The sequence below is a fragment of the Labrys miyagiensis genome (assembly GCF_030160835.1).
Lineage (GTDB): Bacteria > Pseudomonadota > Alphaproteobacteria > Rhizobiales > Labraceae > Labrys > Labrys miyagiensis.
This window is the reverse complement of the sequence record NZ_BSPC01000017.1, coordinates 1-55,511: the sequence shown is the minus strand read 5'-3', so window position 1 is coordinate 55,511 and position 55,511 is coordinate 1. Positions and strand designations below refer to the sequence as shown.

Annotated in this window: 55 protein-coding genes and 1 pseudogene (1 of these 56 running past the window's edge); 21 read left to right on the top strand and 35 right to left on the bottom strand. The window is 64.6% G+C overall.

The annotated features are described in order from the left end of the window. The 5 genes from QQL24_RS10565 to QQL24_RS10545 form a co-directional block, all read right to left on the bottom strand. On the bottom strand, window positions 1-686 hold the 5' portion of the coding sequence (locus QQL24_RS10565) for an ABC transporter permease (protein WP_284311947.1). 259 nt of this gene lie to the left of the window's left edge; only the first 686 of its 945 coding nucleotides appear in the window; its start codon is at window positions 684-686; its stop codon lies beyond the left edge, outside the window. Next, the gene (locus QQL24_RS10560) at window positions 683-1,738 is read right to left on the bottom strand and encodes an ABC transporter permease (protein ID WP_284311946.1); all 1,056 of its coding nucleotides are present in this window, start codon (window positions 1,736-1,738) and stop codon (window positions 683-685) included. The genes QQL24_RS10565 and QQL24_RS10560 overlap by 4 nt, the downstream gene beginning before the upstream one ends. Next, window positions 1,738-3,249, bottom strand: a complete 1,512-nt coding sequence (locus QQL24_RS10555) for an ABC transporter ATP-binding protein (protein WP_284311945.1) — start codon at window positions 3,247-3,249, stop codon at window positions 1,738-1,740. Before QQL24_RS10555 ends, QQL24_RS10560 begins: the two co-directional genes overlap by 1 nt. 350 nt (window positions 3,250-3,599) lie before the next feature. Further along, window positions 3,600-4,643, bottom strand: coding sequence for a BMP family protein (locus QQL24_RS10550; protein WP_284311944.1), 1,044 nt, complete (start codon window positions 4,641-4,643; stop codon window positions 3,600-3,602). Between the two features lie 185 nt (window positions 4,644-4,828). Next, window positions 4,829-6,124, bottom strand: a complete 1,296-nt coding sequence (locus QQL24_RS10545; RefSeq protein ID WP_284311943.1) for an amidohydrolase family protein — start codon at window positions 6,122-6,124, stop codon at window positions 4,829-4,831. Between the two features lie 352 nt (window positions 6,125-6,476). Between QQL24_RS10545 and QQL24_RS10540 the strand changes: the two genes are divergently transcribed. Together QQL24_RS10540 and QQL24_RS10535 are read left to right on the top strand one after the other, a co-directional pair. Next, the gene (locus tag QQL24_RS10540; RefSeq protein WP_284311942.1) at window positions 6,477-7,865 is read left to right on the top strand and encodes an aspartate aminotransferase family protein; all 1,389 of its coding nucleotides are present in this window, start codon (window positions 6,477-6,479) and stop codon (window positions 7,863-7,865) included. A gap of 102 nt (window positions 7,866-7,967) precedes the next feature. Further along, window positions 7,968-9,335: an aspartate aminotransferase family protein gene (locus QQL24_RS10535; RefSeq protein WP_284311941.1), complete on the top strand. Its 1,368-nt coding sequence runs from the start codon at window positions 7,968-7,970 to the stop codon at window positions 9,333-9,335. Window positions 9,336-9,435: 100 nt separating this feature from the next. On the opposite strand, the gene recF is transcribed toward QQL24_RS10535, so the two are convergent. The 7 genes from recF to trpS form a co-directional block, all read right to left on the bottom strand. Then, window positions 9,436-10,560 carry a DNA replication/repair protein RecF gene (gene recF / locus QQL24_RS10530; RefSeq protein WP_284311940.1) on the bottom strand — a complete coding sequence of 375 codons (1,125 nt, stop codon included), beginning with the start codon at window positions 10,558-10,560 and terminating at the stop codon, window positions 9,436-9,438. 85 nt (window positions 10,561-10,645) lie between these two features. Then, window positions 10,646-11,764 (bottom strand): DNA polymerase III subunit beta, encoded by a 1,119-nt coding sequence (gene dnaN, locus QQL24_RS10525; protein WP_284311939.1) that lies wholly within the window; start codon window positions 11,762-11,764, stop codon window positions 10,646-10,648. A gap of 135 nt (window positions 11,765-11,899) precedes the next feature. Continuing rightward, a complete protein-coding gene (locus QQL24_RS10520) occupies window positions 11,900-12,190 on the bottom strand; it encodes a type II toxin-antitoxin system RelE/ParE family toxin (protein WP_284311938.1) in 291 nt (96 codons plus the stop codon). Beyond that, window positions 12,191-12,445 carry a type II toxin-antitoxin system ParD family antitoxin gene (locus tag QQL24_RS10515; RefSeq protein WP_284311937.1) on the bottom strand — a complete coding sequence of 85 codons (255 nt, stop codon included), beginning with the start codon at window positions 12,443-12,445 and terminating at the stop codon, window positions 12,191-12,193. Window positions 12,446-12,498: 53 nt separating this feature from the next. Then, window positions 12,499-12,696 carry a hypothetical protein gene (locus QQL24_RS10510; protein ID WP_284311936.1) on the bottom strand — a complete coding sequence of 66 codons (198 nt, stop codon included), beginning with the start codon at window positions 12,694-12,696 and terminating at the stop codon, window positions 12,499-12,501. A gap of 147 nt (window positions 12,697-12,843) precedes the next feature. Beyond that, a complete protein-coding gene (locus tag QQL24_RS10505; protein WP_284311935.1) occupies window positions 12,844-13,464 on the bottom strand; it encodes a glutathione S-transferase family protein in 621 nt (206 codons plus the stop codon). Between the two features lie 37 nt (window positions 13,465-13,501). After that, on the bottom strand, window positions 13,502-14,542 hold the full coding sequence (gene trpS, locus QQL24_RS10500) for a tryptophan--tRNA ligase (protein WP_284311934.1): 1,041 nt from the start codon (window positions 14,540-14,542) through the stop codon (window positions 13,502-13,504). A gap of 251 nt (window positions 14,543-14,793) precedes the next feature. On the opposite strand from trpS, the pseudogene QQL24_RS36425 reads away from it, so the two are divergent. The 3 genes and pseudogenes from QQL24_RS36425 to efp all read left to right on the top strand — a co-directional run. Further along, window positions 14,794-15,144 (top strand): annotated as a pseudogene (locus QQL24_RS36425) (saccharopine dehydrogenase NADP-binding domain-containing protein); the annotation flags it as partial. A gap of 914 nt (window positions 15,145-16,058) precedes the next feature. Further along, entirely contained in the window at window positions 16,059-16,496 is a 438-nt protein-coding gene (locus tag QQL24_RS36420; protein WP_348536443.1) for a DUF4166 domain-containing protein, read from the top strand. Between the two features lie 83 nt (window positions 16,497-16,579). Continuing rightward, entirely contained in the window at window positions 16,580-17,149 is a 570-nt protein-coding gene (gene efp, locus QQL24_RS10490; protein WP_284311969.1) for an elongation factor P, read from the top strand. A gap of 124 nt (window positions 17,150-17,273) precedes the next feature. Here efp and pyrF read toward each other — a convergent pair whose 3' ends face one another. The 6 genes from pyrF to QQL24_RS10460 all read right to left on the bottom strand — a co-directional run bounded on the left by pyrF (window position 17,274) and on the right by QQL24_RS10460 (window position 23,126). Continuing rightward, window positions 17,274-18,002: an orotidine-5'-phosphate decarboxylase gene (gene pyrF / locus QQL24_RS10485; RefSeq protein WP_284311933.1), complete on the bottom strand. Its 729-nt coding sequence runs from the start codon at window positions 18,000-18,002 to the stop codon at window positions 17,274-17,276. A gap of 17 nt (window positions 18,003-18,019) precedes the next feature. Continuing rightward, window positions 18,020-18,643 (bottom strand): class I SAM-dependent methyltransferase, encoded by a 624-nt coding sequence (locus tag QQL24_RS10480; protein ID WP_284311932.1) that lies wholly within the window; start codon window positions 18,641-18,643, stop codon window positions 18,020-18,022. Between the two features lie 87 nt (window positions 18,644-18,730). Next, on the bottom strand, window positions 18,731-19,867 hold the full coding sequence (gene queG, locus QQL24_RS10475; protein ID WP_284311931.1) for a tRNA epoxyqueuosine(34) reductase QueG: 1,137 nt from the start codon (window positions 19,865-19,867) through the stop codon (window positions 18,731-18,733). Between the two features lie 120 nt (window positions 19,868-19,987). Further along, window positions 19,988-20,680 (bottom strand): glutathione S-transferase family protein, encoded by a 693-nt coding sequence (locus QQL24_RS10470; RefSeq protein WP_284311930.1) that lies wholly within the window; start codon window positions 20,678-20,680, stop codon window positions 19,988-19,990. 312 nt (window positions 20,681-20,992) lie between these two features. Beyond that, window positions 20,993-22,075, bottom strand: a complete 1,083-nt coding sequence (gene pheS / locus QQL24_RS10465; RefSeq protein WP_284311929.1) for a phenylalanine--tRNA ligase subunit alpha — start codon at window positions 22,073-22,075, stop codon at window positions 20,993-20,995. Window positions 22,076-22,085: 10 nt separating this feature from the next. Further along, the gene (locus QQL24_RS10460) at window positions 22,086-23,126 is read right to left on the bottom strand and encodes an acyl-CoA desaturase (RefSeq protein ID WP_284311928.1); all 1,041 of its coding nucleotides are present in this window, start codon (window positions 23,124-23,126) and stop codon (window positions 22,086-22,088) included. A 165-nt stretch (window positions 23,127-23,291) separates the two neighbouring features. Here QQL24_RS10460 and QQL24_RS10455 point away from each other — a divergent pair, with 165 nt between their 5' ends. Then, the gene (locus QQL24_RS10455; protein WP_284311927.1) at window positions 23,292-23,678 is read left to right on the top strand and encodes an ArsR/SmtB family transcription factor; all 387 of its coding nucleotides are present in this window, start codon (window positions 23,292-23,294) and stop codon (window positions 23,676-23,678) included. Between the two features lie 85 nt (window positions 23,679-23,763). Further along, complete coding sequence (locus QQL24_RS10450; RefSeq protein WP_431310665.1) at window positions 23,764-24,594, top strand: LOG family protein; 831 nt, start codon at window positions 23,764-23,766, stop codon at window positions 24,592-24,594. Window positions 24,595-24,616: 22 nt separating this feature from the next. Here the strand turns inward: QQL24_RS10450 and QQL24_RS10445 are convergent, their stop codons facing one another. The 4 genes from QQL24_RS10445 to QQL24_RS10430 all read right to left on the bottom strand — a co-directional run bounded on the left by QQL24_RS10445 (window position 24,617) and on the right by QQL24_RS10430 (window position 27,931). Continuing rightward, window positions 24,617-26,041 carry a DUF6880 family protein gene (locus QQL24_RS10445; RefSeq protein ID WP_284311926.1) on the bottom strand — a complete coding sequence of 475 codons (1,425 nt, stop codon included), beginning with the start codon at window positions 26,039-26,041 and terminating at the stop codon, window positions 24,617-24,619. A 129-nt stretch (window positions 26,042-26,170) separates the two neighbouring features. Next, window positions 26,171-26,524 (bottom strand): 50S ribosomal protein L20, encoded by a 354-nt coding sequence (rplT, locus tag QQL24_RS10440; protein WP_068297422.1) that lies wholly within the window; start codon window positions 26,522-26,524, stop codon window positions 26,171-26,173. 37 nt (window positions 26,525-26,561) lie between these two features. Beyond that, window positions 26,562-26,762 (bottom strand): 50S ribosomal protein L35, encoded by a 201-nt coding sequence (rpmI, locus tag QQL24_RS10435; RefSeq protein ID WP_284311925.1) that lies wholly within the window; start codon window positions 26,760-26,762, stop codon window positions 26,562-26,564. A gap of 224 nt (window positions 26,763-26,986) precedes the next feature. Continuing rightward, on the bottom strand, window positions 26,987-27,931 hold the full coding sequence (locus tag QQL24_RS10430; protein ID WP_284311924.1) for a GlxA family transcriptional regulator: 945 nt from the start codon (window positions 27,929-27,931) through the stop codon (window positions 26,987-26,989). A gap of 116 nt (window positions 27,932-28,047) precedes the next feature. Between QQL24_RS10430 and QQL24_RS10425 the strand changes: the two genes are divergently transcribed. The 4 genes from QQL24_RS10425 to QQL24_RS10410 all read left to right on the top strand — a co-directional run bounded on the left by QQL24_RS10425 (window position 28,048) and on the right by QQL24_RS10410 (window position 30,965). Next, the gene (locus QQL24_RS10425; protein WP_284311923.1) at window positions 28,048-28,863 is read left to right on the top strand and encodes an SDR family NAD(P)-dependent oxidoreductase; all 816 of its coding nucleotides are present in this window, start codon (window positions 28,048-28,050) and stop codon (window positions 28,861-28,863) included. Window positions 28,864-28,900: 37 nt separating this feature from the next. Next, a complete protein-coding gene (locus QQL24_RS10420) occupies window positions 28,901-30,067 on the top strand; it encodes an epoxide hydrolase family protein (protein ID WP_284311922.1) in 1,167 nt (388 codons plus the stop codon). Window positions 30,068-30,219: 152 nt separating this feature from the next. Then, window positions 30,220-30,684 (top strand): hypothetical protein, encoded by a 465-nt coding sequence (locus tag QQL24_RS10415; RefSeq protein WP_284311921.1) that lies wholly within the window; start codon window positions 30,220-30,222, stop codon window positions 30,682-30,684. Further along, the gene (locus tag QQL24_RS10410) at window positions 30,681-30,965 is read left to right on the top strand and encodes a type II toxin-antitoxin system RelE/ParE family toxin (RefSeq protein ID WP_284311920.1); all 285 of its coding nucleotides are present in this window, start codon (window positions 30,681-30,683) and stop codon (window positions 30,963-30,965) included. Before QQL24_RS10415 ends, QQL24_RS10410 begins: the two co-directional genes overlap by 4 nt. A 49-nt stretch (window positions 30,966-31,014) precedes the next feature. On the opposite strand, the gene pnp is transcribed toward QQL24_RS10410, so the two are convergent. Next, complete coding sequence (pnp, locus tag QQL24_RS10405; RefSeq protein ID WP_284311919.1) at window positions 31,015-33,159, bottom strand: polyribonucleotide nucleotidyltransferase; 2,145 nt, start codon at window positions 33,157-33,159, stop codon at window positions 31,015-31,017. 252 nt (window positions 33,160-33,411) lie between these two features. Further along, the gene (gene rpsO / locus QQL24_RS10400; protein WP_284311918.1) at window positions 33,412-33,681 is read right to left on the bottom strand and encodes a 30S ribosomal protein S15; all 270 of its coding nucleotides are present in this window, start codon (window positions 33,679-33,681) and stop codon (window positions 33,412-33,414) included. A gap of 410 nt (window positions 33,682-34,091) precedes the next feature. Between rpsO and QQL24_RS10395 the strand changes: the two genes are divergently transcribed. The 6 genes from QQL24_RS10395 (at window position 34,092) to dapB (QQL24_RS10370) (ending at window position 39,559) form a co-directional block, all read left to right on the top strand. Beyond that, window positions 34,092-35,540 carry a sensor histidine kinase gene (locus tag QQL24_RS10395; RefSeq protein ID WP_284311917.1) on the top strand — a complete coding sequence of 483 codons (1,449 nt, stop codon included), beginning with the start codon at window positions 34,092-34,094 and terminating at the stop codon, window positions 35,538-35,540. A gap of 153 nt (window positions 35,541-35,693) precedes the next feature. Continuing rightward, window positions 35,694-36,347 (top strand): methyltransferase family protein, encoded by a 654-nt coding sequence (locus QQL24_RS10390; protein WP_284311916.1) that lies wholly within the window; start codon window positions 35,694-35,696, stop codon window positions 36,345-36,347. Between the two features lie 294 nt (window positions 36,348-36,641). Further along, the gene (gene tsaB, locus QQL24_RS10385) at window positions 36,642-37,319 is read left to right on the top strand and encodes a tRNA (adenosine(37)-N6)-threonylcarbamoyltransferase complex dimerization subunit type 1 TsaB (RefSeq protein WP_284311915.1); all 678 of its coding nucleotides are present in this window, start codon (window positions 36,642-36,644) and stop codon (window positions 37,317-37,319) included. Continuing rightward, the gene (locus QQL24_RS10380) at window positions 37,316-37,792 is read left to right on the top strand and encodes a GNAT family N-acetyltransferase (protein WP_284311914.1); all 477 of its coding nucleotides are present in this window, start codon (window positions 37,316-37,318) and stop codon (window positions 37,790-37,792) included. The genes tsaB and QQL24_RS10380 overlap by 4 nt, the downstream gene beginning before the upstream one ends. A 120-nt stretch (window positions 37,793-37,912) precedes the next feature. Then, complete coding sequence (gene dapB / locus QQL24_RS10375; protein WP_284311913.1) at window positions 37,913-38,728, top strand: 4-hydroxy-tetrahydrodipicolinate reductase; 816 nt, start codon at window positions 37,913-37,915, stop codon at window positions 38,726-38,728. Between the two features lie 15 nt (window positions 38,729-38,743). After that, window positions 38,744-39,559: a 4-hydroxy-tetrahydrodipicolinate reductase gene (gene dapB, locus QQL24_RS10370; protein ID WP_284311912.1), complete on the top strand. Its 816-nt coding sequence runs from the start codon at window positions 38,744-38,746 to the stop codon at window positions 39,557-39,559. Between the two features lie 172 nt (window positions 39,560-39,731). Here the strand turns inward: dapB (QQL24_RS10370) and ptsN are convergent, their stop codons facing one another. The 6 genes from ptsN to QQL24_RS10340 all read right to left on the bottom strand — a co-directional run bounded on the left by ptsN (window position 39,732) and on the right by QQL24_RS10340 (window position 44,316). Further along, window positions 39,732-40,196: a PTS IIA-like nitrogen regulatory protein PtsN gene (gene ptsN, locus QQL24_RS10365; protein WP_284311911.1), complete on the bottom strand. Its 465-nt coding sequence runs from the start codon at window positions 40,194-40,196 to the stop codon at window positions 39,732-39,734. A 104-nt stretch (window positions 40,197-40,300) separates the two neighbouring features. Next, the gene (hpf, locus tag QQL24_RS10360; protein ID WP_284311910.1) at window positions 40,301-40,882 is read right to left on the bottom strand and encodes a ribosome hibernation-promoting factor, HPF/YfiA family; all 582 of its coding nucleotides are present in this window, start codon (window positions 40,880-40,882) and stop codon (window positions 40,301-40,303) included. A gap of 145 nt (window positions 40,883-41,027) precedes the next feature. Beyond that, a complete protein-coding gene (locus QQL24_RS10355; RefSeq protein ID WP_284311909.1) occupies window positions 41,028-41,969 on the bottom strand; it encodes a 2-hydroxyacid dehydrogenase in 942 nt (313 codons plus the stop codon). A gap of 119 nt (window positions 41,970-42,088) precedes the next feature. Next, window positions 42,089-42,574 (bottom strand): GNAT family N-acetyltransferase, encoded by a 486-nt coding sequence (locus QQL24_RS10350; RefSeq protein WP_284311908.1) that lies wholly within the window; start codon window positions 42,572-42,574, stop codon window positions 42,089-42,091. Next, window positions 42,574-43,344, bottom strand: a complete 771-nt coding sequence (locus tag QQL24_RS10345) for a mechanosensitive ion channel family protein (RefSeq protein WP_284311907.1) — start codon at window positions 43,342-43,344, stop codon at window positions 42,574-42,576. The genes QQL24_RS10350 and QQL24_RS10345 overlap by 1 nt, the downstream gene beginning before the upstream one ends. A 93-nt stretch (window positions 43,345-43,437) precedes the next feature. Next, window positions 43,438-44,316, bottom strand: coding sequence for a LysR family transcriptional regulator (locus QQL24_RS10340; protein WP_284311906.1), 879 nt, complete (start codon window positions 44,314-44,316; stop codon window positions 43,438-43,440). A 93-nt stretch (window positions 44,317-44,409) separates the two neighbouring features. Between QQL24_RS10340 and tmpA the strand changes: the two genes are divergently transcribed. Then, window positions 44,410-45,567, top strand: a complete 1,158-nt coding sequence (tmpA, locus tag QQL24_RS10335) for a 2-trimethylaminoethylphosphonate dioxygenase (RefSeq protein ID WP_284311905.1) — start codon at window positions 44,410-44,412, stop codon at window positions 45,565-45,567. Then, entirely contained in the window at window positions 45,564-46,151 is a 588-nt protein-coding gene (gene tmpB, locus QQL24_RS10330; protein ID WP_284311904.1) for a (R)-1-hydroxy-2-trimethylaminoethylphosphonate oxygenase, read from the top strand. The genes tmpA and tmpB overlap by 4 nt, the downstream gene beginning before the upstream one ends. Before the next feature lie 130 nt (window positions 46,152-46,281). Here tmpB and QQL24_RS10325 read toward each other — a convergent pair whose 3' ends face one another. The 3 genes from QQL24_RS10325 to modB form a co-directional block, all read right to left on the bottom strand. After that, a complete protein-coding gene (locus tag QQL24_RS10325) occupies window positions 46,282-46,635 on the bottom strand; it encodes a VOC family protein (RefSeq protein WP_284311903.1) in 354 nt (117 codons plus the stop codon). 119 nt (window positions 46,636-46,754) lie between these two features. Further along, window positions 46,755-48,389: an ABC transporter ATP-binding protein gene (locus QQL24_RS10320; RefSeq protein ID WP_284311902.1), complete on the bottom strand. Its 1,635-nt coding sequence runs from the start codon at window positions 48,387-48,389 to the stop codon at window positions 46,755-46,757. 235 nt (window positions 48,390-48,624) lie between these two features. Beyond that, the gene (modB, locus tag QQL24_RS10315) at window positions 48,625-49,326 is read right to left on the bottom strand and encodes a molybdate ABC transporter permease subunit (protein ID WP_284311901.1); all 702 of its coding nucleotides are present in this window, start codon (window positions 49,324-49,326) and stop codon (window positions 48,625-48,627) included. Between the two features lie 158 nt (window positions 49,327-49,484). Between modB and QQL24_RS10310 the strand changes: the two genes are divergently transcribed. After that, complete coding sequence (locus QQL24_RS10310; RefSeq protein ID WP_284311900.1) at window positions 49,485-49,844, top strand: winged helix-turn-helix domain-containing protein; 360 nt, start codon at window positions 49,485-49,487, stop codon at window positions 49,842-49,844. A gap of 50 nt (window positions 49,845-49,894) precedes the next feature. Here QQL24_RS10310 and QQL24_RS10305 read toward each other — a convergent pair whose 3' ends face one another. Beyond that, window positions 49,895-52,744, bottom strand: coding sequence for a M16 family metallopeptidase (locus tag QQL24_RS10305; protein ID WP_431310667.1), 2,850 nt, complete (start codon window positions 52,742-52,744; stop codon window positions 49,895-49,897). A gap of 146 nt (window positions 52,745-52,890) precedes the next feature. Beyond that, window positions 52,891-54,255 (bottom strand): polyhydroxyalkanoate depolymerase, encoded by a 1,365-nt coding sequence (locus QQL24_RS10300; protein ID WP_284311899.1) that lies wholly within the window; start codon window positions 54,253-54,255, stop codon window positions 52,891-52,893. A gap of 214 nt (window positions 54,256-54,469) precedes the next feature. On the opposite strand from QQL24_RS10300, the gene QQL24_RS10295 reads away from it, so the two are divergent. Next, window positions 54,470-55,369, top strand: coding sequence for a sugar phosphate isomerase/epimerase family protein (locus QQL24_RS10295; RefSeq protein ID WP_284311898.1), 900 nt, complete (start codon window positions 54,470-54,472; stop codon window positions 55,367-55,369). Window positions 55,370-55,511: the final 142 nt, after the last annotated feature.

The window sequence follows — 55,511 nt, the reverse complement described above, 5'->3', positions numbered from 1 at the left end:
ATCACACCGAAGGTAAAGGCGTTGAACTGCGCCAAAGTGAGAAAGGCACCGCCCACGCCCATCAGGGCGCCGCCAAGGACCACAGCCTGGAAGCGCCTCGCCATCACGTTGATGCCGGCCGAATCGGCCGCGCGCGGGTTCTCCCCCACCATACGCAGCCCAAGGCCCCAGGGCGTGCGGTACAGGATGAAGGCGACCAGCCCCACGCCCAGCAATGCCAGATAGACCAGGGCGAACTGGTTGAAGAGCACCGGCCCGACAAAAGGGATTGCCGACAGGCCCGGAATCGGCACGGGCTGGAAGGCCGTCACCGTAGGGGGCGAGGATTGTTGGCCGAAGATCAGGCGATAGAAGAAATAGGCGAGCCCCGTGCAGAACAGGGTGACGCCGATGCCCGACACGTGCTGGCTGAGGCCCAGCACCACCGTGAAGACCGCATGGAGCGCCCCCATCGCCGCTCCCGTGGCGATCGCAGCCAGGATGCCGAGCCAGAGGTTGCCGGTGAAATAGGCCGCGGTGAAGCCCGTCATCGCCGACAGCAGCATGATGCCTTCGATGCCGAGATTGAGCACCCCGGCCCGCTCGGAGATCAGTTCACCGAGGGATGCGAAAATCAGCGGCGTGGCGATGCGCAGGGTCGCAGCGAAGAAGCCGATCTGAAAGACCTGTTCGAGAACAGCGCTCATGCCGCGGCTCCGGCACGGCGCAGACGGTAGGCCGTGAACAGCAGCGCCACCAGCATGGCGAGCAGGGCAGTCCCCTGGATGACATTGGCGAGGAAGACGGGCACGCCCGTCGCTCGCGACATCGCTTCAGCCCCGGTCATTGCCGCAGCGAAGAAGATGGCCGCCGGCACCACGCCGAGCGGGTTCAGGCGGGCGAGCATGGCAATGACGATGCCGCTGTAGCCGAAGCCCGGTGACAGATCGCTCATGACCTGGAAATGCACGCCACCAACCTCGCCCACGCCGGCGAGGCCCGCGAGGCCTCCCGACAGGAGCGCGGTGAGGACAAGAATGCGGTTCACCGCGATACCGCCATAGCTTGCCGCTTCGGCATTCTCGCCCGTGACGCGGATGGCGAAGCCCAGCGTCGTGCGGGTGATGAGGAACCACACCGCCGGCGCAGCCAGGAAGGCGAAGAGCACGCCGAGGTGCAGGCGCGTGCCCTCGAAGAACACCGGGAAATTGGCGCTGTCCTCGATGGGCGGCGAGATCGGATAGCCCGAGAGTGAATCCTTCCATGGTCCCTCGATCAGTGCCATCACAGCAAAATAGATCACCGAATTGAGAAGCAGCGAGCTGACGACATCGTCGACCTTGAGCCTTACGCGCAGGAGCGCGGGCACAAGGGCGGTGAGCCCTCCTGCCGCCGCCCCCGCGATCGCCATGGCCAGCCAGGCCAGGGGGCCCGGCATGGGAAAGGTGCCGACGAAGCAGCTGGCCACCGCGCCGGCCATCAACTGTCCCTCGGCGCCGATGTTCCAGAACTTCGCCCGGAAGGCGACGGCAACCGCGAGGCCCGTGAAGATCATCGGCGCGGCCTTCACCAGCGTCTCGGTCGTCGCGTAGAAATCGCCGAAGGCGGCGGCCAGCATGATGCCATAGGCATCCAGCACATTGGCGCCGGCCAGCGCGATGAGGCCGCTGCACAGGATCAGGGTGACCACGATAGCCGCGAGCGGCAGGGCGACGTTGAACCAGACGGGCGTGGCCTGGCGGGGCTCCAGCCTCAGCATCAGTGTTGCGCTCCGCTCATCAGCAGGCCGAGCCGCTGGATCGAAGCCTCCTTCGAGAGGAGGACTCCCGCCACACGCCCCTCGTAAAGCACGGCGATGCGGTCCGACAGGGTCAGCAATTCCTCCAGATCCTCGCTGATCACCATCAAGCCGCAGCGCCGCGTGCGAAGGTCCAGGAAGCGCTCATGTACGAAGCGGGCGGCGCCGATGTCGAGGCCACGCGTCGGCTGGGCAACGATCAGCACCCTGGGATCGAAGGCAAGCTCGCGCGCCAGCAATGCCTTCTGCAGATTGCCGCCGGACAGCGAGCCAGCCCGCGCCATCGGGCCGGGGCAGCGTATGTCGAAGACCCGGATCTGCTCCTCGGCGAAGGCCGTGATCGCGCCCGGCTTCAGGAGGCCCCGGGCCGAGAAGGCGGCGGTGCCGATACGCGGCAGCACCATGCTGTCGGCCAGCGGCAGGCTGGTGACCATGCCCTGCGTCATGCGATCTTCGGGGATGCGGCCAAGCCCCATCTCCTGCACACGGCGCGGGCCATAGGGCTCGACCGGCACGCCCCCGATCTCGAGCCTGCCCCCGGCCGGCTTCAGCATGCCGGCCACGACATCGGCGAGTGCCCTCTGGCCATTGCCCGCCACGCCGGCAATGCCGAGGATTTCTCCCTCGCGCACGGACAGGCTGACATCCCTGAGCAGCATGCCGCCATGCCCGGCGGTGGAGACCTTGTCGAGACTGAGAACGACGGCGCCCGGTTCCGAGGAGGGCCGTTCCGGCGGCACGATTTCATGGCCGCACATCAGCCGGGCCATTTCAGCCGACGACGTCCTGGCCGGCTCGGCGATGGCGGCGACCACCTTGCCATGCCGCAGCACGACGCAGCGATCGGTCAGTCCGCGCACCTCTGTGAGCTTATGGGAGATGAAGATGATGCCAAGGCCATCGGCCGTCATGGCGCGCAGGGCCTTGAACAGTCCCTCCGCCTCTTCCGGCGCCAGCACTGCCGTGGGTTCGTCGAGGATGAGAAGCCTGGCCCCGCGAAACAGCGCCTTGATCACTTCCAGCCGCTGTTGCTCGCCCACGGCGAGCGAGGAGACGCGGCGATCGGGATCGAGGCTGAGATTGAAGCGGCTGGCGATCTCCTTCAAGCGAACCAGCGCCCCGGCCCGGTCGAGACGTCCCCCCCTGCCCGGCAAGCCGACGAGAAGGTTGTCCATGACCGTGAGGCGGGAGGCGAGATGGAAATGCTGGTGCACCATGCCGATGCCGACGGCGAGCGCATCCGCCGAATTCCCGATGCGCGCGGGCCGGCCGTCGATCCGGATCTCGCCGGCATCGGCGGCATAGGCGCCGAACAGAATGTTCATCAGCGTGGTCTTGCCGGCGCCATTCTCGCCCAGCAAGCCGACGATCTCCCCGGGCCGGACCGCAAGGTCAACAGCCTCGTTGGCCTGCACGGCGCCGAACCGCTTTGAGACGCCGCGCATCTCCACGATGGGAATGGTGGAGTTCATGGATGAGCTGTCCCAGCGGAAGGGTCACTGAAGGCAGATGGAGCACGCAAGGCCTTCTCCGCAAGGTAGCTGCCGAATTCACGCATAGCGGTCTGGCAAGAAGAGGCACGGGTTATCCTTCCCCGACTGCGGGGAAGGTGGCTGAGCGAAGCGAAGTCGGAAGGGGTAGGGTGGCGCCTGCCTGGCCCGAAAACCGGCTCTGTCGCGTCGCTCTCCCCCTTCCGGCGCTACGCGCCACCTTCCCCGCAGTCGGGGAAGGATGAGCCGCGCCCTATACTGATAACACTCAGACGGGTGAATTCGACAGCCGCAAAGCGGGCGAGGCAGGCCCCTTACTGCCTCCTGCCGCCTCAATCCGAGACCGGCGTGTTCTCGTCCACGTCGACACGGAAATTGCCGTCGAGGATTTCCGCCTTTTTCTTCTCCACCAGATCCTTCACCTCAGCCGGAAGGAGCGTGTCGAACTTGTGGTAGGGCGCCAGGGTGGATCCGCCCTTGGCCATGCGCGAAAAGTCGCCATAGTCCTGCGCCGTGAACACACCGGCGCGCACCACCTTGATGGCCTGTTCGACGGTGGGATACATGTCCCAGACCGGGCCGGTGATGACGGTATCGGGGCCCTGATCCGCCTGGTCGGACATGTTGGAAATGGCGTAGATCTTCTTCTCCTTGGCCGCGTCGATCACGCCAAAACGTTCGGCATAGATGACATCGACGCCGGCATCGATCTGCGCGATGGCGGCTTCCTTGGCCTTGGGTGGATCGAAGAAGGAGCCGATGAAGGTCACCTTCTTCTTGATGGCCGGATTGGCTTCCTTAGCGCCGGCGAAGAAGGCGTTGACGAGACGGTTGACTTCGGGAATGCCCATCGCCGCCACGGCACCGACGGTATTGGACTTGGTCATCTTGCCGGCAATCAGGCCGGAGAGATACGCAGGCTCGTGGATCCAGTTGTCGAAGACGCCGAAATTGGGTTCTGCCGGGCCGGCGCCGGAACCGAACAGGAAGGCCGTCTTCGGAAACTGCTTGGCGGTCTTGCGCGATTCCCGCTCGGCAGCGAAGGCATCGCCGAGCACGAGCTGGTAGCCGCCCTGCGCATATTCGCGCATCACCCGGCTGAAATCGGCGGCCTCGACCTTTTCGGAGAACTTGTACTCGATACCGAGTTCCTTCTGCGCCTTGAGCAGGGCGACGTGAATCTGGTGATCCCAGGGTTCCTCGATCGGCGTTGCGAAGATGGCCGCGACCTTGAGCTTCTTCTCGGCCGCCAGGCCCGGCAGCGGCAGGCCGGCGGCGAGCAGTCCGAGAGTGCCGATCTGGACGAAGTGCCGGCGGGAGAGGCCCTCGCCCGCCTCGTTCCTGCTCTCGTTTCGGCCGTCGCGTTGATCTGACATGTCGTGCCCCCTCTGCCCTGATGCCTTTGGAAATCGAAACCGGATGACGATCATTATTTTGCAGGCGCGGAACCTTCGAAGGTTCCGTTTCGTCGAGTGTGGCGCTCCTTTCTGGCGCTGTCCAGATGGTCAAATGAGAAAACCGCATCGCAATTGGGCATGCCATGGACTTGCCCGCATTTTGCTCACTCGGCTGTCTTCGGTGCGTAACTGGATGGATCGAGGCTTGCCGGCCGACCGGGCAGGTCGAGCGTGGCCTGACGGGGCGGCGTCCGCGCGATCACCTTGCCTCGGCGGATGACGGCCAGCCTGGTTGCCCGCATACGCACGGCCTCGATGGTGTCACGGGCCTGCAGCAGCACGAGATCGGCGTTGCAACCCTTGGCCAACCCATAATCCTGGAGCCCCATCACCGCGGCGGGCACGGAGGTGACCGCCTCGAAGGCCCAGCGAATCGCCTCCCTGCTCGTCATCGGCACGGCATGGACGGCCATGTGGGCGACGTCGAGCATGTCGGCGCCGCCGAGGCCGTACCAGGGATCCATCACGCAATCCTGGCCGAGCGCGACGGGAATGCCGAGCGCGCGCATCTCGGGAATGCGCATCAGGCCACGCCGCTTGGGATAGGTATCGTGCCGGCCCTGCAAGGTGATGTTGATCAAAGGGTTGGCGATGGCGAAAAGGCCGGATTCCCTGATCAGCGGCAGCAGCTTGGAGACGTAGTAGGAATCCATCGAATGCATCGAGGTGAGATGCGAGCCTGCGGCCCGGCCGCCCAGCCCGAGGCGGTGCGTTTCAGCGGCCAGCACCTCGATGTGGCGCGAGAGGGGGTCGTCGCTCTCGTCGCAATGGAGGTCTATCATCAGGCCCCGCCTGGCCGCGATGGCGCAGAGCGCCTTCACAGAGGCAGCGCCCTCTTCCATCGTGCGCTCGAAATGCGGAATGCCGCCGACCACGTCGACACCGAGATCGAGCGCCCTCTCCAGGTTTCGCGCCGCGGTGGGCGAGCGAAAATAGCCGTCCTGCGGGAAGGCAACGAGCTGGAGGTCGAGATAGGGCTTCACCAGCCGCTTGACTTCGAGGAGCGCTTCGACGGCAAGAAGCCGGTCGTCGCAGACATCGACATGGCTGCGCACGGCCAGAAGGCCCTGGCTGACGGCAAGATCGCAATAGCGCAGGGCCCGCTCGATCACCGCCTCGTGGGTGAGCATGGGCTTGAGTTCGCCCCAGAGCGCGATGCCCTCCAGGAGAGTGCCGGACTGGTTGAGCCGGGGCAGGCCGAGCGACAGAGTGGCGTCCATATGGAAATGGCAGTCGACGAAGGGGGGCGCAACCAGCTGGCCGCCGGCATCGATGGTCTGTCCCGCCTCGCCCGCGATATCGGGGCCAATGGCCAGGATGCGCTCGCCGCTGACGGCGATGGCCTGCCCGCTACGTCCATCGGGCAGGACAGCATTGGTGATGAGAAGATCAAAGGCCATGGTTTCGGCTCCCTGTGTCGCCCGGCGAATGGAGCAGAGATTGCAGGCGCTTTGCAAGGCGCAACCGGCGGGTAAGTCAGGCCCCGCCACAGAGCTTCGAATTCGGGTTAACAAGGGTCGGGACATCGTCATTCCGGGCGACCGAAGGAAGACCCGGAATCCATGAACACTGTCCTTTGAGGTCTGTGTTCATGGATTCCGGCATGTCGCTGCGCTCCAGCCGGAATGACGAACCGATCCGCCCCCAACTCTTGTTAACCCGAGTTCAGAGCCCTGTTCGCCATCCAGGACTTGACTTCCAGGATTTGTGATCACAAAATTGGGATCACAAATTTTCCCGAAAGCCTGGATCATGAGCCTGCATCAGACCAACCTGACGACGTTGCAACTGCGCGCCATCGACGCTGCGCATCACATGCATCCTTTCACCGACACCAAGGGCCTCAATGCCGAGGGTGCGCGCGTCATCGTCAAGGCGTTGGGCGTGCATCTGTGGGATTCCGAGGGCAACAAGATCATCGACGGCATGTCGGGCCTGTGGAACGTCAATATCGGCTATGGCCGAGAGGAGATCATCGAAGCGGTGGCGCAGCAGATGCGCGAGCTGCCCTTCTACAACACCTTCTTCAAGACGACCCATTTGCCGGCTATCGAACTCTCGCGCCTGCTGGCCGAGGTGACGCCGCCGCAGTTCCAGCGCGTGTTCTTCACCGGGTCGGGCTCCGAATCCAACGACACCATCATCCGCATGGTGCGCCATTACTGGGCGGCGCAGGACAGACCGGGCAAGTCGACCATCATCGCCCGCAAGAACGGCTATCACGGCTCCACTATGGGCGGCGCCTCGCTCGGCGGCATGAAGCCGATGCATGCGCAGGGCGGCCTGCCGATCCCCGGTATCGTCCATATCGCCCAGCCTTACTGGTATGGCGAGGGCGGCGACCAGAGCCCCGAAGAGTTCGGCCTGTGGGCGGCACGCGAATTGGAGCGCAAAATCGACGAGCTCGGCGCCGACACCATCGCCGCCTTCATCGCTGAGCCGATCCAGGGCGCTGGTGGCGTGGTGATTCCGCCGTCGACCTATTGGCAGGAGATCCAGCGCATCTGCCGCGAACGCGACATCCTGCTCGTCTCCGACGAGGTGATCTGCGGCTTCGGGCGCTTGGGCGAGTGGTTCGGCTGCGAATATTTCGGCTATGAGCCCGACATCATGTCCATGGCCAAGGGCATCTCCTCGGGCTACCTGCCGATCGGCGGCGTGATGGTGAACGAGAAGGTCGCGCAAGTAATCGCCAATGCCGGCGATTTCAACCATGGCTACACCTATTCCGGCCATCCGGCGGCGGCCGCGGCAGCCATCGCGAACATCAAGATCCTGCGCGACGAGAAGATCGTCGAGCGCGTGAAGACCGACATCGGTCCGTATATGCAGAAGCAATGGCTGGCGCTGGGCGACCACCCGATAGTGGGCGAGGCGCGCATGGTCGGCCTTGTCGGCGCACTCGAGCTGACGCCCAACAAGCAAGCCCGCGCCTCCTGGCCGGTGGAGACGGGTACGGTCGGCCTGATCACCCGCGACTACTCCTTCCAGAACGGCTTGGTGATGCGCGCCACGCGCGACACCATGATCATCGCCCCGCCTTTGGTGATCAGCCATGAGGAAGTGGACGAGCTGATCAGCAAGGCGAAGAAGACGCTGAACCAGGCCTGGGCGGAGGTGAAACGCCGGGGGTATGTGTGAACCTGGGGGCGGGTCTTCAGACCCGCCTGAACCACCACATCCTGCCATTGTAGCGCTTCCAAGAGCCGGGTCTGAAGACCCGCCCCCCGGATTCCAGCATCCATGCCCTCTCCCCTCCTCGCCGGCATCGACGCCACCCGTATCAGCTCCTTCTTCGAAGCCGAGAGCGCCCATTACGCCACCGCCCGCCCGCGTTCCCAGGCCATGGCTGGCGATCTCGCCCAGGGCTTCTACCAGGGCGTCCCCATGCATTGGATGCGCGACTGGCCGATGCCCTTCGCCATGCTGGTGGCCGAGGCACGGGGCGCCACTCTCACCGATATCGACGGCAACAGCCTCTCCGATTTCTGCCTCGGCGACACCGGCTCGATGTTCGGCCATTCGCCCGAGTCGGTGGCGAAGGCCATCGCCGCCCAGGCCGGCATCGGCATCACCTATATGCTGCCGACACCCAAGGCGGCCGAGATCGGGTCCCTGCTGCGCCAGCGCTTCGGCCTGCCGCATTGGCAGGTCGCCGCCACCGCCACCGACGCCAACCGCTACGCCCTGCGCGTCGCCCGTGCCGTCACCGGCCGCGGCAAGATCCTGGTCTTCAACGGCTGCTATCACGGCACCGTGGACGAAACCTTCGTGCGGCTTGTCGTTGGCATGCCCGTGCCGCGGCCCGGCCTGATCGGGCAGGCCAACGACCCTACCCTCAACACCGTGGTGGTGGAGTTCAACGACATCCCCGCGCTGGAACAGGCCCTGGCGAGCAGGGAGATCGCCTGCGTGATCACCGAGCCGGTGCTCACAAACTCGTCCATGGTGCTGCCGGAGCCCGGCTTTCACGAGGCCCTTCGCCAGTTGACGAAAGCTGCGGGCACGCTCCTGCTTGTCGACGAGACCCATACGATCTCGACCGGCCCCGGCGGCTACACGAGACGGTACGGTCTGGAGCCCGACCTCTTCGTGCTCGGCAAGCCGATCGCCGGTGGCATCCCCGCATCGGTCTGGGGCTTCACGGAGGAAGTCGCGCAAAGGCTCGACGCCGTGCGCGCCACGCTGCCGCCGGGCCATTCCGGCATGGGCACCACGCTCTCGGCCAATGCCCTGGTGCTCGCCACCATGCATGCAACACTGACGCGTGTGATGACGGACGAGGCCTATGCCCATATGGAGCGCCTGGCCGGGATCCTGCAGCAGGGCCTGTCGGCGGTGATCGAGACGGCGAGGCTGCCCTGGCATGTGGCGCGGGTGGGCGCGCGCGTGGAATTCATCTTCGCGCCGAAGCCCTTGAAGAACGGCACCGAGGCCGAGGCAACGCATATCCATGAATTGGAGGCGGCGGTGCATCTCGGCCTGCTCAATCGCGGCGTGCTGATCGCGCCGTTCCACAACATGATGCTGGTTTCGCCGGCGACGGGAGAGGCGGATGTCGCGAGGCTGGTGAGCGCATTTGGCGATGTTGTTAAAGCGCTGACGGCATAGGCGTTCCTGGGACCGCAGGCGTCTCGCCTGCATCTTGGAAGCGCAGTGTTCGTAGGACGGGAAGAGGCAGGCGAGACGCCTGTGGTCCCAGGAACGCTCCCTACCGCTCCACCCGCCCCGGCGTGACCTTGTACACCGCCGCCCGATCCGCGATCGCCTCGAAGGCTCCCGGATCCGCGCCAGTCAGCCAGACCTGAGCCCCAAAACTCTCCAGCCGGTCATACAGCGCCGCCCGGCGGCTGGGGTCGAGATGGGCGGCGACTTCGTCGAGCAGCACGATCGGCGCCATGCCGGCGAGGCGCGCCACTAGCCTGGCATGCGCCAGCACCAGGCCAAGCAGCAGCGCCTTCTGTTCCCCGGTGGAAGCACGATCCGCGGCGACGCCCTTGGGGCCGTGCACGACGAGGAGATCTGTGAGGTGTGGCCCCTCCAGGGTGCGCCCCGCGGCGCGATCGCGCAGGCGGCCATCGCGCAGGGTCTGGCGGTAGCGCTCCTCCACCGCCAGGGCCGGTTCGTCCAGCACGGCGTTCTCGATCGCCCCGTCCAGGGCGATGCGGGCATGCGGGAAGGGCGAAGAAGGATCGATCTCCTCCTCGATCAGGCCGGCAAGGCGGCGCACCGTATCGGCGCGGGAGGCGGCGACGGCGATGGCGAGGTCGGCCACCTCATGCTCGGCGGCATCGAGCCAGCGCTGATCGGGGCTGGGTTCTTCCAACAGGCGATTGCGCGAGCGCAGCGCCCGCTCCAGGGCGTTGACGCGCGTGCCATGGCCGGCATCGACGGCCAGCACGAGACGGTCGAGAAAGCGCCGGCGCTCGCCCGCCGAGCCCGAGAACAACCCGTCCATCGAGGGCGTCAGCCAGACGAGGCGGAGATGATCGGCGAAGGCTGTGGCGGAGGAAACGGGCTGGCGATCGACGCGATATTTGCGCGGGCCGCTCTCGGGCCCCTCGATACCGGTACCCAGATGCACGGGGCCAAGAGCACCGTCGACCTCGGCGGCGACGGCGAAGCTGCCGGGGCCTTCCTCGCTCGCCATATCCTCGAGCTCGGCCCGGCGCAGGCCCTTGCCCTGTGTGAGCATGGAGATCGCCTCGAGCACATTGGTCTTGCCCGCGCCGTTCTGGCCGGTGAGCACCACCATGCTGGCATCCACGGCAAGATCCAGCCGCGGATAGGAGCGGAAATGGGTGAGGATCAGGCGGGTGATGCGGGGCGAGGTCATCCTGGGAGCGCGGACATCTTGTCCGCTCTTCCTTTATCGTAGAACGCGTCGTTTCCAAGAGCGGGCAAGATGTCCGCGCTCCCGGTCAAACCCGCATTGGCATCAGCACATAGAGCGCGGCAGCGCCTTCGCGGTCCTGCACCAGGGTCGGTGATCCCGGATCGGCGAATTTCAAGAGCGCCGTGTCGCCATCGAGCTGGGCGGCGATATCGAGGAGGTAGCGCGAGTTGAAGCCGATATCGAGCGGACCAGCATCATAATCGACCTCGATCTCCTCCGTTGCCGTGCCGGAATCCGGATTGGTGACCGTGAGCACGAGACGGCCATCGTTCAGCGACAGCTTCACGGCGCGGCCACGCTCGGAGGAGATGGTCGAGACGCGGTCCACGGCGGCGGTGAAATCGGTGCGCTCGACGATCAGCGACTTGTCGTTGCCGGTGGGGATGACGCGGGCATAGTCGGGGAAGGTGCCGTCGATCAGCTTGGAGGTCAGCACCACCGGGCCGATGGTGAAGCGCACCTTCGCCTGCGAGAGTTCCACCGAGACCAGCGCCTCGGCGTCTTCCATCAGCTTCTGGATCTCGCCCACCGCCTTGCGCGGCAGGATTACCCCCGGCATGCCGTTGGCGCCTTCGGGCGCAATGAGCTCGACACGGGCGAGGCGGTGGCCGTCGGTCGCCACGGCGCGGATGCGGTTCTCGCCCTCGACCTCCAGCGTGTGGAGATAGATGCCGTTAAGGTAATACCGCGTCTCCTCGGTGGAGATCGCGAATTGCGTCTTCTCGATCAGCTTGCGCAGATCCGCCGCCTTGAGCTGGAAGCTGTGCGGGAATTCGCCGGCGGCGAGATCCGGGAAATCGGAGGGCGGCAGTGTCTGCAGGGTAAAGCGCGACCGGCCGGAGCGCACGATGAGCTGCGTCGCCTCCCCGCCGCCTTCGAGCGACACCTGAGCCCCATCGGGGAGCTTGCGCACGATGTCGTAGAGCGTATGGGCAGGCACAGTGGTGGCGCCATCCATGATGACGTCGGCGGGCGAGGATTCCACCACTTCGAGATCGAGGTCGGTCGCCTTCAGCAGGAGGCTGGCGCCCTGCGCCTGGATCAGCACGTTGGAAAGGATCGGAATGGTATTGCGCCGCTCGACGACGCGATGAACATGGCCCAGCGATTTGAGAAGGGCGGTCCGTTCGAGCGTAACCTTCATGGAAAGCGTCCTGGCATAGCGAACCGCAGGTCGGGCCGGTGCCCCACATACGGTGGAAAAAGGGCGAAGACCATGCAATTTGCCGTGGGGAAAGGCAAGCGATCCGGCGCGTTTTTCAGGGTTATCCTGAATATGTCAGATCTGGACCCAGTCAAGGTGCCGGGCACCGTGCAGCACACGTTCGATGACAACCTCTCCTGACCGTCTCTCAGCGTAGAAAATCAGATAGTTGCCGTGGACCGCGACACGAACGCCGGAACCGTATTCTTCTCGAAGCCGGTATAAACCCGGATTCTTGGCCAGCGAAAAACAATGCCGTCTTATATCGGCAACGAAACTCAATGCTCGCATCGGGCTATCGGAGGCGATGTGCAGGGCAATTTCCAGCAAATCGCTTTCAGCCAACTCTGAAAACGCGCAACTCATTTAGCGCGCCATACCCTTGAGCTTGGCTTCGATCTTGTCGAAGACGACGTCCGCCGGAACCGTCTCGCCGTTGCTGCGACTTTCCTCGATCGAGCGCTTGATGTCGCTCACTCGCAATTGGTGAAGTTGCGTCTGCTCTTCGAGCAGACGCAAGCCGGCGCGGACGATTTCACTGGCGTTGTTGAAACGCCCTTCCTCAAGCTGAGCATCGATGAAATGCTCAAAGTGCTCCCCAAGCGTGAAGCTTCTGGCCATGATATGATCCTATATTATTAAATGATATAGGATCATATCATATCGCACGAAGCTTACAATGTCCGCACTGGCTCGAAGAACACGATCAGTCGTTCGACGACCATGAGGATCGCCACCACGATCACCAGGATGCGCAGGATGTTCTTGAAGCGGCCATCCATCGGCAGGCGCTCGATCAGGTAGATCAGCAGCCAAGAAACGAGGCCGATGATGATGAAGCCGATCAGCAGGGTGATGACGTTGGAAAGCATGCTCGCCCTCAAAAGATGCGCGGGCTACTCCGGGTGCACAGGCATCTTGCCCGTTCTTGAAACCGGTATACCTGCAATAAGGAAGAACGAGCGAGACGCCCGTGCACCCGGATTGCAGCATCAACGCGGGGCAGCCAAAGCTGTTCCCTATGTCAGCGGCGTCATCACACCTTTGCGAAAGGCGGGGCGCTCGGTCAGGCGCTGATACCAGGCGGCGAGATGCGGCAGATCAGGCCGCTCGATCGGCATGGTGAACCAGCCATAGATGCTGCAACCGAGCGGAATGTCGCCGATGCCAAGTTGGTCGCCCGACAGGAAAGGCTGGCTCGCCAGGGTCTTGTCGACGATGGCGAGGAGACGGCCACAGCCGTCGAGGCCACGGGAGATTTCCGCCGCCACCTGCTCCTGCGGCGAACGGCGTACCAGGTTCCAGAAGACGTCGCGGTAATGCGGGGCAAAGGAAGCCGTGGTCCAGTCCATCCACTTGTCGGCGGCAGCGCGCACCTGCGCATCCTGTGGCCACAACGTTCCCACTCCATGGCGGGCGGCCAGATAGCGCACAATGGCGTTGGATTCCCACAGCACGAAACCGTCTTCATCAAGGCACGGCACCAGGCCGTTCGGATTGAGTGCCCGATAGGCTGGATCATTGACGACGCCGTGGGCGCCGCCTGCCTCGATCCGTTCATAGGCGAGACCCAGTTCCTCGGCGCACCAGAGCACCTTCCTCACATTGGACGAGTTCACCCGCCCCCAGATCTTCAGCATGACAGTCTCCCGGTTGCCGGCGTCCGCTCGATTCGCTTCACTTCGCCCGGATGAAGCCGACAATGTCCTTCACCGAATTCATGATCGGCGCCGCGATGGTTCGCGCCCGGGCCGAGCCGTCGGCGAGCACCGCGTCGATATGAGCGGGGTCGGCCATCAGGCGCTTCATCTCGGCGGTGATCGGCGAGAGCTTGGCCACTGTGAGATCGGCCAGCGCGGTCTTGAAGGTCGAGAACTGGCCGCCGCCGAACTCGCCGAGGACGTCGGCCACCAGCCTGCCCGACAGCGCCGAGAAGATCGCCACCAGATTGTCCGCCTCGGCGCGGCCCTTGAGGCCCTCCTCCTCGCTCGGCAGCGGCTCGGGATCGGTGCGGGCCTTGCGGATCTTGGAGGCGATGGTGTCGGCATCATCGGTCATGTTGATGCGCGACAGATCGGACGGATCCGACTTCGACATCTTCTTGGTGCCGTCGCGCAGGCTCATCACGCGCGTCGCCGCGCCCTGGATCAGGGGCTCGGGCAGCGGGAAGAAGCCCTCCTCGAAGCCATGGGAGGCGATCGACTCGGCAAAGTCGTTGTTGAACTTGGTGGCGATGTCGCGCGACAGCTCCAGATGCTGCTTCTGGTCTTCTCCGACCGGCACATGGGTGGCGCGGTAGACCAGGATGTCGGCGGCCATCAGCGCCGGATAGGCGAACAGGCCGACGGAGGCCGCCTCCTTGTCCTTGCCCGCCTTCTCCTTGAACTGCGTCATACGGTTGAGCCAGCCCATGCGCGCCACGCAGTTGAACACCCAGGCAAGCTCGGCATGCTCGGCGACCTGGCTCTGGTTGAACACGATATGGGCCTTGGGGTCGATGCCCGACGCGATGAAGGCCGCGGTGACCTCGCGGATGGCGTTCTGCAGCCCCTTGGGATCCTGCCAGACGGTGATGGCGTGCTGGTCCACGACGCAGTAGATGCAGTTGTAGTTCTTCTGCATCTCGACGAAGCGCTGGATGGCGCCGAGATAATTGCCCAGATGCAGGTTGCCCGTCGGCTGAACGCCCGAAAAGACACGCTCCACGAACTTCGTCATGGTTCTCGATTCCGTATGGCAGGAAAATTCCCGAAAGTGTCGAGCGCTTATGGCGGGCGAGCGGGGCGGATGCAAGTGCAGAGGCCGATTTGGAGTGGCAGTCTCCGACTGCCAAACCTCGAACCGCTGCGTTTATCGAAGAGGAAGATGCCGGTCGGTGACCGCCACTCCAATCCCGCGACGATTTAGTGACTGCCTCGGAAAGCGCTATCCAACTATGGATTGCAGCATTCTCGTCACACAGGCAATCGATGTCCCCTTCCGAACCGTCCCTGCGCCTCCTCATCGTCGGCGGCTATGGCGTTTTCGGCGGTCGGCTGGTCGAATTGCTGGCGGATGAGGAACGCCTGACCATCCTGGTGGCCGGCCGCTCGCTCGAAAAGGCACAACTCTTCTGCGCGAGCCGTATCGGCAAGGCCTCGCTGGTCGCTGCCGCCTTCGACCGCGACGGCTCACTCGCCCCACAGTTGGAGGTTCTCGAGCCGGATATCGTCGTTGATGCCAGTGGTCCCTTCCAGGCCTATGGCAGCGCACCCTATCGGCTGGTCGAGGCAGCGATCACCCATGGCGCCGACTATCTCGACTTCTCCGACGGCGCGGCCTTCGTGCGCGGCATCAGCCGCTACGATGCGGCGGCGAAGGAGAGAGGCGTGACCGCGCTCTCCGGCGTCAGCAGCTTTCCGGTGCTGACGGCCGCTGTTGTGCAGCACCTCACCCGCGACGGCGTGCGCCTTACCGCCATCCGGGCCGGCATAGCCCCCTCCCCGCACGCCGTGGTGGGCGAAAACGTCATCCGCGCCATCTCCTCCTATGCCGGGCAGGCCGTGCGCGTACGGCGCAACGGTCAGGCAGCGCTGGCCCATCCGCTCACCGAGACGATGCGCTACACCATCGCCCCACCCGGCCGGCTGCCGCTGCCGAATACGCTGTTCTCGCTGATGGAGGTGCCCGATCTCCAGCTCCTGGCGGATGCCAGACCCGAAACGGCGACGGTCTGGGTCGGCGCCGGGCCGCGGCCGGAGATCCTGCATCGGGCGCTGATCGGCCTCAGCCTGCTGGTGCGCGCCAAACTCCTGCCGTCGCTGCTGCCGCTTGCCCCGCTGCTCTATCACGCCAACCGCATCCTGCGCTGGGGCGCGCATCGCGGCGGCATGTTCGTGGAGATCGAGGGTCACGGCCAGGGTGGCGCCAGGGTCCGGCGCTCCTGGCATCTCAACGCCGAGGGTGATGACGGCCCCTATATCCCCTCGATGGCGATCGAGGCGCTCATCCGCAAGCGCCTTGCCGGCGAGAGGAGCAAGCCCGGCGCCCGGCCAGCCACCGGGGCCCTGAGTCTCGCCGACTACTACCAGGTCTTCAGCGGCCGGACCTTCGTCCATGGCACGCGCGACGAGACCGCCCTCGCCGGCCGGCCGCTCTACCAGCGGGTCCTGGGCGAAGCCTATGACGCCCTGCCGCCGAGCCTTCGGGCCATGCACGCCCTTGGCGACGGTGTCTTGCGCGTACGCGGGCGCGCGTGCGTGGAACGCGGCAAGGGCTGCTGGCGCGTCTTGTCGCCAGGCTCGTTGGCTTCCCGCCCGAAACCGACGACATTCCCGTCTCCGTCACCTTCACGCCGAAAGGCAAGGGCGAGTTCTGGCAGCGCGATTTCGGCGGCCGGCGCTTCTCAAGCCTGCAGGTGCCGGGCAAGGGCCGCTCGGCAGGGCTGGTCGAGGAGCGCTTCGGTCCGTTCGGCTTCGGGCTCGCCCTCGTGGTCGAGGACGAAAAACTGCATCTGGTGGTGCGCAACTGGAACGTCCTCGGCCTGCCCCTGCCTCGCTTCCTGGCGCCCGGCGGCAACAGCTTCGAGAGCGAGGAAGACGGCTGCTTCCACTTCCAAGTCGAGATCATCAACCCGCTGCTGGGGTTGATCGTGCGCTACAAGGGCTGGCTCATCCCGGAAAACCCGGCCTGAACGGCGTTATTTTCGCGGCAACGCTTTCGCTCCTGGCTGCGGCGGTGTATGAGGCGCCACGCATTCTCAAGGTTCAGGACAATATCGTGAAGGTTATCGCCAGCCAGATTCGCAAGGGCAATGTCGTCGAGATCGACAACCAGCTTCTCGTCGTGCTCAAGGCCGAAAGCTTCTTTCCGGGCAAGGGCACGCCCACCACCCAGATCGACATGCGTCGTCTCTCGGATGGCGTGAAGACGGTGCAGCGCTACCGCACCACCGAGCAGGTCGAGCGCGCCTTCATCGAAACCAAGCCTTACACCTATCTCTACGAAGACGCCCACGGCTTCGCCTTCATGAACATGGAGAGCTATGAGCAGGTTTCCGTGCCGGCCGATGTGATCGGCGACCAGTCGGTCTATCTCGCCGAAAGCATGGAATGCCAGATCAGCCTCTATAACGGCGTGCCGGTTGCCATCGAACTGCCCGCCCGCGTGGTGCTGGAAGTGACGGAAACCGAACCGGTCACCAAGGGCCAGACGGCCTCCTCCTCCTACAAGCCCGCCACCCTCTCCAACGGCCAGCGCACCACCGTGCCGCCCCACATCTCCGCGGGCACCCGCGTGGTAGTCATGACGGAAGACGGCTCCTACGTGGAACGCGCCAAGGATTGATCCGGGAGCGCGGACATCTTGTCCGCTCTTGGAAGCGCGACGTTTACAAAAGAGGCGCGGCCGTGGGGAACGGTGGCGCCCTTTCTACATTTGGCAGGCGGTTCAAGAGCGGATCGTCCGACACTCACTTGAGTGTCGCAGGGACGCCCGCGCTCCCAGCGATCTCCGCCTGGATAGCTTCCGCCACCGCCCTTGGATCAGCAGCAGCAACAATCGGACGACCCACCACCAGATGGTCCGCCCCCGCGCGGATCGCATCGCCGGGCGTCATGATCCGCTTCTGGTCGCCGCTGTCGGAACCCGCCGGACGCACGCCCGGCGTTACCAAGAGCATGGTATCGCCGACGCGGTTGCGCGTGGTGGCGGCCTCTTCCGGCGATAGGATCAGGCCGGGCACGCCGAGCGCCATCGCCTGTGCCACGCGCTGGGAGACGAGTTCGCTCACGCTCTGGCGGTAGCCGGCCTCGACAAGGTCGGCATCGTCATAGGAGGTCATCACCGTGACGCTGAGGATCTTGAGGTCCGAGCCGCGGGCCCCTTCCACCGCCGCCTTCATCGTCTGCGGGAAGGCGTGCACGGTGAGAAAGGTCATGCCCATGCGAGCGATCGCCTCCACACCCTTGCTGACGGTGTTGCCGATGTCGTGCAGTTTCATGTCGAGGAAGATCTTCTTGCCGGAGCGGGCGAGATCCTGGGCGAAGGGCAGGCCGCCATTGAAGACGAGTTGGTAGCCCACCTTGTAGAACGTCACGCTGTCGCCAAGCCGTATCACCAGGGCCTCGGCCTTGGCCACGCTGTCGACATCCAGGGCGCAGATCAGGCGGTCCTTCGTATCCAAGTCAGTTCCTGGCAAAGTCCATTCCTCGCAAGTCAGTTCCTCGAAAGCTGCGTGTAGGTCCACACCCGCGCCGGCGGGACATTGCGCCAGATCCGCGGCGAGCCCTTCCAGGTGAAGAAGGCATCGCGCGTCGGAATCGGCGAAGTCAAGGCATAGGTGAATTGCACGAAGGGCGCGCCGGGCTGCATCAGGGTGAAGGCCTGCGCCAGGAGGTCGAGACGCTGGGCCTCGGGCCGGGTCATCAGCGGCAGGCCGCAGACCATCGCCGCGGCTTTGCCGTCGAGCTTGCCGTCGAGTGTCCTGGCGAGGGCGTAGGCATCGCCCTGCACGATCTGCGCCTTGGGGAAACGCCGGGCCAGAAGATCGCAAAATTCCGGGCTGTATTCCACCAGGACGAGGCGTTCCTCAGCGATGCCATGCTCGACAAGGGCCTGGGTGATCGGCCCGGTACCCGGTCCGATCTCGACCACCGGCCCCTCGGAGGCCGGATCTACATGGCTGGCCATGACCTTGGAAAGGATGCGGCTCGATGGCGTCACCGAACCCAGCTGCATGGGCTTTTCGGTCCAGCTCCTGAAGAACTGGGCCGCCTCGCTGAGCCGCCCCGCCGGCCTGGGCCCGCAATTCGTCCGTCGCGCGCCACCTTTGTGGATCATCGCCTGCTCCTTGCTTACCCCGTCTGCATGGCTATTGGCGAACGCCTGTGGCGTCAAGGTGATGGCGTGCACATTGTGACGGCAGTGTCATAAGAGGAAAGGCTCCTGTGCCGCAAGGCCGGCCCGCCGCCATTCGCCGAGCACGTCGGCATCGCTCTCACCCTGGCGCCTGTCCAGATGGGTGGCGAGCCGCTGCGGCGCAAGACGGGAGAGCGCCCACACCGCCATGGCGCGCACCAGCGCCGAATTGTCCTCCAGCAAGGCCTCGGCCTCGCCAACCAGGTCGGTGTCGCCGGAATTGCCGATGGCGATCAACACGTTGCGGATGAAACGGTCGCGCCCGATGCGCTTCACCGGGTTTCTTGCGAACAGCGTCCGGAAGGCGGCATCGTCGAGCCGCGCCAGCTCCGCCAGTCTCGGTTGCCGCAGTCCCTCGCGGGCCATCAGCTTCCGTTCGTGCCCGGCAACGGCGAACTTGTTCCAGGGGCAGACGGCGAGGCAATCGTCGCAGCCATAGATGCGGTTGCCGATCGCCGGCCGGAACTCGGCCGGGATCGGTCCCTTGTTCTCGATGGTGAGATAGGAGATGCAGCGCCTGGCATCGAGTTGGTAGGGCGCTGGAAAGGCCGCCGTCGGGCAGACATCGAGGCAGGCGCGGCAGGAGCCGCAATGGTCGCGCTCGGGCTCATCGGGTTCGACCTCGGCCGCCGTGAAGATGGAGCCGAGGAAGAGCCAGGAGCCGAAGCTGCGGCTGACGAGATTGGTGTGCTTGCCCTGCCAGCCCAGTCCCGCGGCGGCGGCCAGAGGCTTTTCCATCACCGGCGCGGTGTCGACGAACACCTTGAGCGGCAGGCCCGTCGCCTCGCCCCACCAGCGACCGAGACCCTTGAGCTTCTTCTTGATGACGTCGTGATAATCATCGCCCTGGGCATAGACCGAGATCAGCGCCGAGGACGGATCGGCGAGGCCCGCCATGGGATCGCTGTCCGGGCCATAATTCATGCCGAGCATGATGATGCTGCGCACCTCCGGCCAGAGTGCAAGCGGGGCGCCACGCTGGTCGGCGCGATCATGCATCCAGCCCATCTCGCCGTGGCAGCCCTGGTCGAGGAAGGTTTTCAGGCGCTCGGGTGCCTGGGGAATGGCGTCGGGCGTGGTGACGCGGACGACATCGAAGCCTTCGGCATGGGCGCGGGCGAGGAGCTGGGATTTGAGGGAGGTCATGGCGTCGCTGGGAGCGCGGATGTCCCTACGACACTCCAAGAGTGTCGGACGATCCGCTCTTCCTCTACCGCAAGCGTGTCGTTCCCAAGAGCGGACGGGGACGTCCGCGCTCCCGGGAAACTAAAAATCCAGGTCCGCATAGGTCGAGGAGGGCGGCGTGCCGCGAATGGTCTCGGCCAGAAGCGGACGGAAGGACGGGCGGGATTTGAGGCGCGCATACCACTCCTTGGCCGCGCTGTCCTCGTCCCAGGGCACGTCGCCAAGATAGTCCACGATGGAAAGATGCGCCGCCGCGACGAAATCGGCATAGGAGAGCCGATCGCCCGCCAGCCAGTTCCGTCGCCGTACCAGATAGCCGACATAGCGCAGATGATAGCGCACATTCGACTTGGCGGCACGGATCGCGGCCGTATCCGGCGAAGAACCGCCCTCGCCCACCGGCAGGAAACGCTTCAGGATCTTCTCGGTGACGAGATATTCACTCACCTCGGCGTTAAACTTGACGTTGAACCACTCGATCAGCCGGCGTGTCTCCACGCGGGCGCGCGAGTCGCGCGGCAACAGGCGCTGCTCGCCGAGGGCATCGCCATAGGCCTCGTCGAGATATTCGGCGATCGGCGAGGCGCCGGGCACGGTGAGGCCGGTGGCGTCGATCATCACCGGCAGCACGCCGGCCGGGTTCATGTGCAGGAAGGCCTCGCGGCGCTCCCAGGGCTTTTCTTCGACCAGATCGGTCGCGACATCCATTTCACTCAGCACGAGGCGAATGAAACGGGATTGCGGATCGACGGTGTTGTGAAAAAGCTTTGCCATTGAACCCGAGAATCTGGAGACAGTCTGGAAACCGCGGAGGGGAGGCCCGCAGGGTGCCTAGGCGAAAATCCGGTATACCCCCCTGCCCAAGCCCCCGGCAACAGGCTTGAGCAAGTAGAACACAGGCGCGGCGGCCGGCGGCGGAAAATGGGAATCAGGGGTTAACGAGAGGTTAACTCTGGGATCCCAGGCTTCCAGCCTGCATCTGCATGCCGGAGGGCACGACCGTTCCACGAGCAGGTCTTGCCTGCTCTTCCCATTCCCCTGTGCCGAGTTCCAAGGTGCAGGCTGGAAGTCTGCGATCCCAGGAAATTACGTCGACAACCCGCCCGCCAGGCTCGGCAGGTCGAAGGGCCGGAAGCCGTAATGCGAGAGCCAGCGCACATCGGCGTCGAAGAAGGGCCTGAGGTCCGGCATGCCATATTTCAGCATGGCGATGCGGTCGATGCCCATGCCCCAGGCAAAGCCTTGATATTCGTCGGGATCGAGGCCGCAATTTCGGAGCACGTTGGGATGCACCATGCCGCAGCCCAGGATCTCCAGCCAGTCCTCGCCCTCGCCGAAGCGGATCTCGCCGCCCTTGCGCGAGCACTGGATGTCGACTTCCATCGACGGCTCGGTGAAGGGGAAGAAGGAAGGGCGGAAACGCATCTTCACCGAGGGCACCTCGAAGAAGGCGCGGCAGAACTCCTCAAGCACCCACTTCATGTTGCCGACCGTGCTGGTCTTGTCGATGACCAGACCCTCGACCTGGTGGAACATCGGCGTGTGTGTCTGGTCGGAGTCGTTGCGATAGGTGCGGCCGGGAATGACCACGCGGATCGGCGGCTTCTGGCTGAGCATGGTGCGCACCTGCACCGGGCTCGTATGCGTACGCAGCACCTTGCGCTCGCCCTTCTCATCGGGGGCGAAGAAGAAGGTATCGTGCATCTCGCGTGCCGGATGGCCGACGGGGAAGTTCAGCATGGTGAAATTGTAGTCGTCGGTCTCGATGTCAGGCCCCTCGGCGACGGCAAAGCCCATGTCGGCGAAGATCGTGGTGATCTCGTCGATGACCTGGCTGATCGGATGCAGGCGGCCGATCTCGGTGCCGCTCTCGCGCGCCGGCAGTGTGACGTCGACGGCCTCGGCCTGCAGGCGGGCCTCCAGGGCGGCAGCCTTCAGCACGCTCTTGCGCTCGGCCAGCGCGGCGGTGACGCGATCCTTGACGGCGTTGATGGCAGCACCGGCCGCCTTGCGCTCCTCGGGCGCCATCTTGCCGAGACCGGCCAGACGCTCGGAGATCGAACCCTTCTTGCCAAGCGCCGCGACACGCACCGCCTCCAGCGCCGACTCGTCGGCAGCGGCATTGATGTCGCTGAGAATACTGCTTTCCAGGCCGGCAAGATCGTTCATAGGCTCTTCCTCAAATCGAGGTGCCTTCTAGCCTATTTACCCTTGCAATGGGAACCGCCTTATACGGCGATATTTGCACCAATGCCTCGCGATGCGGCAGCGTCTCCGGCGTCTTGACGTTCCAGACCAGGCCGAGGCGCCGCAGGGCCACGAGCACCCACCAGCCGATATCCGTCTCGCCCTCATAGAGGCCGAGCCTGGCGGAGGCCGGGAAGGCGTGGTGGTTGTTGTGCCAGGCTTCGCCCATCGAGACGAGGCCGGCTTTCGGAACGTTGTAGCCTTGCACGCCAGCGCCCTGCACCAGCCAGGAGCGCGGGCCCCGGTTGTGGGCGAAATAGCCGATCAGCCAATGGCCGGTGAGCGAGAGGAAGACACGTAGGCAGATGCCCCAGAAAACGAAGCCCCAGCCACCGAGGCCGTAGAACAGCAGAGCCCAGGGCAGTTGCTGCCAGAGCATGGTGCGTTCGAGGAAGCGATAGCAGCGATCCTCGCGCACACGCTGCTCGATGGTCAGGGTCGGCGGCGCGGCGAGGCGCAATTCGCCGTTGAGCTGCTGCCAGCCGTCGATGATCAAGCTGTTGCGATGGGCGAGGAAGGGGTGGCAGTCGGCCTGGCGCTGGGCCCAGTCGCGGATATCGTGCTGGCGGATCATGCCGAAGGGGCCGCCCATGCTCACCAGCGTGCCACAATAGACCAGGACGTATTCGAGCCAGAGCGGACAGTCGAAGGAGCGATGGATCAGGCGGCGATGCATGCCGAGCGAATGGCCGAGGCAGATGGTGACGGCGGTGGTCGCGAGGAAGAGCACGAGGGCGCCCCAGCTGATGGTAAGCGGCGCGCCGATGAGGGCGCCCGCGGCCATGGCCAGCCACCAGAGTGACTTCACCGGCGACCAGCGCACGGAACCCCTGACGGCATCGGTGCCTTCCCCGTCCTGCATGCGCGGGGAATGGAACATGCTGCCAGCATTGGCGAGATCCGCCTCCAGCGCCGCCTCGTCCGTCCGCCCCGCTCCGTCTATCACGAGTGCGTAGCCGCCTGCCGTCTTCATGGGTTGTTCTCCATTTCGTTATTTAACTTATTAATTAATTAAATAATGAATATAACTTGCAAGAAGTCAAGCGGGGCCCTATCTCTCGGGTGGCTGGATGGTGGCGCGTAGCGTGCTCGCCGAATCGGCTGCAACTCGCCCCCTCGCCGACCCACCGGATAAACAATGGCAGCCGACAAGGTCTTCGAAGCACTCTCTTCCGTTCCGCGGCGGCGGATGCTGGCCTATCTGTCGAAGACCGACATGACGGCTGGGCAGATCGTCGAGCGCTTCGCGGATGTGATGTCGGCGCCCGCGGTTTCCAAACACCTGTCGATCCTGGAAAATGCCGGCCTGGTCTGGCGCGAGAAACGCGGCCAGAACGTCCATTACGGCCTGCGCGACGACACGCTCGCGGGCACCCTCATGCAGTTCCTTTCGGAGATCTGCCCGGGCTCGCGTCCCTATACCGACGATTCACGGCTGGAGCGCATCCGGCGCAACCGCAGGCCGAAATCGGCGGAGGACAAGCCCGAGAAGACCGGGCCAGCGACCGCGGATCCCTCCAAATAGCACGGGCTTTACAACTCCAGAGGGATTGCAGTCCTCGGTCCGAGGGATCACAAAAGGTGATGCGTTCCGTATGTGAGTACAGGCTATGACGCCGGCCCCCGACGATTCCTCCCCCACCAACATGCTCTCGACCGCCGATGTCCTGGCGCCTGAAACCCGGGCCAAGGTCAGCGAATTGCGCCAGACCGAGGCACCTGCCTATCGGCTCGCCGCCCTCGATCCCGATTTCATGCTGGGCGATTCAACCCGCGGCATCCGCTTTCAGCTCGAATATGTCAAGGCACAGGAAGGCCTGAAGGCGGCCCATATCCGCTCCACCATTGTAGTGTTCGGTTCGGCCCGGGTGCACGAGGATGCGCCAGGCAATCGCGGGCGCTGGTACAAGGAGGCGCGCACCTTCGGCTATATCGCCTCACGGCGCGGCGGCGCGATGAACGAGATTGGCGATGGGCGCTTCAACGTCATCGCCACCGGCGGCGGCCCGGGCATCATGGAAGCGGCCAATCGCGGCGCCAGCGAGGCCGGCGCGCCGACCATCGGCTTCAACATCACCCTGCCGCACGAGCAATATCCCAACCCTTACACCACGCCGTCCCTCACCTACCGCTTCCATTATTTCGCCATGCGCAAGATGCACCTGGCCATGCATGCGGCGGCGCTGGTGGTGTTTCCGGGGGGCTTCGGCACCTTCGACGAATTGTTCGAGATCATCACCCTGCGTCAGACCGGCAAGATGTCCTTCTGCCCGATCGTGCTGATGGACAAGACCTACTGGACCAAGGTCATCAATTTCGAGGCGCTGGTGGAGGAAGGCTTCATCCGCCGCGAAGACCTCACCCTGTTCGACTTCGCCGAGACGGCGGAGGACTGCTGGGAGATCCTTGAGCGCAAGGGACTGACGGCGCCGGCGGAGTGACGTCAGGACGTTGCCCCCACCTTTACGAGGCTGACTTCGGCACGCCCGCCCAGAAGCTCGTCTTCCGTCCGTGGCTCTTGTACAAGGCCGCCCGCCAATCCGCGGGCGGCAGCCGCCCCATGCCCGCCATGGCGCCGGTTGCAAGGCGTGGCGCCAGTTCGTCGAGAATGCCGAGATAACGAGCCGCGTGCCCATAGGCCAGTGACCGGCTTTTCGCCAAGATGTTCTCGACCATCGCCCGGTAGAGAATGCTCGCCGCCAGCGGCTGCTCCTCGCGAAGCTTGTCGGCGGCAGGCGCGATCACCTCGTAATGCTGGCCATCCCAGTGCGCATTGGAGCTGAGCACCAGCTGGGCTGCATGGCCGAGGTGAGGCCATTCGCACAGGAAGGCCAATGCGCGATAGCGTGCCTTGCTGGCAAGGGCGTGGGCGAGGGCCTTGTCGAGGGCCTCGAACTCCTCGAAATCATCGAGCTTGCCGATATAGACGCGCAACACTTCGACATTGAGGGTCTGTTCGAACACGGCCCAGCGTAGGGCCTGTGCCGCATCCTTCTCGCCCAGGGCCTCGAGAATTGCGGCCTTGAGGCCCGCGCGCCGGCTGAATTTGTGATCGCGCTGGATCACGCCATCCGCCATGTCAATGGCATAGGCATAACCGACATGCGTGGGCTTGTCCCGCTCCATCCAGGCCAGGGCCTCCTTCGCCCGCCCAGCGGCGAGCAGGATTTCCGCAATGGCCAGCCCGTCGCGCGTATGCTCGGGCTTCTCGGTCTCCAGGGCGATCCACTTGTCGACATCGCCGCCGTGATCAGCCACGATCTGGCGAAGCTTGCGATAGCCGCCGGCCCTGTAATCATGGCCGGCGTCCCGAACTTTTTGCGCCAACAGGCTGTCGAGGTTCTCCAGCGCCGCACTGGAAAGATGCGGGAGGAGCCCCTCGGTCGCCAGGGTCAGAGTCCACGGATTCCGGCCCGTCGCGGTCATGAGCTTGCCGGGCAAGGCATCGATATCGGCGGGCGCGAGCCCGCCCGCCAGTGGCCCCAACGCCGCGGCAGCCTCGGCGTAGAGGGTCTCGATCCGGTTGGAACTGACCAGCCGCCCCACAACCGCATCCTGGGTCGCGATGAAGCGCAGCAATAGATCCATCGCGATGGAGGGCGAGGCTGCGCCGACCTCGCCGAGAATGGTGGCGAGGGTGGCCGAAATATCCTTTTCGAAATCCTTGATCTTGTGCCAGTCGATCACCGACCGCGCCTTCTCCAGCGCAGCAAGACGGCGCTCCACCAGCTTGGCCACGGCCTCGGGGCCTTTCATCCCGGCCAGAGCAGCGGACACTCGCTTGCGAAAGGCCGCATTGGCCTGGGCCTCTTCGATGACAAGCGCTGCGAGCTTGTCCAGGCCGAGCTCCTTGAGCTTGCCGGCGCTCAGTTCCGACTTGCTTGCCATCTCAATCTCTCCCGCCGATGACCACTATCAAAAGGAGTGTTGCCCCAATTCCAGGAAAGCCGGTCCATAGCAAAAAACCCGCCACGTTTCCGCAGCGGGTTTTGGACAGAACAGTCTATCAGGCAGCGCTTACGCGGCAGCCTTGACCTTCTCCACCAGCGCCTTGAAGGCCTCCGGCTCGCGGATGGCGAGGTCGGAGAGCACCTTGCGGTCGATCTCGATGCCGGCCTTGGCAAGGCCCGCGATGAACTTGGAATAGGTCAGGCCCAGCTCGCGGACAGCAGCGTTGACGCGCTGGATCCACAGCGCGCGCATGTTGCGCTTCTTGAGCTTGCGGCCGATATAGGCGTATTGCATCGAACGATCGACTGCCTGCTTGGCAATGCGGATCGTATTCTTGCGGCGGCCATAAAAGCCCTTTGCCGCGTCGAGTGTCTTCTTGTGCTTAGCATGGGACGTAACGCCCCGTTTAACGCGTGCCATTCGCTGATCTCCTTAAGGTTTCGCGTTGCCGTGGCGATCAGCCGTTCGGCAGGAAATACTTCTTCACGTTTTCGCCGTCCGTCTTGAAGAGGACGCGCGTGCCGCGAAGCTTACGGATCTGCTTGTTGGTACGCTTGATCATGCCGTGGCGCTTGCCCTGCTGGGCGTGCATCACCTTGCCTGACCCCGTAATCTTGAAGCGCTTCTTGGCGCCCGACTTGGTCTTCATCTTGGGCATTTTGCTCGTCTCCGAATATAAGAAAGGCGCCGAAACCTTTTGGGTTCCGCCACCGGTAAGCCGTGTGCTTTGTTGAAAAGCGCCCGAGCCATCAGCATCGCCACGGCAGCCCTTATCAGCCGGTCGATGCGGGGAAGCGGCGTCTATAGAAGGAGAGGGCGGAAAAAGCAACAGGGACGCGACAGATTCCTGGGAGCGTGGACGTTCCCGTCCGCTCTCCCAGGTCACCTCATCCCCCGCCTGATCGCCTGCGGCGGCTGCCCAAACGCGCGCAGGAACGCCTGGCGCATGCGCTCCCTGTCGGCAAAGCCGGTTTCGCGAGCCACGATGTCGATGGGGTGCCGGCTCTGCTCCATCATCAGCCGCGCGGCCTCCACGCGCAGGTTCTCCACCGCCTTGGCCGGGGATTGGCCGGTTTCGGCTCGGAAGGCACGGCTGAACTGGCGCGGCGAGAGATGGGCGACCTCGGCCAATTGCTCCACCGACAGTTCGGTATGCAGGTTGCGCTTGGCATAGGTCAGCGCGGTCTGGATTCTGTCCGACTTGGCATCGAGATCGAGCAGGTTGGAATGCTGCGATTGGCCGCCTCCCCGCCGGTGATAGACCACCAGATAGCGCGCCACCATGCGGGCCATTTCGGCGCCATGATCCTCCTCCACCAGGCCGAGCGCCAGATCCACGCCGGCGCTCATGCCGGCCGAGGTCCAGATCTGGCCATCGGTAATGAAGATGCGGTCCTCATCCACCTTCGCCTTTGGAAATTTCGCCTGCAGGGCGCGCGTGTTGGCCCAATGAGTGGTGGCGCGCTTGCCATCGAGCAGGCCGGCATCCCCCAGCATGAACGCGCCGGTGCAGATCGAAGCCATGCGCCGCGTGACCTGGCGGGCGCGCCGCACATAATCGATGACCGCCGGCGTGGAGGGCGTGATCACCGGGCCGCCCGAGACGATCAGCGTGTCGAAGGTGGTGTCCTCGAGGGCGGCACTGCCGAAGGCCTGCGTCTCCATGGCGGTGCCAATCGAACTGCGCACCAGCCCGCCCTCCTCCGACAGAGCCTGCATCGCATAAAGCGGCTCGCCCGCGGCGATATTGGTGAACTCGAACACCGAAAGCGCCGACAGGCTCATGACCTGAAAGCCGGGTGAAACCAGAAAGCCGATCTTTTGCATAGGCGCCTCGAACTGTATGTCCTAAAACATTGTATATATGGCATTTGAGACAAACACAAGGGGGCGTAGAAGCCTTGCAACGCCAACGATGGGTTGGCGAGCAAGGAGCTTTTTCAATGACCACCTCTCAAGATCGCGGCACCGTCCTGATCACCGGCGCTTCCTCCGGCATCGGCGCTGTCTATGCCGACCGTTTTGCCCGGAAGGGCTATGACCTCATCCTGGTCGCCCGCAACCAGCAGCGCCTGGACACGCTCGCCGCCCGCCTGCACCAGGAAACCGGCCGCCATGTTGCCGTCATCATCGCGGACCTCGGCAACAAGGACGATCTCGCCCGCATCGAGACGGTGTTGAAGACGGATGCCAGCATTACCGGCCTCGTCAACAATGCCGGCTTCGGCGGCGGTGCGCCTCTACTGCAATCCTCCATCGAGAAGATGGAGGAGATGATCACCCTCAACATCACCGCCCTCACGCGCCTTGCCTATGCGGCGGCGCCGGCCTTCGTCGAGCGCGGACGCGGCACCATCATCAACATTGCTTCCATCGTCGCCATCGCCCCGGAATTGCTCAACGGCGTCTACGGCGGCAGCAAGGCCTTCGTGCTCGCCTTCAGCCAGAGCCTCCAGCATGAGCTGGCCGACAAGAATGTGCGCGTGCAGGCCGTGCTGCCCGGCGCCACCGCCACCGAATTCTGGGACGTCGCCGGCGTGCCCATTACCCACCTGCCTGAAACCATCGTGATGTCAGCCGAGGATATGGTCGATGCCGCCATCGCCGGCTTGAACCAGGGCGAGACCGTGACGATCCCCTCCTTGCCCGATATCGCCGATTGGAATGCCTATGAGGCCGCCCGCAAGGCCCTCGGCCCCAATCTGTCGCACAGCAAGCCCGCGGAGCGCTTCGGCCTGCGCCAAGCCAACGCTGCTTGATCACAGACGCCTTCAGCGGAAGCAGAAAAGAAATCTCATGACACAAATATCAGAAGACGGGGCGATAACCCCGTTTCATGTCGCCATTCCCCAGGCCGAACTCGACGATCTCAAACAAAGGCTGGCGCGCACGCGCTGGCCTGAGCGGGAGGCCGTGGCGGATTGGTCGCAGGGCGTGCCGCTCGCCAAGGCGCAGCCACTGATTGCCCATTGGCGCGAGCATTACGACTGGCGCAAATTCGAGGCCCGCCTCAATGCCTATCCGCAATTCACCACGCGGATAGATGGCCTCGATATTCACTTCATCCGGGTGAAATCGCCGCACGCCACGGCCTTGCCGATCATCCTCACCCATGGCTGGCCGGGATCGGTGGTCGAGTTCCTCGACCTGATCGAGCCCCTCACCGATCCCACCCGTTTCGGCGGCAAGGCCGAAGACGCCTTCGATGTCGTCATCCCCTCGCTGCCCGGCTTCGGCTTCTCCGGAAAGCCCGAGGAGACCGGCTGGGATGTCCTGCGCACCGCCAAAGCCTGGGCCATGCTGATGGAGCGCCTCGGCTACAGCAAATGGGTGGCGCAGGGCGGCGATTGGGGTTCGGGCGTCACCCACGTGCTGGCCTTGCTGCGCCCTCAGGGCCTGGCCGGCGCGCATGTGAACCTGCCTCTGGTGTTCCCCGAGCATGTCCCGGCCAATCCGACGGCGCAGGAAGCCGCCGCCTTTGCAGGTGCCGCACATTTCGGCGGCGAGGAATCAGGCTTCTACCGTCAGCAATCCACCCGCCCGCAAACCGTTGGCTATGCCCTGGCCGATTCGCCGGCCGGCCAGGCGCTGTGGATCTACGAGAAATTCCAGGCCTGGGCCGACCATGATGGCGATGTCGATACCCTCCTGGGCCTCGACCGCATCCTCGATGCCATCACGCTCTATTGGCTGACAAACAGCGCCGCCTCCTCCGCCCGCTTCTATTGGGAAAACGCCAAAAGCCCCGCCTCTCCCTTCTCGGCAGGCCGCATCGAACTGCCCATGGCCGCGACGACCTTTCCCAAGGAGGTCTTCCAGGCCCCGCGTGCCTGGGCTGACGCGGTATGGCCGAACCTGCTCCATTGGGGCGAGGCCAGCAAAGGCGGTCATTTCGCGGCTTTCGAACAGCCGACGATCTTCGCGGAGGAACTGAGAAAGGCATTTTACAGCCTGCGAAAATAGCTATCTTCCGGGTTCGCGAACGTCTCGTCCGCATCTTCCTATCCGACACGCGCGGCGCGAGAAAGCCGGCGCCGCGCCATCACTTTATAATTACTCAAACTTGCAATTTATAATTATCCGCGTAGCCTTGCGAAGACAAAGCGAGGAACGCCATGACCGCCCAAACCATCGATCACGCCACCCTGTCAACGTTGGTCGAGGCCGGCATGGTGCGCAACGCCCACGTCGTTGGCCGTCCCGAGGGGTGGTCAATCCAGGTCCGCTACGGACAGAACCAACGCACCCTGATCGCACAACGCGGCCGCCATGCCCGTGTCTTCCGCCGGCTGGACACGCTGGTCTCCTATCTCAAGGATGTTGGCATCGCCGAGTTCGACGTCGATGCCACCGCCTACGAACCCGACAGTGCCAAGGCCCCCACCCGCCCCGACCGCTCAGAGGCCCTGCGCAAGGCTCATGAAGCGGCTGCCTATGATGCCTGGTTCCGGGAGGAGATCCAGAAGGCCATCGACGAAGCGGACGATCCGAACACTGTCTGGATCAGTCAGGAAGAAGCGGACGCGGACTGGGAAAAGCAGCGGGCTGAACTCACCCGTCTGATCGGAGATAAGGGGTGAAACTCGCCTGGCTTCCAACTGCACTGACCGATCGCGCCTCAATCGTACGTCTAATTGCCAAAGACAGCCCCAGAGCTGCCCGCGAACAAGGCGATCGCATTCGAAATCAGGCGATTAATCTACGCGACCACCCCGAAATGGGACGTTCCGGCCGGTTGCCGCGCGCACGCGAACTCGTCATAGGCGGCACGCCTTTCCTTGTGATCTATCGCATTGGTCAACAGCAGGTTGAGATTCTGCGTGTCATCCACGGTGCCCAGCAATGGCCGCCCAAAAGATAAGGGCGACCCGAGGGCCGCCCTTTGACTGAATTGCGTAGGAAAACCAGCCTTACTCGGCGGCCTCGCCCTCGGCCTTGGCCTTCTTCTCCAGGTCCTCGCCCGTGGCCTGGTCGACGGCCTTCATCGAGAGGCGGACCTTGCCGCGCTCGTCGAAGCCGAGCAGCTTGACCTTGACCTTGTCGCCTTCCTTGACCACGTCGGTGACCTTGTTCACACGGGTTCCCGCCAGTTGCGAGATGTGAACCAGACCGTCCTTGGCGCCGAAGAAATTGACGAAGGCGCCGAAATCGGTGGTCTTGACCACGGTGCCGTCATAGATCGCATTGAGCTCGGGCTCGGACGCGATCGACTTGATCCAGTTGATGGCGGCCTTGATCGCCGTGCCGGAAGCCGAGGCCACCTTGATGGTGCCGTCGTCCTGGATGTCGACCTTGGCGCCGGTCTTCTCCACGATCTCGCGGATGACCTTGCCGCCCGAACCGATCACTTCGCGGATCTTGTCGACCGGAATGGTGATCACCTCGATGCGCGGCGCGTGCTCGCCGAGTTCGGCGCGAGCACCGGACAGGGCCTTCGACATCTCGCCGAGGATGTGCAGGCGGCCTTCCTTGGCCTGGCCGAGGGCGACCTTCATGATCTCCTCGGTGATGCCGGCGATCTTGATGTCCATCTGCAGCGAGGTGACGCCGTTCTCAGTGCCGGCCACCTTGAAGTCCATGTCGCCGAGATGGTCCTCGTCACCCAGGATGTCGGAGAGCACGGCAAAGCGCTCGCCTTCCAGGATGAGGCCCATGGCGATGCCGGCGACCGGCGCGCGCAGCGGCACGCCGGCATCCATCAGCGCCAGCGAGGAGCCGCAGACCGTGGCCATCGAGGATGAGCCGTTGGACTCGGTGATCTCGGAGACGACGCGGATGGTGTAAGGGAACTCGTGCTGCGGGGGCAGCATCGGGTGGATGGCGCGCCAGGCGAGCTTGCCATGGCCGATCTCGCGGCGGCCCGGGGAGCCCATGCGGCCGGTCTCGCCCACGGAGTAGGGCGGGAAGTTGTAATGCAGCATGAAGCGCTGCTTGTAGGTGCCTTCCAGGCTGTCGACATATTGCTCGTCATCGCCGGTGCCGAGCGTGGCGACGGCAAGGGCCTGGGTTTCACCGCGCGTGAACAGCGCGGATCCGTGGGTGCGCGGCAGGATGCCCGCTTCGGCGACGATGTTGCGCACCGTCTTGACGTCGCGCCCGTCGATGCGGGTGCCGGTGTCGAGGATGTTCCAGCGCACGACCTTGGCCTGCAGCTCGTGGAAGACCTCCGCGACGACCTGCTTGGAATAGGCAGGATTCTCGACGCCCTCAGGCAGGAAGTGAGCCACGACCTTGGCCTTGCAGGCGTCGACGGCGGCATAGCGCTGCTGCTTGACGGTGATCGAATAGGCGGCGCGCAGATCGGACTCGATCACGGCGAGCATGGCCTTTTCGAGCTCGGAGTGATCGGCCGGCTGGAAGTCGCGCGGCTCCTTGGCGGCCTTCTCGGCGAGGCGGATGATCGCCTCGATCACCGGCTGGAAGCCGGAATGGCCGAGCATCACGGCCTCGAGCATGGTCTGCTCCGAAAGCTCCTTGGCTTCCGATTCCACCATCAGCACGGCGTCGGCGGTGCCGGCGACCACGAGCTCGAGGGAGGATTCCTTCATCTCGTCGATGGTCGGATTGAGCTTCAGCGCACCATTGACGTAGCCGACGCTGGCGGCGCCCACGGGACCCATGAAGGGCACGCCCGAGAGGGTCAGGGCGGCGGAGGCGGCGACCATGGAGAGCACGTCGGTGTCGTTGATCAGGTCGTGCGAGAGCACGGTGACGACAACCTGGGTGTCATGGCGATAGCCCTCGACGAAGAGCGGACGGATCGGGCGGTCGATCAGGCGGGAGATCAGCGTCTCGCGCTCGGACGGACGGCCTTCACGCTTGAAGTAGCCGCCTGGAATGCGGCCAGCCGCGAAGGCCTTTTCCTGATAGTTGACGGTGAGCGGGAAGAAGTCGACGCCGGCCTTCGGCTCCTTGGCCGAGACGACGGTGGCCAGCACGGTCGAGTCGCCATAGGTGGCGAGCACGGCGCCATCGGCCTGGCGAGCGATCTTGCCGGTTTCGAGAATGAGTTTGCGGCCAGCCCATTCGAGCTCTTCGCGGTAGATTGTGAACATGCGTTCAATCCTGTCTTTGCTTGAGACCGGATGAGGCAAGGCCCTTCTTTGGAGCCCCTGAAACGAAAGCAGCCATCGCAAGATGGCAGGACGCATCCTTTGAGCTCAACGCCTCGGGCCTGCGTCCTGCGATCCTGCCATGGCCTGCTGCCTATCCGGTCGTTTGGGTTCTCGCGGCAACCCCATGTCGCCACGTCCCGTTGATGAAAAAAGAGCAGCCCGAAAGGCACCGGCCTTTCGGGCTTTCATGTCTTAGCGGCGGATGCCGAGACGCTCGATGACGGACTTGTAGCGGCTCTCATCACGCGACTTGAGGTAGTCGAGCAGCGAGCGGCGCAGGGCCACCATCTTGAGAAGGCCACGACGGGAGTGGTTGTCCTTCACATGCGACTTGAAATGGCCGGTCAGGTTGGTGATACGCTCGGTGAGGATCGCGATCTGCACTTCCGAAGAACCAGTATCGCCGTCCTTGGCACCATATTCCTTGATCAGCGCAGTCTTGCGCTCTTGCGAAATCGACATCGGATAGTCCTTTCATAGGGCATTCGCGCGCGAGCTGCGCGATTGCCGGATAACGTCTTGCGACGAAGAAGGCCGTCTGGCCGGGATCGCCTTCCACCTTGGCCCGGCCGGGATGTCGTCCAGCGGGGTCGGTAGCGGCGGGTAAAATCCGGAGCGTCCGCACCGGGATGCGGCCCTATAGTCGAACGCCCGTTAAAAAGCTAGGAAAAAGCAGCCCTCAACTGTGAAAGGACGGATCCGCACGCCTTGACGGTTGCTGTCGCCGATCTCCGCCACATCGACGCCGTAAGCCAACCATACTTTAGCAGAGCGCTCCAAGCGCTCCAAACTGGCTTGGCAGGGCGCATTACAACTTCGCCGGGCCGGGCTGGGCACTGGCGAGACGAACCAAATTCGGTTAAGCCAGATTCGTGTCCAACTCGCTCGCCACGCCCAATAAACCCGGCCGCTTCGGGCTTTCTGCGCGCCTTTTGGTGCTGACGGTGCTGTTCGTCCTGCTGGCGGAGGTGCTGATCTACCTTCCTTCTGTCGCCACCTACAGGCGCAACTGGCTGTCCAACCGCCTGTCTTCGGCCGTCACGGCAGCACTGGTGCTCGAGGCCGCGCCCGACGGGATGGTCTCCGACAATCTCGCCATGCAGATCCTGGATTCGGTCGGCGCCAAGATGGTGGCGTTGAAGATGAGCGACACCAAGCGCCTGCTCGCCTCGTCAGAAATGCCGCCGACGGTCGCGCTCAGTACGGATCTGCGCACGCTGTCGGAGATGGAGGCCATTCACGACGCCGTCGTTACGCTGCTCGCTCCCAAGGGGCGCTTCATCCGCGTGGTGGGCGATGCACCCATGCAAGGCCAGTTCATCGAGATCGTGGTCGACGAGACGCCGCTGCAGCAGGGCATGTATGCCTTTTCGACCCGCCTCGTCTTCTCCTCACTTATCATCTCGGCCATTACGGCATGCCTCGTCTATCTGACGCTGAGCTGGGTGATCGTGCGGCCGATGCGACGCCTCACGGGCGCCATGATACGCTTCGGGGAAAACCCGGAGGACGACTCGCGCGTGGTGCCCACCTCTCGCCGCAGCGACGAGATCGGCGTCGCCGAGCGCGAGCTTGCGGCCATGCAGCGCCAATTGCACGGCATGCTGCAGCAGAGAAGCCGCCTCGCCGCCCTTGGCCTTGCCGTCTCCAAGATCAGCCATGACTTGCGCAACCTGCTGGCCGGCGCCCAGCTTTTCTCCGACCGCCTCGCCGAGACCAACGATCCCGTCGTACAGCGCTTCGCACCCAGGCTGATCCAGACGCTGGACCGGGCCATCGCCTTCTGCCAGTCGACGCTCTCCTACGGCCGTGTCGCCGAGCAGCCGCCTTCGCGGCGCATCATCGCGGTCGCGCCCATTGTCAACGACACCCGCGAACTTGTCGGGCTGGGTGCGGAAAGCGGGGATCACGCCAACAGGATAGCCTGGCGCGAGGCGCTCGAACCGGGCTTGCAGATCGACGCCGATCCCGACCAGCTCTCCCGCATCCTGATCAATCTCTGCCGCAACGCGGTGCAGGCGCTGGAAAACCACAGCCAGCCCGACGGCGCGGCCAATTGCTTGAGCGTGAGCGGGCGGCGCGACAGGAAACAGGTCGTGATCGAGATCGCCGACAACGGCCCAGGCGTGCCGGAAAAAGCCCAGCAGAGACTGTTCGAAGCTTTCTCGGGCTCGACGCGGCCCGGCGGCTCCGGTCTCGGCCTTGCCATTGCGGCTGAGCTGGTGAGGGCCCATGGCGGCACGCTCGTTTTGATCGACACGGAAGGCGCCGGAACCGGAGCGACCTTCCGCATCTCGATCCCCGACCGCAACACGGCGTAAACCGCTTCCCGATCCTGCCGGCCACAAGGCGTGGACGCGTTGTCACGCAATTGTTAATGTCGTCTCGGCTGCGACGCGGCAACGCTGCCCGTCCATCGCCTCGGGGAATCAAATGCTCGGTCCGTGTTTGGGGGGCCGCAACTGAGTGTTTTCATGCTGAAGATAAAGAACAACGCCGATATTGGCTCGTCCATCGACATCAATGCTGTCCAGACCATACGGCGATTCGCCCTCGGTACGCTCGGTATCATCGGCTTTGTTGTCCTGCTCTTCACCGACTCGGCCTGGCAGAACACCGCCGGCAGGGGCATGGACGAGACGATCGAGAGCATCGGCCTAGTGCTGATGGCGATCGCCATCGTCGGCCGCACTTGGTGCTCCCTCTATATCGGCGGCCGCAAGAAGCAGATCATCGTCGAGGAGGGCCCCTATTCCATCTGTCGCAACCCGCTCTATGTCTTCTCCTTCATCGGCGCGGCCGGCGCCGGCGCACAATTCGGCGCCATCTCCACGGCGATCCTGGTCTGCGCCATCACCATCGTGGTCTTCGCCATCGTCACGCGTAAGGAAGAGCAGTTCCTGCGTGACAAGTTCGGCCGCGCCTATGAGGCCTATTGCGGGCGCGTGCCCCGCTTCATTCCCAATTTCCGGCTCTGGCGCCCAGTGCCGACGCTGGAGATCCAGACTTCGCTGGTGACCCGCACCTTCCTCGATGCCTGCCTGTTCCTCGCCGCCTATCCGGTGGCGGAGGCCATCGAATGGCTGCAGGACGCGCATTATCTTCCGGTCTACTTCCTTCTGCCCTAGAGCAAAATGCATTCAGACGGAACCGGATTGCCAGGTTAACACGTTGGTATCGAGTGCATTTTGCGATTCTTGGTGATTTGATTTGAAGATAGAACGCCCTAGAGCAAAGCGCGTTTAGGCGTAAACGCGTTTTGCTCCAACTCCCCGTTTCGACGCGTCTCTGCGATTGTTGCCGATTCCGTCAAATCGCAAAACGCTTTAGGCTTTTTATATCGGGGGCTTTGCCTGAAGGCGGATTCCTGCGATATCGCTGACCTTTGGTCGGCAAACGACGACACGTCCCAGGTTCCGCGCATGCGTATTCTCGCCATCGATACAGCCCTTGAAGCCTGCTCGGCCAGCGTGTTCGATTCCGATGACGGCGAGATCGCGTCCCAGACCATCCTGATGGCGCGTGGCCATGCCGAGGCGCTGATTCCGCTGGTGCAGCAAGTGGTCGAGCGCTCTGGCGGCTTCTCCCTGATCGATCGCATCGCCACCACCGTCGGCCCCGGTTCCTTCACCGGGTTGCGCGTGGCCATCTCGGCCGCCCGCGCCTTCGCCCTCGCCCTGCGCGTGCCCTGCGTCGGCATCTCGACGCTTGCCGCCATCGCCGCTCCGCATATCGACGAGAATGACGGCCAGCACGTCGCCGTCGCCATCGATGCACGGCACGGCAATGTCTATTTCGAGCTGTTCTCCAACCGCGGCCGCAGCATCGTCGAGGCGAGCTGCATCTCGCTCCGCGAGGCCGCGCGCGTGCTCGGGCCGGCGACGGTGAAGATGGCCGGACCCGCCGCGCCCCTGCTGTTCAACGAGGCCAAGTCTGCCGGTACGGCCGGCATCATCGTCGATTCCAGCCCGGCGCCCGATATCACCTGGGTGGCCCAGCTCGGTCTCCTCGCCGATCCCGCCGACTCCCCGCCGCGCCCGACCTATCTCAAGCCCGCCGACGCCACGCCCCAGCAGAACGGACAGGTGGCGCGACAATGAGCTGGTTCGGCAAGAGACAGCCGCCGGTGATCACCGATGCCCGCGTCGGTGACGCCGCAGGTTTGGCCGCCATCCACGCCACCGGCTTCGAACGAGGCTGGGACGCCCTCGAATTCGAGCGCATGCTCGCCGACAGGCTGATCCTCGCCCATCTCGCTCGCCCCGGCGGCAAGGGCACGCCGACCGGCTTCGCCATGTCCCGGCTGGTGGTGGACGAGGCGGAGATCCTGAGTGTAGCGGTGTCGCCGGCGGCCCGGCGCGCGGGCCTGGCCACCTCCTTGCTGCAACATCATCTCGGCCGCCTGGCCGCGGCGGGCGCCAGGAAGGTGTTCCTGGAGGTCGCCGAGGACAATGTGGCGGCGATCCGGCTCTATCAGCGCCATGGCTTCGACGAGATTGCCCGGCGCAACGCCTATTACGCCCGCGCCAAGGGGCCGCCAGCCACGGCGATCGTGATGGAGCGGGTGTTGTAACCTGGGAGCGCGGACGTCACAGCGACATGCTTGCATGTCGCGATGTCCGCTCTTCCTTGCCTCGCATTGTAACGTTTCCAAGAGCGGACGAGACGTCCGCGCTCCCAGGGAGAATTCACCATGGCCGACACGCGGCTCGTCGTAGCAGGCGCCTCAGGACGGATGGGCCAGACCCTGATCCGGCTGATCGCGGAGACTCCCGGCGTGGTGCTCAGCGGCGCCATCGAGCGCCCGGGCGCGCCGGCGGTCGGCCAGGATTCTGGGAAGGTCGCCGGGCTCGAGCCCAACGGCGTGCTGATCACCGACGACCCGCTGTCCCTCCTCACGGCGGCCGAAGGCATCATCGACTTCACCGCCCCGTCGGCAACGGTCGAGCTTGCCGCCCTCGCCGCCCAGATGCGCATCGTGCATGTGATCGGCACCACCGGCCTGTCGAAAGAAGACTTCGCCCGCCTCAAGGCCGCTTCCCGCCATGCGGTGATCGTGCAGTCCGGCAATATGAGCCTTGGCGTCAATCTCCTCGCCGCCGTGGTGAAGCGCGTCGCCAGGAGCCTCGATGAGGATTTTGATATCGAGATCCTCGAAATGCATCACAACCGCAAGGTCGACGCCCCCTCGGGCACCGCGCTGCTGCTTGGTCAGGCCGCGGCGGACGGGCGCGGCATCGATCTCGACGGCCATTCGGACCGCGTCCGCGACGGCCATACCGGCGCCCGCGAGAAGGGCCATATCGGCTTTGCCACGCTGCGCGGCGGCACCGTGGTCGGCGAGCACACCGTGATCTTTGCCAGCGAGGGCGAGCGCATCGAATTCGCGCACAAGGCCGAGAGCCGCGTGATTTTCGCCAAGGGCGCCCTCAAGGCGGCAATCTGGGGCTTCGGCCGCAAGCCGGGCTATTATTCCATGGCCGACGTGCTCGGCCTGGCGGAACTCTGACGCGCCGGATCAATCATGGCCGATGTCGGGCTTGTCGTCGCCGGTCCCTCCGGGCGCATGGGGCAGACGCTGATCCGCATGATCGCGGAGACGCCCGGCGTCACCCTGTGCGGCGCCTTGGCCCGTCCGGGCTCGGCCGCCGTCGGCGCCGATTGCGGCAGGCTCGCTGGCCTGGAGCCGAGCGGCATGGCGGTGACGGACGATCCGCTTGCCTTGCCCGAAACAGCACAGGCCATCCTCGACTTCACCACGCCGGCGACGACGGTGGCGCTGGCTGCCCTTGCCGCCCGCCGGGGGATGGTGCTGGTCAGCGGCACCACCGGCCTCTCTCCGGACGATTTTTCCCAGCTGCGGAAAAGCTCTCGCCATGCTGTCATCGTGCATTCGGGCAATATGGGCCTCGGCATCAACCTGCTCGCCGCCATGATCCGGCGGGCGGCAAGCAGCCTCGATGCGGAGTTCGACATCGAGATCCTGGAGATGCATCACAGCCGCAAGGTCGATGCGCCTTCCGGCACCGCCTTGCTGCTGGGGCAAGCCGCTGCGGATGGCCGCGGCATCGACCTGGAAGCCAGGGCCGATCGTCGCCGCGAGGGGCACACGGGCGCGCGGGAGAAGGGCCATATCGGCTTCGCCGCCCTGCGCGGCGGCACGGTGATCGGCGAGCACAGCGTGATTCTGGCCGGCGAGCACGAACGCATCGAGTTCCGACACAAGGCCGAGGACCGGACGATGTTCGCGCGAGGCGCCCTCAGGGCGGCACTTTGGGGGCTGGGACGGGCGCCGGGTCTCTATTCAATGGCGGATGTGCTGGGATTGGCGGATTTTTGAGATCGGGGCTGTTGGTTGGCAGAGGTTAGCTTTGCGGAGGAAGACGCAGAGAGGAGTGTCGATCACCGATCGACATTTTTGGACGACGCGTTTGCAGGATGGGAAGATGGCGATCGGTGATCGCCACTCCGCGTTTGGCGCACCTCACCCGGCAAAGTGAGCGCTCCCGGCTTCACGCCGCGTGCGAGGTCGGTTCGGCGCACAGGATCGAGTAGAGCCCGGCGGCGTCGTTGGTGGCGCGCAGCTTCTGAACGATGGACGAGTCGCGCAGCATGCGGGCGATGCGCGAGAGGGCCCGCAAATGGTCCGCTCCGGCGCTTTCCGGGGCCAGCAGCAGGAAGATGATGTCGACGGGCTGGCCGTCCAGAGCCTCGAAATCGATCGGGCGCTCGAGGCGGGCGAACAGGCCGAAGATGCGGTTGAACTTGGCAAGCTTGCCGTGGGGAATGGCGATGCCGCTGCCGACGCCGGTCGAGCCCAGGCGCTCCCTCTGGAGCAGCGTATCGAAGATTTCCCGCTCGCCGAGGCCGGTCAGCTTGGCAGCCCGTTCGGCGATTTCCTGCAGAGCCTGTTTTTTTGAATTCACCTTCAGCGCCGGAAGCACAGCATCCTGCGGCAACAGATCGCTCAAAGGCATTGCGGTCCTCGCGGGAGTTCGAGCCGATCGCCAGTAGAAACGATCCGCTCAACAGCACGGCACCCGCCCCTTGTCGAGGCGGGCGCTTATTCGGTGGGGGCCCGTCAGGTCGCCTCGGCCGCGGCTTGCGGCAAGTCGATCCAACCGATATGGCCATCGGAGCGGCGGTAAACCACGTTCACGCGGCCATGTCCAGCGTGGCGAAAGACAAGCGCAGCGGCACCCGTCAAATCGAGGTCGACAACCGCCTCGCTCACCGACAGGCGCTTCATGCGGGTGGTGTTCTCGGCCACGATCACCGGCGTGAACTCGTCGGGGACTGCCTCCTCCTCATTGGGAGCGGTAATGATGTAGTCGGTCGATTCAGTCGCGGTCGCGCTGTCCGGGCCGGCATGATAATCCTTGATGCGGTGCTTGTAGCGCTTGAGGCGCTTGGTCAGGCGCTCCGTTGCGAGATCGACGCTGGCATGGGGGTCATGCGCCATCGATTCGGTTTGCAAGGTAAGCCCGGTAGGAAGATGAATGCGGCAATCGGTCCGGAAACCGGTGCCTTCCTTCTTCACAGTGACCTGGCCGGTGTAGGATTGGTCAAAATACTTCGACAGGCTGTCCGCAACCCGCGCCTGGACGTGGGTTCGCAAGGCATCACCGATGTCGAGATTTTGTCCGGAGACACGCAGCGTCATGCTTCGCTCCGCTTCTTGAGACACGCAGGGCCTGATGGCCCGCCGCAGAAAGGCGGTCTTGTTGCCGCCACCCCTTTAGGTAAGACCGTCTGAAGGCGGCGTCAACGTTACAATAGTTTCACGATGAGGTTGTTCCGCTTCCCTTTCAGTAATGGCGGTTCCTGTCCACAGGGGCTTCGAAGGGCAAGCCGCGCTCATGCCGCTCGACCTGGCGCAGCACGAAGCGCCCCACCGCATCCTCGTCCGAGACCGCCGAGTTATGGGGTGTGACGGTGACGGCCGGATGCGACCACAGCGGGCTGTCGGCCGGCAGCGGCTCGGTCTCGAAGACGTCGAGCGTCGCCGCTCCGAGCACCCCCTCGTCGAGGCAGGTGAGGATGTCCTTCTCGACCTGCAGCCCACCGCGCCCGGCGTTCATCAGCACCGGCGCGCCGAGCACGCCGTCATGGGCGAGCTTCTCGAACAGGGAACGGTTGAGCAGGCCCTTGGTCTCAGGCGTCAACGGCAGCAGGCAGACGAGAAGATCGGTGCGGGCGAGGAAGGCATCGAGGTCATTGTCGGCATAGGTTCGGATGCCATCGATCTGCTTGAGCGTGCGGCTCCAGCCGGCGACGTCAAAGCCCATGATCTTGAGCTTGTGGATGGCATCAAGGCCGAGCACGCCGAGGCCCATGACGCCGACCCGCAATTCCTGCGCTGCCGGCGAAGGCATGATCTCGCGCCAGAGCTTCTGGCGCTGCAGGAGGTCGTAATCGCGCTGGTGGCGCAGATGGATGAGAGCATGCATCACCACCCATTCGCTCATGCGCGTGGTGAGATTGCCGTCGACCACCCGGCAGAGCGGCACGTCGGGCAGCGTGGGGTCCGAAAGCACGTGGTCCACCCCGGCGCCGAGCGAAATGATGCCCTTGAGGTTGGGGAAGGTCGCCAGCAGGCCGGGCGGCTGCTTCCACACGGCAACATAGGTGATGTCGGCGGGATTGCCGACTTCCGGCCAGGCCCGAATATCGCGTCCGGGCGCCAGGCGGCGCAGCCGGTCGAGCCAGGGAGCGACATCCCATTGGGTGATGCAGAGGAGAAGGGCCATGGAAAACCTGATTGGATAGGAAGAGGGAGATGCTCAGCTCCCCGGGGAGGCATGCAGCCTAGCCGATTTGCCCGGGGCGAACAGGGGCAAATCGCGAAATGAAGGCGCGGACTTGTCCCTTAGAGAAGGAGCACCATCAGCGTCTCGTCCGCATAGCCGGCGGCGCTCTTGAGGGCGCGCGGCTCGATGCCATAGGTCCTGAAGCCGTTGCGCTCATAAAGGGTGATGGCGGACCTGTTGGTTGTGACCACCGAGAGCGTCAGTTGCTCGACCTCCTGGCGTGCGGCGACAATCAGGGCCGTGATCAGCGCCTGGCCGACGCCATGGCCCTGAAAGTCCGGCGCCACGAACACGCCCCAGACAAAGGCCTTGTGGGTGTCCCTGGGGCCCTCGCAGCGCTTGTAGCCGGCCATGCCGGCGATGCGCCCGTCGGCGTAAGCACCCATGACCACGGCGGATGACAGGCGCTCGGAAAAAGCCTCGGCGGGGCGCGCGGCCTCGATGGCATGGACGGAGCCGAACGCCTCGGGCGCGCCTTCTAGGGCCTGCAGGCGGATGGCGCGATAATCCTGCCAGTCGGCGGGCAGAAGGCGGCGGACGATCATCAGGCGGCCGACGCAGCCTGCTGCACGGCGTTGGAAGCCTGATGAACGATGGCAGCCTTGAAGGCGCCCGCATCGGCCGCCTTGGTCCAGGCCGTCACGACAATCTCGACGCCCCGGTCGTTGAAGCCGGAGGCATCGACCGCCGGGGCCGGCAGCGGCAACACGCGATTGTCGCGGCTGAGGGCATCGCGGATATGGGCGGCGGCCGCTTCGATATTGCCACCATAGGGCACGGTCACTTTCACGCTCACGCTACGCGTCGGATAGGCCGAGGTGTTGGTGATGGGCGAGCCCCAGACCTGGCCGTTCGGGATGAGGATCTGCACATTGTCGCCGCTGGCGAGTTCCGTCATGAAAAGGTTGAGGTTTTTCACGGTGCCGGCCTTGCCCGCCACCTCGATGGCATCGCCCAGCCGGAAGGGGCGGAACAGCAACAGCATCACGCCGGCCGCCATGTTGGAGAGCGTGCCCTGCAAGGCGAGGCCGATGGCCAGAGAAGCGGCGCCCAACACGGCGACGAGGCTGGTGGCCTGGATGCCGACCACCTGCAGGATCAGCACGAACATCAGCACCATGACCGAATAGCGCACCAGGCTGGCCAGGAAGGTCGCCACGATCGGGTCCATATGGGAGCTGATCAGGGCACGCAGGGCAAGCCGTTCGAGCAGTCCCGCCGCCCACCAGCCCACCAGGGCGATGGCAAGAGCGCCCAGGCAATTGATGCCATAGACGATGAAGAGGTTTCCCAAACCATTGAGATCGATCGGCACGGGCTGTCTCCTTGCTTGCCTGCAGAACGGGTATTCTGTGTCCTGCACATCGATTCATGCAAATCGAACAGGTGGTCGGCGCTCCATTTGCGCCTAGCGCGCCGCCTCCCCCAGGATCCAGTCCAGCATGGCCTGCTCATGCGCGGCGAGTGCGCGGCCGGCAGCGTGGGTGATGAAATGGCCGCACTCGCCCGTGAGTTCGAGGTCTGACAGGCGGACGAGGGTGCCTTCCTCCAGCGCCGCATCGGCGAGCGGGCGGGAGGCCAGAACGGCGCCCGCGCCGGCCCGTGCGGCTTCGAGAGCCACGGCGAAGCTGTCGAACACGAAGGAAGCCGATGGCGGCAGCGGCAGGGCAGCACGGGCAAACCAGTCCGGCCACATCTCGCGCGCTCCCGCCACCGACAGCAGGGGCAGATGCGGCCAGTTGGCGGGATCGTCGAGCAAGTGCAGCAGATCCGGCGCAGCCGCCGGCACCAGCCGCTCCCAGGTCAGGCGGTGGCTCTCGCGCCCCTCGAAGGGGCCGATGCCGAAGCGGATATCGAACCCCTCCTGATCGCCGGCATAGTCCGCCGGCACATGGACGGTGCTGAGCTCGAGCCGTACTTGCGGCAGGGCCTGGCGAAGCCTGCTCAGTCTCGGGGCCAGCCAGAGCAGGGAGAAGGAGATCGGGCTGCGCAGCGCCACACGCCCCACCCTTGGCCCGAACAGCTCGGTCGTGCTGCGCGCAAGCGAGCGGAAGACACCCTGGATATGGGGCAGGTAGGCGCCGCCCTCCGCCGTCAGCTCCACGCCGCGCCGGAGCCGGACGAACAGCCTCGCACCGAGCTCTGCCTCCAGCGTTCTGATGTGCTGGCTGACGGCCGCCTGCGTCAGGCCGAGCTCGGCGCCCGCGCTGGTGAAGTTCAGATGCCGGGCACAGGCTTCAAAGGTGCGAAGCCAGACCAGGGGTGGCAGCCGTGTCGCTTCAGCCATAAAAAAACCATGGTCAAACCTCGATTTTTCATTGTTTGAACGATGGCTACATTCTTGGCAAGAAGGATGTGGCGGCAAAGGCGGAGGCATTCCATGAAAGCGGATGAGATCGAGATCATCGAGGCGGGACAAGCCGCCCGAATCCTCTGGAGCGATGGGCAACGGAGCCGCTTCCATGCCCTCTGGCTGCGTGACAACGCGCTGGACCCGAAGACACGCAGCGCCGGCAACGGACAACGCCTTATCACCGTGCTCGACATTCCGCCCGCGACGCTCATCGGATCGGCCGCGCCGACGGCCAGCGGTGACATTGCCGTGAGCTTCGTGCCCGGTGGCCACGAGACCGTCTTCCCGGCTGCCTGGCTGCACGAGCGGATCTATGACAGGGAGCAGCCCAGGGAGGCCGGCTGGCTGGCGGATGCGGTCGAGCCATGGGACAGCGCCTTGAAGGGCGGCGTCCCCAGCGCCTCCTATTCGCTCCTACGCCAAGACCGTCCGGCCCTCGGCGCCTGGCTTGCCGCCGTGCGGCGCTTCGGCTTTGCCGTGCTGACCGAGGTCCCGACCACATCGGGGAGTCTGTGCGATGTCGCCGGACTGTTCGGCTATGTCCGCGAGACCAATTACGGCCGCTGGTTCGAGGTTCGGGCCGAGGTCAATCCCAACAACCTCGCCTATACCAATCTCGGCCTGCAGGCGCATACAGACAATCCCTATCGCGATCCCGTGCCGACCCTGCAATTGCTGTCCTGCCTGGAGAATTCGGTGGAGGGCGGCGATTCCATCGTCGTCGACGGCTTTGCCGTGGCGCGGCGCCTGAGGCGCGAAGATCCACACGGTTTCGAGCTGCTCACCCGCCACCCCGTGCGCTTCGAATATGCCGGCTCCTCCGGTGTGTGCCTGCGCGCCAAGCGTCCCTTCATCGAGCTCGGCCCGGATGGCGAGATGATCGCCATCCGCTTCAACAACCGTTCGGCGGCGCCCTTTGTCGACGTGCCCTATGCCGACATGCCCGCCTTCTACGCCGCCTATCGCCGCTTCGCCGAGATCCTCGAGGACCCCGCCATGGAGGTCACCTTCAAGCTGAAGCCGGGCGAGCTCTTCATCGTCGACAACACCCGCGTGATGCATGCGCGAAAAGCCTTCTCCGGCACGGGCAAGCGCTGGCTCCAGGGCTGCTACGCCGACAAGGACGGGCTGTTGTCGACCCTGGCCGCCATCGAGGCCGAGAGCGTGAGGGAGGCGGCGGAATGAGCACCCCCGCCCTCGATTCCACCACCATCGTCGCCTTTCTCACCGACATCTTCGAGCGGCGCGGCGCCGAGGAATATCTTGGCGAGCCGGTGACCATGGCCGAGCACATGCTGCAGGGCGCCTGGTTCGCCGAGCAGGACAAGGCGAGCGACGAACTGGTCGCGGCGGCGCTGCTGCATGATGTTGGGCATTTCACCAGCGAGTTCGGCGCCTATTCGCCAGATGACACCGAGGACAAGCATCACGACGACGCCGGGGCGGAGGTGCTCGCACCCTTCTTCCCGCCGCTGGTGACCGAATGCGTGCGCCTGCACGTCGCCGCCAAACGCTATCTGTGCGCCACCGACTCGAGTTATGACGCAAAACTTTCGACCGCCTCGCGCCACACCCTGGCGCTGCAAGGCGGCCCGATGAAAGTCGAGGAGATTGCCGAATTCCGCTCCAGCCCCTTCCACAAGGAGGCCGTGCGGGTGCGGCTGTGGGACGAGGCCGGCAAGGTGGCCGGCATGCAGACGCGCGGCTTCCGCGACTACGCGCCGTTGCTCCAGCGGGTGGTCGATCGTTTCGTGGCGACGGCAGGCTGAGCATTGCTTGGTGAGGCGGTATTGGAGTGGCGGTCTCTGACCGCCATCTTTCTTTCCCGCAAAACGCCCCGTTTCCAAAAAATGGCGGTCGGAGACGCCACTCCGCGTTTGCCACACCTTCTCCCGCCGCTCAGCGCCCGTGCGAGAGGATGTTGACGACCTTGCCGAGCGGATCGCGCACATAGAAGCGACGCACGCCCCAAGGCTCGTCGGTGAGCGCATAGACGATCTCATAGCCGCCGGCCGCAGCTCGCCGATGGACTTCATCCACATCGTCGACCTCGACGGAAAGATCGGGAACCTCGGTTCCCGAGCCGCCTTCGCTGGCGATGCTGAGCTGCGGTGTCTGCTGGCCGGGAGCTGCGAAGGTCAGGATCCAGCCGTGATCCATTACCAGATCGAGGCCAAGAAGATCCTGGTAGAAAGCCGCAGCTTGCCCAGGCTCAGGGGCGGCGATATTGGCGACGATGCGCAGGACGGTCACAGGCGGGGCATCTCCTCTTGCAAGGGCCGTTCCCCCGGATGCTCGGCAAGCCACAGCAGAGAACCGTCGGGCTCCTGGACAAGGAACTGCCTTAAGCCCGACCTCCGCCGCCCGCCGTCCTACTCATGCACCACGCCCGTCGGCGCGGTCTCGATCGAGAAGGCGGCGGCGAGCAAGGCCTGGGTATAGGGCTCGCGGGGATGGTCGAAAATCTCGGTGGCGGGCCCGTGCTCCACCACCTTGCCGTTCTGCATCACCATCACCTCATTGGCGAGCGCCCTGACCACCTTGAGGTCGTGACTGATGAAGAGATAAGCGAGCCTATGCTGCTGTTGCAGTTCGCGCAGGAGGTCGACGATCTGGGCCTGCACCGACATGTCGAGCGCCGAGGTCGGCTCGTCCAGCACGAGGAATTTCGGCTGCAGCACCATGGCGCGGGCAATGGCGATGCGCTGGCGCTGGCCGCCGGAAAATTCATGCGGATAGCGGTCCATCACCGCCGGGTCGAGGCCGACATCGCCGAGCGCCTTGGCAACGGCGCTGCGGCGCTCCTCCGCCCCCATGCGCGAGCCCAGCACCAGCAGCCCTTCCTCGACGATTTGCCCGATCGACATGCGCGGCGACAGCGAGCCGTAAGGGTCCTGGAAGACGATCTGCATCTCCTTGCGCAGGGGGGTCATTGTCTTGCGATCGAACCCGTCGATCGGCCGGCCGAGATAGGCGATCGGCCCCTTGCTGGAGATCAGCCTCAGGATGGCAAGGCCGAGGGTCGTCTTGCCCGAGCCGGATTCACCGACGACACCGAGCGTCTGGCCCTCCTTCACCGTGACGCTGACGCCATCGACCGCCTTGACGTGGCCCACGGTGCGCCGCAGCAGCCCCGCCTTGATCGGAAACCACACCTGCAGCCCGTCGGTGGAGACGATGGTACGCGCATCGGGGTCGAAGGGCGTGGGCCGGCCCTTGGGCTCGGCGGCGAGCAGGCGCCTGGTATAGTCGCTGGTCGGATTGGCGAAGACCTGCCCCGTCGGGCCCTGGTCGACGATCTTGCCCTTCAGCATCACACAGACCCTGTCGGCGAGCTTGCGCACGATGCCGAGATCATGGGTGATGAACAGCATGGCCATGCCGCTGCGGGCCTGCAGCTCCTTGAGAAGTTTCAGGATCTGCGCCTGCACGGTGACATCGAGCGCCGTGGTCGGCTCGTCGGCGATCAGCAGGTCGGGATCGTTGGCGAGCGCCATGGCGATCATCACGCGCTGGCGCTGGCCACCGGAGAGCTGGTGCGGGAAGGCGCCGAGCCGGCTCTCGGGATCGCGGATGCCGACCTGGCGCAGCAGTTCCAGCGTGCGCTTGCGGGCCTTCTGCCCGGAGAGGCCCTGGTGGATGTCGAGGATCTCGCCGATCTGCCGCTCGATCGTATGCAGCGGATTCAGCGAGGTCATCGGCTCCTGGAACACCATGGTGATGTCAGCGCCGCGCACCTTGCGCATCTTGTCTTCCGAGGCGCCCAGCAGGTTCTGGCCCCTGAACAGGATTTCTCCCGAGGGATGCGAGGCGGCCGGATAGTTCAGGAGCTGCACGATGGAAAGCGCCGTGACCGACTTGCCCGATCCGGATTCGCCCACCAGCGCCAGGGTCTCGCCCTTGTCGAGGCTGAAGGAGACGCGGTCGACGGCGACGACCTTGTTGCCGTCAGTGCTGAAGGCGACGGAGAGATCGCGAACGTCCAGAAGCGGTGCGGAGGAAGCCATGGATGAGGGGTAGCCTAGAATCGTGGCGGAATGAATCGGATTCTTCCTGGGAGCGCGGACGTCTCGTCCGCTCTTGGAAACGCGGCGTCGGCAGGAAGAGGCGCAATTGGTGTGCCGGTCTTCAGGCCGGCATCTTGCCCCAAAGGTCGAGGGCATGCCGGTCCGAAGACCGGCACACCGATTCCGGCCTGTGCTCTGGACGAGAGATGCAGGCAAGACGGCCGCGCTCCTGGCCTCACACCTTCGCCTGCCCGATCTTGACCCTCGCGCGCCGCGCCAGAGCTTCGGAGGCGATCAGCGCCGCCATGGCCAGCAGGATCGACACCACGGTCAGCCTCACCACGGTACTGTCGCCATTGGGATCCTGCAGCGCGGTGTAGATGGCGGTCGACAGGGTCTGGGTCTCGCCCGGAATATTGGAGACGAAGGTGATGGTGGCGCCGAATTCACCGAGCGCCTTGGCGAAGGCGAGCACCATGCCGGCGATGATGCCGGGCACGGTCAGCGGCAGCGTCACCGCGAGGAAGGTGAGGAAGGGATTGGCGCCGAGCGTGCCTGCCGCGGCTTCGAGCCGGGGATCGACGGCCTCGATGGCAAGCCGGATCGCGCGCACCATCAGGGGAAAGCCCATCACCGCGCAGGCGATCGCCGCCCCCGTCCAGCGGAAGGCGAAGACGATGTTGAAATGCAGCAGCAGGAAGGAGCCGATCACCCCGTTACGGCCCAGCAGCACCAGCAGGATATAGCCGGTCACCACCGGCGGCAACACCAGCGGCAGATGCACGAAACTGTCAAATATGGCCTTGCCCGGGAAGCGGCAGCGCGCCAGGACCCAGGCGGCCGCGATGGCGAAAGGCAGTGAAATCAGGGTGGCGAGACCAGCGATCTCGAGGCTCAGGTGAAGAGCGATCCATTCCTCAGGCGACAGCAGATCCATCGCCCCTCCCGGACGCTTTCAACCGACAAACCGCCTTGGGCTCGATCATGGGTTATGCCTTCGCGCCAATTCGTTATATCCTGTTGAATAGGGCGCTTCGCCGGCAATCGCAATCATGATGCGGCCTGTGGGCCCCTTCCCGATCACGGAGCCAGAATATGTCCGGCCAGCCCCTTGTCAGCCTCAAGCTCACCTTTGCCGAAGATGCCAGGCTCGGCCCTGGCAAGATGAATCTCCTGGAGGCGGTGGCCCGCACCGGCTCGATTTCGGCCGCGGGGCGGCAACTGGGCATGTCCTATCGCCGGGCCTGGGTGCTGCTCGACTCCGTGAACACCATGTTCGCGCAGCCGGCCATCGAAACCTCGGCCGGTGGGGTCAACGGCGGCGGCGCCCGCTTGACGGCCTTCGGCGAGCGGCTGCTGGCGGCCTATCGCTCGCTGGAAGCCGAGACAGCGCGGCTGGCGGAGCAGGCCTTCAGGGGCGTGCTGCCCACGACCGGCGAAGACGCCCGAGCGTGAGCGCACGAGCTATGCGCCACCCTCCGATTTCGTGACGGGGTCCTTCGAGCCTATCTGACCGCCGCCACGCTGGACGGCAGGACTTCGAATTTCCAGAACTTCTCGGGCTTGAAATAGCTCGCCGCGATGGTGCGGATGTCCTGTGCCGTAACCTTTTCGTACCCTGTGAGGTTCTGGCGGATCAGTTCGAGCCGACGCGGATCGGTCTGGACCCCGCGCAGGTTCTGCAGCCAGTATTCATTGCCTTCCTGCTGGTGCTTCACCGTCTCGATCATCGGCTCCCTGGCCCGTGCCAGCTCGTCCGCCGAGACGTCGGTCGCGGCAAGATCGGTCGCGATCTTGTCGACCAGGGCATAGAAGCGGTCGACCTTGGCCGGCGTCGTCTCGACATAGGCATAGGCGAAGCCATAGCCGGGGATCGACTTCGACAGGGAGACGTCGCCTTGCGGGCTGTAGGTGGCGCCCTCGGCGATGCGGAACTGGTCGATCAGCCGGTTCTCGAAAATCTGGCCGGCGAGATCGGCGGCAAAGGCGCGCGGCAGGTCGGACAGCATGTCGCCCACCGGCACCGCCATTACGGCAGCCGCGTTGTCGGCTCGGCCCGTATGGGTCCGCAGCACGGGCTGGGCGGTCGGCGCCGGAAATTGGGCGGCGGCCGTCACGGTTGCGACGTCCGGACGGGCCGGCAGGGCACCGAAGGTCTGCGAGACGAGGCGGATCGCATCGTCGGTGGTGACATCGCCGACAACCGTCACTTCGATCGCTCCCTTGGTGATGGGACCGTGGAACAGCGCCTCGAAGTCGCCGGGCTTGGTCGCCAGCAACTGCTCGCGGTCGGGAAAGGTCCAGCGCGGATCGTCGGCGTGCACCAGGCCCTGGAAGTCGCGGCTGACGACATTGCTCGGCGTCGCGGCATATTGGTCGAGGTTGTTGAGATAGGCTTGCTGGAGGCGCGCGAAGACTTCCGGCCGATAGACGGGATCCGAGCTGTAGGCGGCCAGTATCTGCAGCTGCGTCGCCAGATCCTCCGGCCTGGTGCGGCCCTCGAACTTGAAGGAGGCGTCCTCGAGGGAGAAGTCGATACTGGCGACATTGGCCGCCAGCGCCTTCTGCATATCCTCATAGTCGATGCCCTTCAGGCCGGAAAGCTCGACAGCCTGCGCGGTCCAGGTCGGCAGCGGACGATCCCTGGGAAGGTCGAGCCGGCCGTGGCCGATATCGACGCGCACCAGCACCTCGTTGGCACGCAGCTTGGTCGGCTTGACGTTGAGGCGCACGCCATTGGCAAAGCGCACCAGGGTAACGCCGAGGTCGTCGGCGCCGCGCCGCTCGGCTACCGCGCCGGGATCGCCGAAATGGGTATAGGGCCACACGGCCGCGACCGCCTTGGGCGGGGCCGTCACCGGCACGGCGCGCGAGGCGGCATAGGCCTTGGCCACCGCATCGGCCCCGCCTTCCGGCGCCTGCGCCGTCTGCAGCACCAGGCGCGGCCCGTTGCCCGAGAAGACGGTGCGCAGCGACTGGTTGACCTCGTCGGCCGTCAGGCCCTTCACCATGCGCTCGAACAGAGCGAGGTCGTCGGCTGGCGAGGTGAAGACCTTGTTGTCGTCGACGCTCTGCGCCAGCGTATAAGCGATATCGGTGCTCGTGCGCGTCGCCGCACCGCCGGCCGCCGCCTGCAGGAGCGAGCGATATTCCAGCACCTCGCGGTCGATTTCGGCCTGTTCCACGCCGAACTGGGCGATGCGGCGCTGCTCCTGGTCGATGGCGGCGAGCGCCGTCTGCCATTTGTTCGGCTCGCTGTCGGCGGCGATCAAGGCGATGCGGGCGGAATCATAAAGATCCTGCGAAGCGACCTCGGCGCTGATGAAGGGCGCGTTGGCCCGGCGCGCCATGGCCCCGACGCGGCGCTTCAGCACGGAAAGGCCGATATCCTCGATGGTCTGCGCCCGGCGCTTGGCGAAATTGTCGGGCGAAGCGTCATAGGGGCGCGTCCAGGCGATCTGCACGCGGGTAGAGGCGCCCGGCACCGTCACCACGTCGGTCCCCGAACCCTGCTGCTTCAACTGGCCGGGATCGGGCTCCGGCTTGACCGGACCGGCCGGCTTCCAGTCATCGAAGCGCTGGCGGATCTCGGCTTCGATGGCGGCTGGATCGACGTCGCCCACCACCATGAGGGTGGCGCGATCAGGCCGGTAATTGGCCTGGTAGTAGTCGCGAACCAGGTCGACGGGCGCATGGGAGATGATGTCGGTCTTGCCGATGGGGGGGCGCAGGGGCACGCGCTGGCCGGCTAGCAGCACGTTGATGAGGCCGATCATGCCGCGATATTGCGGCGTGTCGCGCAGCCGCTCCTCGGAGAGGATGACGCCACGCTCGCGGTCGAAGGCGCCGGCGTCGAGCTTCAGTTCGCTCGCGGTCTCGCGCATCAGCATAAGGCCGGTGGACACCGTGTCGGCATCCACCTCGGGCAGGTCGAGCGCATAGACCGTCTCGTCATAGGAGGTGTGCGCATTGGTATCCGGGCCGAAGGCCAGACCCTTGCGCTGCAGGATGCGCACCATCTCGCCCTCGGCGACGTGGGTCGAGCCCTTGAAGGCCATATGTTCGAGGAAATGCGCCAGACCCTGCTGGCTGTCGTCCTCTTCGAGCGAGCCTGAACCAATGCGGAAGCGGATCGCCGCCTGCCCGGCCGGCGTGGCGTTGTGCATGATGGCGAAACGCATGCCGTTGGAAAGCGTGCCGAAGCGGATGCCCGATTCGGCCTGGAGGTCGCTGATGGTCTGCGGCCATGGCACGGTCGGCGCCTCGGCGCGGGCCGGAAGCGCCGCTCCCATCAAGACGGCTGCGAGCGCCGTCGCAGCGAGAAGCCGGGACAGGGCGGAGAAGCGGAGAGACATACGGGGCAAACGGATCTCGGGGTGCAGCGTTAAGGGACAGTCGCAACGAAGCGGCAACCGACCACTCATCGCATCATCGCGCTTGCATGACAAATCCGCCCGGATTGGGGCCGGATACCCCGATTACCTCCCAGGGCATCAAATTATTAGGCCTGGGGCGTGCGGACCGGCGGGCTGCCGCGCTTGGCATCAAGCGAAATGAGCTGGCTCGTCCCCTTCTCCGGTGCCTTGCGGTTGCCGAGGTTGGAGCGGATGAAATCGGCAATGCGCGGCGCGATCTCGGAGCGGAAGCGCGAACCGTTGAACACGCCGTAATGGCCGACGCCGGCCTGGGTGTAATGCGCCTTCTTGTCCAGCGGCAGGTTCACGCACAGCCCATGGGCGGCCTGGGTCTGGCCGTAGCCGGTGATGTCGTCATTCTCGCCCTCGATGGTGAAGAGCGCGACATTACGGATGGCGCCTGGATCGACCGGCTTGCCGCGATGGGTCATCTCGCCCTTGGCGAGGGCGTATTTGACGAACACCGTGTCGACGGTCTGCAGGTAGAACTCGGCCGTGAGATCCATCACGGAGAGATATTCGTCATAGAACTCGCGGTGCTTCTGAGCACTGTCACCGTCGCCGCGCACCAGGTCGAAATAGAGCGTCTTGTGCGCGTCGAAATGACGGTTGAGGTTCATGGTCATGAAGCCGGTCAACTGCAGGAAACCGGGATAGACGTCGCGCATGAAGCCGGGATGGGGGAAGGGAACCTTGGTGATGACATTGGAGCGGAACCAGTCGACCCCCTTGTCGACGGCGACATCGTTGACCTTGGTCGGCGACAGGCGGGTGTCGATCGGGCCGCCCATCAGCGTCATGGTCAGCGGCGTATAGGGGTCGTCCTTGGCTTCCATCAGCGAGACGGCGGCCATCACCGGCACCGAGGGCTGGCAGACGCCGATCACGTGGGTGTCGGGGCCGAGCGCGTGCAGCATCGAGATGATGTAGTCGATATAGTCGTCGAGGTCGAAGCGGCCGTCGGTGACCGGCACCATGCGGGCATCGATCCAGTCGGTGATGTAGACCTCGTGATTGGGCAGGAAGGCTTCCACCGTGCCACGCAGCAGGGTGGCGTAGTGGCCGGACATCGGCGCCACGATCAGGAGCTTGGGATCCGGGCGGCGGCTGCCGCGGAGCGAGCGCGAGAAGTGGATGAGGTTGCAGAAGGGTCTCTGCCAGACGATGTCTTCATGCACGGCAACACGTTCGCCGCCAACCAGCACGTCCTGGATGCCGAAGGCGGGCTTGCCATAGCGACGCGTCACCCGCTCGAACACCTCGCAGGCTGCCGCGACCGACTTGCCCCAGGGGGTGTTGGAGAACGGATTGCCGGGATTCTCGAAAAAGGCCCGCGTCGCGTCGGAAAAGGCGCGGGTGGGGCCCAAGGCAGCATGCGTCGCCTCATAGAGCGCATAAACCGGCGCCGAGACCACGCCCATGCCAAACATGTTCTGAAATTCTTCAAACATCGCGTCACCAGAAAGGAAAGCTCAGTCCGTCATGTCTGACAAATTGGCGCGCCCAGTCCTGCGTCGCAAGATGCCTGTCACCGATTTGTCATAGCAGCATTATTGCGCCGCAACAAACTCTCGTGATGCTTTCACGTGCAGAAAATCGCGACTCACCATGGCCGTGCCGACAAAATTGCCTAAGCTGGCGCCAACTTTTCACAGGAAGACCGACATGCCCGCCCAGACCGCCCTCGGAATTGCCTCAGGGGAAGGCAAACCCGACCTTTCCGATTTTGCCGGAACGCTCGACGAGATGGCGGACCTGCCGATCAGCCATGTCGAGATTCCCGCCTATTGCTATGACCTCGTCCTCGCCGGCAGGCCGATCGCGGGGCGCGTGGCTGAGTTCGAGCAACTCTGCCGTGGCAGGCCCTTCCGCTACACCGTGCATGGCCCGCTCTCGATCAATTTCATGGGACCGGCGGCCCATCTGCCGCGTTTCCTCGACACCACCAAGGCCTTCGTCGAAATCTGCGCCCGCATCGGCGCACCGCATCTGGTCATCCATGCCGGCATGATGAAGCCGGACGAGCGGCACGACGCCGAGAACGCCGCCGGACGCCAGCGCGATTTTCTGCATCGCGCCGGCGATTTCGCCGCCGAGCACAAGGTGACGCTCTGTGTCGAGAACCTGTTCGATTTCGGCCCCTATGCCGCCACGCCGACCATCGCCCGCCTCGCCGAGGAATTGTCGCTGATCGATCACCCCCACGTGCGGGCGACCTTCGACTTCAGCCATGGCCTGATTCACGCCACCCAATATGGCTATGATTTCGTCGAGGAAGCCAAGGCCCTGGCTCCCTTTGCCGTGCATCTGCATCTGCATGATTCCTTCGGCCAGCCGGACCTGCCCTGGGTCTATGCCAGCGCCGAGGCCAACGCCTTCGGTTTCGGCGACCTGCATCTGCCACAGGGCTGGGGCTCAGTGCCCTGGGATGCGATCGCCGTGGAGTGCGAGTTCCCGGCCGATGTGATCGCCATCCACGAGCTCAACATGCGCTTCTGGCGCGACCGGCACGAGGCGCTGGATTATGCCAAGGGGTTTTTGGGCAAGCTGAGGACGAAGGGCTGAGGCATCCCTGGGATCGCCGGCATCCTTGCCTGCTCTTGGAACCGCTTTGCGCACCGAAGGAGGCGCAATCGGTGTGCCGGTCTTCATTCTACTGTGTCACGAAGTTCGTTGGTATGGTGTTTTTGCTGCTCTGGCCTGGCAG

Bases quoted from the DNA above. Each gene is read 5' to 3' on its own strand.
- QQL24_RS10560 (WP_284311946.1), bottom strand. From the start codon at position 1,738: ATGCTGAGGCTGGAGCCCCGCCAGGCCACGCCCGTCTGGTTCAACGTC.
- QQL24_RS10555 (WP_284311945.1), bottom strand. From the start codon at position 3,249: ATGAACTCCACCATTCCCATCGTGGAGATGCGCGGCGTCTCAAAGCGG.
- QQL24_RS10550 (WP_284311944.1), bottom strand. From the start codon at position 4,643: ATGTCAGATCAACGCGACGGCCGAAACGAGAGCAGGAACGAGGCGGGC.
- QQL24_RS10545 (WP_284311943.1), bottom strand. From the start codon at position 6,124: ATGGCCTTTGATCTTCTCATCACCAATGCTGTCCTGCCCGATGGACGT.
- QQL24_RS10540 (WP_284311942.1), top strand. From the start codon at position 6,477: ATGAGCCTGCATCAGACCAACCTGACGACGTTGCAACTGCGCGCCATC.
- QQL24_RS10535 (WP_284311941.1), top strand. From the start codon at position 7,968: ATGCCCTCTCCCCTCCTCGCCGGCATCGACGCCACCCGTATCAGCTCC.
- recF (WP_284311940.1), bottom strand. From the start codon at position 10,560: ATGACCTCGCCCCGCATCACCCGCCTGATCCTCACCCATTTCCGCTCC.
- dnaN (WP_284311939.1), bottom strand. From the start codon at position 11,764: ATGAAGGTTACGCTCGAACGGACCGCCCTTCTCAAATCGCTGGGCCAT.
- QQL24_RS10520 (WP_284311938.1), bottom strand. From the start codon at position 12,190: ATGAGTTGCGCGTTTTCAGAGTTGGCTGAAAGCGATTTGCTGGAAATT.
- QQL24_RS10515 (WP_284311937.1), bottom strand. From the start codon at position 12,445: ATGGCCAGAAGCTTCACGCTTGGGGAGCACTTTGAGCATTTCATCGAT.
- QQL24_RS10510 (WP_284311936.1), bottom strand. From the start codon at position 12,696: ATGCTTTCCAACGTCATCACCCTGCTGATCGGCTTCATCATCATCGGC.
- QQL24_RS10505 (WP_284311935.1), bottom strand. From the start codon at position 13,464: ATGCTGAAGATCTGGGGGCGGGTGAACTCGTCCAATGTGAGGAAGGTG.
- trpS (WP_284311934.1), bottom strand. From the start codon at position 14,542: ATGACGAAGTTCGTGGAGCGTGTCTTTTCGGGCGTTCAGCCGACGGGC.
- QQL24_RS10480 (WP_284311932.1), bottom strand. From the start codon at position 18,643: ATGATCCACAAAGGTGGCGCGCGACGGACGAATTGCGGGCCCAGGCCG.
- queG (WP_284311931.1), bottom strand. From the start codon at position 19,867: ATGACCTCCCTCAAATCCCAGCTCCTCGCCCGCGCCCATGCCGAAGGC.
- QQL24_RS10470 (WP_284311930.1), bottom strand. From the start codon at position 20,680: ATGGCAAAGCTTTTTCACAACACCGTCGATCCGCAATCCCGTTTCATT.
- pheS (WP_284311929.1), bottom strand. From the start codon at position 22,075: ATGAACGATCTTGCCGGCCTGGAAAGCAGTATTCTCAGCGACATCAAT.
- QQL24_RS10460 (WP_284311928.1), bottom strand. From the start codon at position 23,126: ATGAAGACGGCAGGCGGCTACGCACTCGTGATAGACGGAGCGGGGCGG.
- QQL24_RS10455 (WP_284311927.1), top strand. From the start codon at position 23,292: ATGGCAGCCGACAAGGTCTTCGAAGCACTCTCTTCCGTTCCGCGGCGG.
- QQL24_RS10450 (WP_431310665.1), top strand. From the start codon at position 23,764: ATGACGCCGGCCCCCGACGATTCCTCCCCCACCAACATGCTCTCGACC.
- QQL24_RS10445 (WP_284311926.1), bottom strand. From the start codon at position 26,041: ATGGCAAGCAAGTCGGAACTGAGCGCCGGCAAGCTCAAGGAGCTCGGC.
- rplT (WP_068297422.1), bottom strand. From the start codon at position 26,524: ATGGCACGCGTTAAACGGGGCGTTACGTCCCATGCTAAGCACAAGAAG.
- rpmI (WP_284311925.1), bottom strand. From the start codon at position 26,762: ATGCCCAAGATGAAGACCAAGTCGGGCGCCAAGAAGCGCTTCAAGATT.
- QQL24_RS10430 (WP_284311924.1), bottom strand. From the start codon at position 27,931: ATGCAAAAGATCGGCTTTCTGGTTTCACCCGGCTTTCAGGTCATGAGC.
- QQL24_RS10425 (WP_284311923.1), top strand. From the start codon at position 28,048: ATGACCACCTCTCAAGATCGCGGCACCGTCCTGATCACCGGCGCTTCC.
- QQL24_RS10420 (WP_284311922.1), top strand. From the start codon at position 28,901: ATGACACAAATATCAGAAGACGGGGCGATAACCCCGTTTCATGTCGCC.
- QQL24_RS10415 (WP_284311921.1), top strand. From the start codon at position 30,220: ATGACCGCCCAAACCATCGATCACGCCACCCTGTCAACGTTGGTCGAG.
- pnp (WP_284311919.1), bottom strand. From the start codon at position 33,159: ATGTTCACAATCTACCGCGAAGAGCTCGAATGGGCTGGCCGCAAACTC.
- rpsO (WP_284311918.1), bottom strand. From the start codon at position 33,681: ATGTCGATTTCGCAAGAGCGCAAGACTGCGCTGATCAAGGAATATGGT.
- QQL24_RS10390 (WP_284311916.1), top strand. From the start codon at position 35,694: ATGCTGAAGATAAAGAACAACGCCGATATTGGCTCGTCCATCGACATC.
- tsaB (WP_284311915.1), top strand. From the start codon at position 36,642: ATGCGTATTCTCGCCATCGATACAGCCCTTGAAGCCTGCTCGGCCAGC.
- QQL24_RS10380 (WP_284311914.1), top strand. From the start codon at position 37,316: ATGAGCTGGTTCGGCAAGAGACAGCCGCCGGTGATCACCGATGCCCGC.
- dapB (WP_284311913.1), top strand. From the start codon at position 37,913: ATGGCCGACACGCGGCTCGTCGTAGCAGGCGCCTCAGGACGGATGGGC.
- dapB (WP_284311912.1), top strand. From the start codon at position 38,744: ATGGCCGATGTCGGGCTTGTCGTCGCCGGTCCCTCCGGGCGCATGGGG.
- ptsN (WP_284311911.1), bottom strand. From the start codon at position 40,196: ATGCCTTTGAGCGATCTGTTGCCGCAGGATGCTGTGCTTCCGGCGCTG.
- hpf (WP_284311910.1), bottom strand. From the start codon at position 40,882: ATGACGCTGCGTGTCTCCGGACAAAATCTCGACATCGGTGATGCCTTG.
- QQL24_RS10355 (WP_284311909.1), bottom strand. From the start codon at position 41,969: ATGGCCCTTCTCCTCTGCATCACCCAATGGGATGTCGCTCCCTGGCTC.
- QQL24_RS10350 (WP_284311908.1), bottom strand. From the start codon at position 42,574: ATGATCGTCCGCCGCCTTCTGCCCGCCGACTGGCAGGATTATCGCGCC.
- QQL24_RS10340 (WP_284311906.1), bottom strand. From the start codon at position 44,316: ATGGCTGAAGCGACACGGCTGCCACCCCTGGTCTGGCTTCGCACCTTT.
- tmpA (WP_284311905.1), top strand. From the start codon at position 44,410: ATGAAAGCGGATGAGATCGAGATCATCGAGGCGGGACAAGCCGCCCGA.
- tmpB (WP_284311904.1), top strand. From the start codon at position 45,564: ATGAGCACCCCCGCCCTCGATTCCACCACCATCGTCGCCTTTCTCACC.
- QQL24_RS10320 (WP_284311902.1), bottom strand. From the start codon at position 48,389: ATGGCTTCCTCCGCACCGCTTCTGGACGTTCGCGATCTCTCCGTCGCC.
- modB (WP_284311901.1), bottom strand. From the start codon at position 49,326: ATGGATCTGCTGTCGCCTGAGGAATGGATCGCTCTTCACCTGAGCCTC.
- QQL24_RS10310 (WP_284311900.1), top strand. From the start codon at position 49,485: ATGTCCGGCCAGCCCCTTGTCAGCCTCAAGCTCACCTTTGCCGAAGAT.
- QQL24_RS10305 (WP_431310667.1), bottom strand. From the start codon at position 52,744: ATGTCTCTCCGCTTCTCCGCCCTGTCCCGGCTTCTCGCTGCGACGGCG.
- QQL24_RS10300 (WP_284311899.1), bottom strand. From the start codon at position 54,255: ATGTTTGAAGAATTTCAGAACATGTTTGGCATGGGCGTGGTCTCGGCG.
- QQL24_RS10295 (WP_284311898.1), top strand. From the start codon at position 54,470: ATGCCCGCCCAGACCGCCCTCGGAATTGCCTCAGGGGAAGGCAAACCC.